The sequence below is a fragment of the Archangium lipolyticum genome (assembly GCF_024623785.1).
Lineage (GTDB): Bacteria > Myxococcota > Myxococcia > Myxococcales > Myxococcaceae > Archangium > Archangium lipolyticum.
Map to the genome: position 1 here is coordinate 57,672 of NZ_JANKBZ010000036.1, position 55,667 is coordinate 113,338.

A 55,667-nucleotide genomic window follows, 5' to 3' on the forward strand; every position below is an offset into this window, starting at 1 on the left:
GTTGGGCCCTACGTGAAGGCGGGGAAGGTTCATGCGTTCAGCCGGGAGACCTGGCTCTTCCCCGGCATCAAGGCCATCCCGACGCCCGGCCACACCCCCGGGCATGGCTTCTACCGGGTGGAGAGCAGGGGCGAGTCGATCACATTCATTGGCGACATCGTCCACGTGGCCGCCGTGCAGTTCCCGAAAACGGCGATCACGATTGTCTATGACGTCAGACCCAGCGACGCCGCGGCTCAGCGTGAGAGTCAGTTCGCCGCGGCGGCGAGCGACCGCGCGCTGGTGGCGGCACCGCATCTGCCGTACCCCGGGATTGGCCACATCCGCGCGGAGGAACGTGGCTACACGTTCGTGCCAGTGGACTATCGCGACCGCCATGAGCCCTGACGTCCGGGGGCCACTCAGCCCAGCCTGCGGGTGAACGTCACCGGGTCGTACTCGGAGAGCGGAAGGAAACGCAGCGGCTCCGTCGAACCGAGCGAGACGAGCCGCTGGCCATACTGTTCGAGGTAGCGGGCCCGCCCCTCGTCTCCGACATGCGCGGCGCTCCAGGCCACGAACGGGGGCAGGACGTCGAACCCCGTGAAACGCAGGATGCCGTAGTGGATGGGGAGGAGCAGCTGCTCCAGGGGGCCGAACAACCCGGCCTCGGAGAAGATGGGCTCCGAGCCCCCCGTGGTCAACGAGAGCATGGCCCGTTTCCCCCGCAGCTTCCCGGCGTCGAACCACTGGCCTCCACCGTAGATGGTCCCCATGGCGAACACCCGGTCCACCCAGCCCTTGAGGATGGCCGGGAGGGAGAACCACCAGAGCGGGAATTGGAAGATGAGCACATCGCACCGCAGGAGCTTCTCGAGCTCGGTCGTGATGGTATGGGTGACGCATGAAGAAACAGCGTGAGCTCTCGGACTTCGAGGGTGGAGCGAGCGGGACACAGCTCCCGCCACCACGCGCGAAGCAGCCCGTAGCCCCTGGACGTCGCCGGGCAACCCTCCCGGGATGACGACTTGTACGGCGGTAGGGAGGAGCACATGCGTCGGTGGATTCTGGCGGTGATGGGGTTGATGCAGACCGGGTGCTACGCCTGGGCCACGCCCCCGCTGGAGGCGCAGGTGGGCTTTGGCCCTGCCTGGGATGAGCGCTCGCGCTCGGTGCGCACCGTGCCGAGCTATCAGGCCTCCATCCCCATCTCGGGCTGGCATCCCCAGACGCCCCACCAGGGAAGCACGTGGGACGTGAAAGCGGGCTACCTCTTCCAGCCCATGCCCGGTGAGCGCCTGGTGCATGGCCCTCTCTTCGCATTGGGGATGCTGATCCCCGAGGAGAAGATGTCCCCCGGCCGCGCTGGCGGCGTCCGGGCTTCTGGTGCCGAGGGGGGCGTGCGTCTTGGCCCCATCCCCGTCAACCAGGGCGTCGTCTTCCGCCGCTACGGCGTGCATGGACAGGTGCGCGGCCTCTTCGGTGACGGCCTGGGGGTGGAGCTCGCCACCCGGTTCTCGGTGGAGTGGGCGCGCGAGACGCATGGCTCGCGTGAGGAGCGGGGCCTTCTCTTCCAGTATCGGGGGTGGTCCGGTTTCCAGGGCCTGGGGCTCTTCGTCGAGGCCAGCGCGGGCGTGCTGGGGAGCGAGCCCCGATGGGGACTCACCGCGGGGCTCTCGTTCCGCACCCCGGCCACCCTGGGCGTGGGCCTGCTCGACACCCGGAAGGCCCGGGAGCTCGACTGGGTGCGGAAGCACAACGCCCGGACCCAGGAGCAGTAGACGGAGAGGGGGGAGGGGCCGAGGAGAGCCGCTGACGGGTGCTGCCCCCGCGGTGCGGCCGCCCGAACGGACGAGCGCTCCGCGCCCGCGGTTCGGGGGCACCGCCCCACACTCTGGGGGGGGACGGTCCACACCACGGGCCCTGTCGCTCCAGGCATGAAAAGGCTCGTTCCTCCCCCGGGGCGGAGCGCCCCCCGCTGTTGGTCCAGGGCTTGCTCTGGAGCACGAACGCGGGTGACGGCAATTCCTCTCACTCGGGAATCATGGAACGTCACACCGTCTCATCAAGCAGGAAAACGCGTAACTCTTGCAATTCTGTTTCATGATGAATACCCTGACAACAGGTTGCTGTTGGAAGACACCTGGGGGTATTCGACATGAATCCTGTTTTGAAATGCGACGTGAGGATGTGGAGAGTCGCGTGGGTGTGTCTGACCTTGGTGGGCTGTGGCGACGGAGCGGTCGACCGCAGCACGCCTTCTACAGCGGAAACCGTGCCCGGCTCCGAGTCGGCCGAGTCCGCGGTCGCACCAGCGGGATGGGAGACAGTGGCGAACCAGTATCAGACCTTCACGCTGACCGAGCCGTCGACGGTCAGGTTCGGTCAGGGGGATAGCTGGGTCACTCGAGAGCTGCCCGCGGGCAGCGTGTATTGCTTCTTCAATCCGGACCCCGCTCCGGGGCGGTTCAAGACGTGCCAGCGCAGCACGCAGCAGGACCCCGTGAGCGAGCCGACGCTCAGCCCCGCGTGTGCCACGTTCTATCCCCCCGACTTCGCGCTCACCAGCACCCGTCAGGCCAACCCCGTTCCCACGGTGGCGAAGCCCGCCAAGGGCGTGGCGGTTTCGGAGCCCACCTACAAGACATGCGTCGTGCGCGCCACCGACCACGCCGCTGACGGCGTAGCGGGCTTTACCCGGAACGACTACTCGCGTCGGCAGGCCTTCAACGCGAACAGCACGAAGCAGCTGGTGTACGCCCTCGATGGCTCCTGGCATGTGTATGACGCCAACACCCGCGTGCGCCTGAAGAAGCTATCGGGCCCGGGTGGCGACGCGGAGCCGCAGTGGCACCCGACGAACCCGGACCTGCTGTACTACCTGCCCACCAATGGCGTCGGCATGACGCTCCACGAGCTGAACGTGTCGACCGGGGCCTCCCGCGTCGTGGGCGACTTTGGCGCGAGGCTGAAGGCCCGGTGGCCGGCCGCGGCGGCGGCATGGACGAAGTCGGAGGGCTCTCCCTCGGCGGACGGACGCTACTGGTGCTTCATGGTCGACACGAGCGACTGGAGCAGCCTGGGCGTGTTCACCTGGGACCGCGAGACCGACACCATCCTGGGCACGTATGACACCCACGGCGAGCGTCCCGACCATGTGAGCATGTCCCCGAGCGGTAACTCGTGTGTGGTTTCCAGCGACGGTGCGCTGGGCACGGTGGCGTTCTCGCGGGACTTCAGCACGAAGACCCAGCTGCACTCGAAGTCCGAGCACTCGGACCTCGCGCTGGATACCAACGGCGACGACATCTACGTGGCCGTCGACTACCAATCCAACGCGGGCGACGTGTTCATGGTGAACGTGCGCACGGGCGTGCGCACGGCGTTGTTCTCGACGTACGTGGGCGGCACCGCGACGGCGTTGCATGTCTCGGGCAAGGCGTTCGCCAGGCCCGGCTGGGTGGTGGTCAGCACCTATGCCGACTACGGCGGCGCCCAGCAGTGGCTGCACCGCAAGGTGATGGCCGTGCAGCTGAAGGCCAACCCGACCATCTACACGCTGGCGCACCACCGCACCGCATCGAACGGTTACTGGACCGAGCCGATGGCCAGCGTCAACCGTGACTTCACCCGGGTGGCCTTCAGCTCCAACTGGGGCACTGGCAGCGCCACGGACGTCGACGCGTACGTGGTCGAGATTCCGGCGGGTGCGTTGAAGTAGAATCGCGGCCCTGGCCAACGCATGAGGGCCTCACGGGGGCCCTCATGTTTCGCTACGTTGACGCCGGGGCGGAGGACCGGGTACGAGCGGCCTCCGAGAGGAGCGGCCATGTCCCGAAGCACTCCGAAGGACTCCGAAGCACTGAGGCGGCGCCTGGAGCGGTTGAGCGCGGCGCTCGGCCCGCCCCCTCCGCCGCGTCCCGTGGCTCCGCCTCCACTCCCGCCGAGAGCTCCGGGCGTGTCCAATGGAGGCGTGGCGCTGGGCGCCGCCCTGGTCGCGGTGGGCATCGCCACCCGCCAGCCGGTGGTGACCCTCATCGGAGCGCTGCTCATCCTGTTCGGCGCTGCGCTGCGCCTCGGTGCCGTGAGGAATGTCTTGAGCACCAGCCTGCCCGCGTCGCTCGTGCAGAAGGACCCGATGCGCCCACACATTGGCATGGGCGCGGCAGTGGCCGAGGACGCGGTCATCGAGCCGGGCGCGACGGTGGAGATGGGCGCGACGGTGCGTGCGGGGGCGGTGGTGAAGTCGGGCGCGGTGGTGCGCATGGGCGCCACGGTGGGACAACGGGCGGTGCTCGAAGCGGACGCTGTCGTCGGTTATGGCGCGGCCGTCAAGGCGGGCGCGACGGTGGGACAGGGGGCCCGGGTGGGCGCGGGCTCCACCGTCAAGGCGGGTGCCCACGTGCCGGCGGGGACACGGATGATGCCGGGGAGCACCTGGTCCCCGGGCATGGGCGCGCGGGCGGAGCCGAAGCCCGCCCAGCCGGCCCCGGTGCAGGACCCTCGAGAGGCGCGCCTGCTCGCCGCGTGTGAGCGCATCGAGGCCGAGCTGCGGCAGGCGCCCGAGCAGGTGCGCGAGTTCCTCGGCGTCTCCTCCGAAACGGCGAGCGGGCTGCGCGAGACGTGCCTGGGGCTGCTCCAGCGCGAGCGCATGCTGCGCCAGGAGTGCTCCCCCGAGAGCCTCGCGTTCCTCGACAAGGAGAAGGCGGAGCTCGAGCAGCGCATCGCCCAGGCCACGGATCCGCTGGTTCGCCAGTCACTCACCCAGGCGGTGGCGGCCATCGACGGCCAGCGCCGCCAGCGCGGACTGATGCTCCAGAACGCCGAGCGCCTCGACGCGGAGCTGACCCGGCTGATGTGGACGCTCGACGGAATGGGCGCGCAGTTGATGCGGCTGCGCACCGCCGGACCCGAAGCCGCGGGGGCGCTGGACGCGGAGGCGCTCCGCTCGGTGCATCAGCTCCACGATGAGATCGACGCCATCGCCGAGGCGCTCGATCATGTCTCGCGCGGAGACCTGCAGCCCATCAGCGCCATCGATGAGACGGACGCCGCGCCTTCCGGGACCCGCTCCCGCGAGCGGACCTAGTCCTCAACTGGGCCAGGCTGGGTGGGGCCGAGCAGAATCGAAGGGGGAGTGCTGGGTCCCCCAGGCGGGGGATTCGACCGCTGCTGTCATCAGGTAGTCATCCACTCATCACGACACGCCGCCACGGCGGCGAACCCACAACCACGAAAAGAGAGTGAAATGAGCAAGCCCTACAGCCGTCTCGAGAGGGATAACGCCGCGGTGTTGCTGGTGGACCACCAGGCCGGTCTGCTGTCGCTGGTCCGCGATTTCAACCCGGACCAGTTCAAGAACAACGTGCTCGCCCTGGCCGACCTCGCGGCCTACTTCAAGCTCCCCACCATCCTGACGACCAGCTTCGAGCAGGGTCCCAACGGTCCGCTGATTCCGGAGCTCAAGGAGAAGTTCCCGGATGCACCCTTCATCCCGCGCCCCGGGCAGATCAACGCCTGGGACAACGAGGACTTCGTCAAGGCGGTGAAGGCCACCGGACGCAAGCAGCTCATCATCGCGGGCGTCGTGACCGAGGTCTGCGTTGCCTTCCCGACGCTGTCGGCCCTCGCCGAGGACTTCGAGGTGTTCGTCGTGACGGATGCCTCTGGCACGTTCAACGAGGTCGTGCGCCACTCCTCCTGGGACCGGATGTCCGCGGCGGGCGCGCAGCTCATGACGTGGTTCGCCGTCGCCTGCGAGCTGCACCGCGACTGGCGCCGTGACATCGAGGGTCTGGGCGCGCTGTTCTCGAAGCACATCCCCGACTACCGTAACCTGATGACCAGCTACAACACGTTCAAGGCAGCCAATCCCCTGACCAAGTCCGTGCCCTGAGCTGGACGCGCGGACGGCCGCGCTACGTGTTGGCCCCTGGGGTGAAGGAGGGGCTGGTGGAGGAGTGCCGCGGCAGGCGCACGGTGAAGGTGGTTCCCTCCTCGGGCGTGGAGCGCACGTCGATGCTCCCGCCATGCGCGAGGACGATCTGCCGGGTGATGAAGAGCCCCAGGCCGAGGCTGCCCTGACCCGCCCCGGCCTCGGGTCCCCGCCGGTAGGGCTCGAAGAGCTTCGCCAGCACCTCCGGTGGGATGGCGCGACCCACGTTCTCGTTGTGCACCTCGAGCAGGACGCTCGAATCCTCGCTCCGGGTGGATACCCGCACGGGCGAGCCCGCCGGGCCGTGCTGGAGCGCATTGCCCACGAGGTTCGTCACCACCTGGGCCAGCCGGTCCCCATCCCACTCGCCCCAGCCCTCTCCGCTGGAGTGGAACGCGATGTGCCTGTCTGGATGGGCGAGCCGCACCTCCTTCACCACGCGCAGGACCTGCTCGTGGAAGTCCAGGGGCCCGCGGTGGGTGGGGATGCCCCGCATGCGTGCCTGGTTGAAGTCGAGCAGGTCCCGGATCATCCGGCCGGCCCGATCCGCCGCCGAGCGGATCCGGTGGGTGGCCTTGGCGGTGTGCGCGTCCAGGTTCCCGCGCTTGAGCAGGCTCGTGGCCGACAGGGTGATGGCGTTGAGGGGCGTGCGCAGGTCGTGGCTGACGATGGCCACCACGTCCTCGCGCACCCGGATGGCCTCCTGGGCCTCCTGGTAGAGCCGCGCGTTGTCCAGCGCCATGGCCGCGCGATCGGCCACGCCCAGGGCCACCTCCTGGTCCGTCGTGGCGCACGTGGGGCGGAACTGGGTCCAGGCGAAGGCGATGACGCCGAGCTTCCGCCCCCTGGCCACCAGGGGCACCATGAGCGCGGATTTCGGGGCAAGCCCCTCCAGGAGGGCCCGGTGCTCCGCGTTGCTGGCGATGGCATCCAGCCACTCGGGGGTGACCTTCGGCACGGCCTGGGGCACGCCGCCCTCCAGGGCCCGGACCACGGGGCTGGTGCTCGCGACCTGGGCCGGGACTGGCTGTGCGCGGTGGATGAGCGCTTGCATCTCCGGGTCCCGGGCCGTGAGCTCCAGCCGGCGCAGCTGCCCGTCCTCCCCCAGCAGGAACAGGACGCAGTAGTCGGCCAGATGGGACACCACCAGCGAGGCGAGACTCTCGAGGGTGGTGTGGACGTCGAGCGACTGGGACAGCAGCGTGCCCACCCGGACGAACAGGGCCTGCGCCTCCTCGGCGCGCTTGCGCGCGGTGATGTCGCGCACGATGCAGGTGAAGAAGCGTCCCTGTGACAGGCGGGTCTCGCTGACGGAGAGCTCCAGGGGGAAGTGGCTCCCATCCTCGCGCCGGCCCCGCACCTCGCGCGTGCCGCCGGGCGCCTTGCACGCCCCTGGCTGGAGATTGCCGCTCGAGAAGGGCTCGGGCACCAGGTGGCGGATGTCGCGGCCGAGCAGTTGCTCGGGGGGATGGCCGAAGATGCGCACGGTGGCCGGGTTGATGCTCTGGATGCGGCCCCACTCGTCGATGGTGAGGATTCCATCCACCGCCGTCTCCAGGATGGCCTCCAGCCGCTGGGTCGTCGCGCGCAGCACCTCCTCGGCCTGCCTCCGCGGTGAGATGTCGCGGGTGATCATCGCGAAGCCTCGCTGGCCTCCCCGCTCGTCGCGCAGGGCGGTGAGCAGGATGTCCGCCCAGAACCGGCTGCCGTCCTTGCGCAAGAGGGGCACCTCCGCGCGGTACTGCCCCTCGGTGGCGGCGAGCCGCAGGGTCTCCTCGGGAACCCCGGCCACCACGTCCCCGGGGAGGTAGAAGAGGGAGATGGAGTGGCCGAGGACCTCCGGCGCCTTCCAACCCTTGATGCGCTCGGCTCCCGGATTCCAGCTCGTCACCCGGCCCTCGGGGTCGAGCATGAAGATGGCGTAGTCCTCCACGCCCTCCACCAGCAGGCGGAAGCGCTCCTCGGTCGCACTCTCGGCGCGCTTGCGCTCCGTGATGTCCAGCGCCGCGGTGGCCACGAGGATGACCTCGCCGGCCCGGTTGCGCACCGGGGAGTGATTGAGGAGCCAGGTGCGCACCTCTCCGCCCGTCCCGGGGGCGGAGCCCGTCACCTCCTGGCCGAAGACCGGCTGCCCCGTTTCCAGCACCTGACGGCGGATGGGCGTGAGCACGGGGGACACGGAGGGCGCGAGCTCGTCCAGGTCATGGCCCAGCATCTGCTCGATGGGACGGCCGTAGACGTTGGCCGTCATCTGGTTGACGCGCACGAAGCGCAGGTCGCGGTCGAGGAAGGCCAGCCCCACCGGGGCGGTGTTGAGCAGGGTGTCCAGCAGCACCAGCGCCTCTTCCGCCTTGAGGCGCTCGCGCACCAGCTCCGTCACCTCCACCACGTGCACGAAGACGCCGTCCACCTGGCCGTCCGGTCCATGCGTGGGCGTGTAGACGTAGTTGAAGAAGGACTCCTCGGGTTCCCCTCCCTCGGGTGGGGTCACCCACACCGGGGCCTCGTTGCCCATGGCCGGATTGCCCGTGCGGTAGACGTTGTCGAGAAGCTCGCCGTAGCCCTGCTCCACGAGCTCCGGAATGGCCTCGCGCAGGGGCTTGCCCACCAGCTCCCGGCCGCCCAGGCGCCGGACGATGAGGGGATTGGCCAGGGTGACGACGAGCTCGGGTCCCTGCAGCACGAAGGCCATGGCCGGGGCATGCTGGAAGAGTGAACCCAGGCGCTCGCGTTGGGCTTCGGACTCGCGCAGCAACCGGGCCCGGGCGGCCTCGGCCTCCTTGCGCTCGGTGATGTCCGTGGAGATGCCGCCGATGGCCGCGGGAGTGCCCTCGTCCCCCGGCAGGGGAAACTTCACGGACAGGTACGTGCGCGGTCCCGAGGGGAACCGCACCACTTCCTCGGCGATGCAGGTCTGGCCGGCCAGGACCTGGGCGTCATGGGCCCGGATCTCGTCGACGTTCGGCCCAGGCCCAGGGAGGATTTCGGAGGTGTTCCGGCCGAGGATCTGCGCGCGCGAGAGCCCCAGCACCTCCTGCAGGTGCCGGTTGGTGATGAAGTGGCGTCCCTCGACGTCCTTGGCGTAGATGGAGACGGGGGCATGGTCCAACAGCGCCTGGAGCCGCGCCTCGTTGAGCCGCTGCGCGCGGGTGTGCTCGTCCGCCGCCTCGGCGATGCCCTGGACGATGAAGGAGGTGAGCGCCCGGTGCTCGGCCGGAGTGACGCGCGTGCCCGTGTCCTCCACCGAGTCGAGGATGCACTCGTGCAGCAGGCCGTACTCCCGCACCAGCACCGGCAGGTCGAAGCCGATGCGCAGGCGCTGGCTGCCGTGCTCCCGGGCCTCGGCGCTGCGCTCCGGTACCGCGGCGGCTCCTGCCTGCCCGGCCCGGTGAAGCACCGTGGTCAGTTCCTGGAGGTAGTCGCCGATGTGGTCCTCCAGCACGCCCTGGGGGCGGGGCGCAGGGGCCAGCTCCTCGCTCAGCCGTTCCACCCAGTGGTGGATGATGTCGTCACGCCGGGCCTCCAGCACATCGGCCAGCGAGGCAGGCGGGGACGTTGGCCGATGCGTCTCGAGATTCACGGCGCTATTCCTCCCCCGAGAGTGGAGATAATGGCTCCCCATCAGATGGGGAAGACGGCCCCATCGGACGGACATAACAACGCTCGGAAAGAGGCGTTCCCCCGGTGGGAGCGGGCGGACATGGAAGGGCATCGCCGCTCGTTCAGGTACCAGGCCGTGGGCGATTCCACCCGGAAGAACGGCGCGTCCAGCATGGACCTCCTGACGGGGTACGTCCGCCAGGAGGCCCTGGTCAGCGGAAGTCGGTCAGATGGCGACGCAATTCGTGTAATTGGAATCACACTGGTAGCAGGTGCCATACCAGCACACGTTGCCCGGGCACCGCATACCGCACCAGCCACAGTTGTTGAGGTCACTCAGGGTGTCGGTACACACCCCGTTGCACAGCTCCTCGCTCCCAGAACAGCTGCCGCTGAGCGTCTTGCTGGTGCCGCCGACCATCTCCTGCTCGCCGGACGTGACCGGCTCCTGCGTGTGCTTCTCCTCGAGCAACTCCGGACCGCAACCCACCAGCAGCGACATCGCGCTCGCGACAACCCAGCGACGTACGACCCATCCTGAACGCATTCGGACCTCGGTATTAGGGGGGAGTGAGGCGTGCCCAGTGTGGAGGCAGCCGATATCACCGGTCAACATCCTGCTCGCGGTCTGGCAGCGATTGAAGGCCTGGTTCCAGACTGGAGCCTGGGTCGCATGGAAGGCCGGGTTCTGGGGCGCGAGGTGGATGGGACTGCGAGAACACCTGGGTCTACTTCACGAACTGGTTCTCGAAGGTGGCGAACTGCGTCTCCATCTTCCACTGGAGGGCGGCGCGCTTGTGGGAGGCGAGGTAGGTCTTGCAGCTGGCCGACGAAGCGGCCTCTCCGAGCTTGTCCTGGGCACAGGCGCTCACCGTGGCCGTGAAGTCATTGCGTTTGGCCCAGAGGCTGCCGCCCTCCACGAAGGCGTGCTCCAGGCTGGTGCGCGCCATCTGCTTGAGCGTCTTGTAGTCGAGCCCCTGGTCGGTGGCGGCCGCGACGTACTCCTGGGTGATGTCCCCGCGCAGGATGCCCGAGTCATCGGTCGCCAGAGCCACCGGCACCTTGTTCTCCAGGTACGAGGCGAGCGGGTGCTGCGCACCCGAGGCGCCGAGCAGGACGCGGTTGGAGGTCAGGCAGATCTCCACCATGACACTCAGGTCGTGCATGTCCCGCAGGAGGTCCGCGGCGCCATCGCCGGCCGTCTCTCCCAGCACGTCCACGCCGTGGCCGATACGCTCCGCGTGGGCCTTCTCCACGGCGTTGCGGATGTGGAAGCGCAGGTGCTGCTGATCCTCGGCCTTGAGCACGGCGGGGATGAGCTCGCCGGCGTGCAGGGCGATGTGGACCGTCTTGCGGCCGACCGTGTTGTCATTGAAGTCATCCAGCGTGCCCAGGGCGAACATCTCGTCGTCGTAGTACGCGAGTGACTTCTCGTTCTCCTCGGGGGACACGAGGTTGACACCCACGAGCTCGGGCACGCGCTGGGCCAGCTCATAGGCGTGCACCCACTGGCCGAAGACGTTCGCGCGCTCCGCCGTGCGGTTGGCCGAGGAGAGCAACCGCACCTCCACGTCACAGCCCGGATCCGCCTCGGCGGTGCCGCACTTGAGCAGCTCCCGGGCGCCCTTCAGGGTCGCCGCGATGCTGGCGGCCTGCCGGTCGATCGATGCCTGGAAGTCGGGCAGCGCGATGAGCTGCTTGCGCCTGGCCAACAGGGTCGCCGCATCCCAGGGGTCCGAGGCGGTGAAAAGCCCCTCGGCGAGCCTGCCACCGGTGCTCGCCCCAAACCCCTGCATCAGCTCCACATAGACCTGGTGGTGCTTGCCGGCGCGCGAGAGGATGTCCGCGTAGCTGTCGTCATTGCGCGAGTCGAGCTGTACCGCGCCGTACTTGCCGAAGGCGTCGAAGAAGTGCTGGTGCGCCTCTAGCAGCGAGCCCGTGTAGTCCTGCATGGACCAGGCGCCCAGTACGGCGTCGTAGAAGGCCGGATCCTCCCAGACGTTGGCCAGGGGCGTCGTTCCGGCCGCGCACGGGTTGCTGGCCACGAAGGTCGTCGTGTTCACGCACGCGCCGTCCTCGGCGCCCCACTTGATCAGGTTCTCGGTGGTGATGGCGCCTGAGGTGTGGCTGTGCAGATCCGCGCCCTTGGGCATGGCGAGCAGGAATGCACCCAGCGCAGCGGGGTCGCCTCGCAGCGACTCCATGTGCTCGTTCACCACATCCTCCCGCGTCGGCTCCACGGGGGGGGGCTGGGGGTTCGGCTTCGCATCCTCGCCGCACGCGCTCATGCCGAGCGCCACGACGACCGCCAATCCAAGATTCTTGTAGTTCATGTGTGCGGTCCACGCGGACGGAAGCGTCGACGTGGGTGTCTCCTCTCGGGATGGCCGAACACCCTAGAAGAGACGCACACACACTCCTCGTGAATTCGACTCCGAGTGTTCTTCACCAGGAGTCCCGGTCATGCCGACCTGGATTTTTTCACCGACCTTGGAGAATTGCGTCCGTCGCCCTGACGGAGCCCCACGATATGCAGCCCCATCCTGGGCGAATGTCTTCTTCACTTGCATGAGGTGTCCGGGACATCGAAATAGCCCCACATGTTGAGGGGGATGCCGTTGACCTGCTTCTTGAAGCACCGGGCGGGGCGGGCAAAGGACCGGCCATTGATGGTGGCGGGCATCTCGGCGCACGCATCCTCCCAGCTGCGATCCTTGATGTCCCAGAGGATGGCGGAGTACTCACGCAGCCCTGCCCCCTTGCACGAGCCCTTGCTGAACTCCCCCCATCGCGGAGTGCACGAAGAATCCGCCACCTCGAACTCACCCCACATGTTGGTTGTCTTCTTGCATCGGAGTGCGTAAGCGCGCTTGCCGTTGATGGTCGCGGGCGTATTGACGCATGCCGTTTCCCAGGGGCCGATGACGTTCCAGATAATGGCGGAGTACTGCCTCTTGCCGATCGCGGTGCAATTGTCCTTCTTGAATTCCCCCCAGTATGGATCGGCCAGGGCAGGCCAGGGCACCACGACCGTGAGCGCCACCACCGCCAGAAGAGAGAGAGGATTCGTTTTCATGTATTGATTCTCCAGGGTGTGAGTGAGCCGAGCGCTGGACTGCCATCTCGGAGGCGTGCCTGGCACGTCCTGCGTGCTCGGTGCAGGACAGATGCCAACGTGACGGCCCCCGGACTTCAGGCATTTGCGCCCCTGAGAACCAGGTCGACACGCCCACTGACACGTCAGCTGACACGCAGCGGGCGCACTGACACGTCGAAGTATAGAGGCCCACGGAGTGAAAGAAGGGCTGGTGGAGAGGGGTGCCGAGTGGCCGAGCCTCACAAACTGTGTCCATTCGTGTTCATCCGTGGGTGTTCTCTCCGCTCAAGCTCAGGCCAATCCGGAAGACGGTTGAACACAGAGGTCGTATACCCCACCCCTATGAAGCTCATCCTGCGTAATGTCCTGGCCGTCATTGCCGGTTTCGTGCTCGGGAGCATCGTCAACATGTCGCTCGTCACCGCGGGCCCGCATGTATTCGCGCTGCCGCCCGGCGTGGACATGAACGACATGAATAGCCTGAAGTCGTCGGCGCACTTGATGCAGCCGAAGCACTTCGTCTTTCCGTTTCTCGCGCACGCGCTCGGCACGCTCGTTGGCGCACTGACGGCGCATCTCATCGCCGCGAGTCATCGCTCGGTGTTCGCCTACATCATCGGTGTGCTGAACCTGGCCGGCGGCATCGCGGCGTCGTTCATGATTCCCGCGCCCACTTGGTTCATCGCGCTCGATCTCCTGGTGGCCTATATTCCGATGGCGTGGCTCGCGAGCAAGCTCGGTCGTACCCTACGTTTGCCGTAACTGGCGTGGGTTGCGCGAGGCGCTGCTGGACCGAGGTGCTGCCGTCACCCCAGGGCGTGGCTCATTTCGTCCTCTTGCGCGCCACCACCTTCTCATAGGCCGCCTGGAGCCCGGCGAGCACCGATGGACCGGTGGTGGGCGCGCCGAGGTGGAGCGCGCGCAGCTCGGCCATGAAGTCCTCCCAGAGAGGCGGGCCGCCTTCTTCCAGGAGTTGCGCGCGGATCGACAGCTCCTCGGAGACGGGGGTGTGACGGCGGCCCCAGGCGCCCATCTGTGCCAGCAAAGGCACGAGCTGGATGGAGGGCTCGGTGAGGCTGTAGATCGCCTTTTGTTTATGGCTCGGATCGTCGCGCCGGGTGAGCAGCCCCACCTCCACCAGCCGCTTCAACCGGTCGGCCAGGATGTTGGAGGCGATCCGCTCCTCCGAGAGCGTGAGCAGCTCGCGATAGTGGCGACGGTTGCCGAACATGATGTCACGAATGACGATCAGGCTCCAGCGATCCCCCAGCATCTCGAGCGTCAGGTTGATCGGGCAACCTGACCGGTGCTCCTCCTGCATCGACTTCATCTCCTCTCGTCACGGGCTGCTTGCAAAATAGGACCAGTTTGGCTACGAGACAACCGATTGCACGGTGCAATCGGTTTTGCCGGGAGAGACGAACATGGCACTGACCCTCTATGCCCATCCCTTTTCGTCGTACTGCCAGAAGGTGCTGATCGCTCTCTACGAGAACGGCACGCCCTTTTCCTTGCGGCTGATCGATCACCGCGACGCCCAGGTGCTCGCCGAGTGGGAGGCGCTGTGGCCGCTCAAGCGCATGCCCGTGCTCGTGGACGAGGGTCGGCCGGTGATGGAGACCACCGTCATCATCGAGTACCTCGGGCTGAATCATCCCGGACCGGTACGGCTGCTCCCCGAGGATCCGCGGGCGGCGCTCCCGGTGCGGATGATGGACCGGTTCTTCGACAACTACATCTCGACGCCGATGCAGGCCATCGTGGCCAACAGCCTCCGCCCGGCCGGGGACCGCGACCCGTACGGTGTCGCCGAAGCCAGGTCCCAGCTGGAACGCGCCTATCGCTGGCTCGACGGTGAGCTGGCCGGGCGTGAGTGGGCGGTGGGGAGCGGGTTCAGCCTCGCCGACTGCTCCGCCGCGCCCGCCCTGTTCTACGCCGATTGGGTCCATCCGATCGCCGAGGCCTTCACCCACGTGCGTGCCTATCGGCGGCGGCTGCTCGCGCGGCCCTCCATGGTCCGAGCCGTGGACGATGCACGGCCCTATCGGTCGTTCTTCCCGCTCGGTGCGCCCGACCGCGACTGAGCTTGCCGCCTGTTCAACAGCCTCTCAGTGGTGGAGCCCAACACCGCCGCGGAACTCGAATTCAGCGGCGGGGGCCCGCTTCATGCCCGAGGCCTACTTCTTCGGGAAGTTCGGGTCGGCCTTCACCTCTTCGATCTGCGCGATGTGCCGCTTGGAGTGCGCGGCCGTGAAGAGCATCCACTGGTAGGCGTCCAGCTCACCCATGGGCGACGGACCGCTGACGTGGCTGCGCAGCTCGCTCTCCGGCGTCCCCTTGACCAGGGTAATGATCGCCTCGCGCTTGGTGTTGAAGGCCTTGGCGGCCTCCTTGGCCGAGGCGAACTTGCTCGCGGGCTGGAGCTTCTCGGGCGCCTTGTGCTTGTTGGTCCGATCCGGAATGCCCTGGAGGATCTTCTCCTCGAGCCCCTGGGTCTTGGCCTTCTGCTCGGCCGTCGCGGCGGGCGTCTTGAGGACCTTGCCCGTGATGTTCTCGGCGAACATCTCCTCGGACAGGGCGATGTGCTCGGCCACCTCCGCGACCGACCAGCGATCCGGCGCGGGCTTGAACTTCCACTGTGCCTCCGAGAGCCCATCGATGGACTTGAGGAAGTCCTTCTGGGTCTGGGTGAGGTAGTCGACGAGGAACTTCGAGTCCTTGGGCGCCGCCTTCGCGGTGGCGGCCGGCTCGGCGGCGAGGACCAGGGTGGGGAGCAGCACGGCGAGGGCAAGCACGGCACGATTCATGGTGTGATTCCTCCGATGGGGAGGCGCACCGTGTAGCGCAGGCCCCTGACATGCTCTGTTGGCGGCCGGGCGAGGCCGCCCAGGCGCGTGCCAGCGAATGACATCCTCCACCCGCGACGGCCATGGCCGCGTTGCCGCGAAAGACGAAGCGCCGCCGCCAACAAGGGCCAGAGCGGCGAGCGCTAGCTGGCAACCCGGGACTCAGTGGGTGAAGCGCTCGACGTCGGCGGTGAACGTGTCGTAGGGGATGCCCGGCCGGGTGCCTCCGAGGAAGAGCACCTGGCCCGTGTGGAGCCGGACGGCCTTGGGCCCATGGCGGCGGGGACCGCTCATGCCGGGCGTGGCCAGCCACGAATTGGACTCGGGCGAGTACAGCACCGACTGGCCCTGCTCGCTGGTGATCAGCACCTCACCCGAATAGAGCAGCGTCGCGGTGGTGTACGGGCCGGGAATGGGCAGGGCGGGACCCGCGGACCACTGCTCGCTGTAGGGGTCGTACACATCCACGGTGTTACCGCCGGTCGAGCCCCCCAGCACCATCACCTGGCCCGAGTAGAGCCGGACCGCGAGGTGATTGCGGCGCCCCTGCGGCAGGCTGGCGGTGGCCGTCCAGGTGTCCGTGGCCGGATCATAGAGCGACGCGGTGGTCAGGGGCGCACCCTCGCCGTAGTAGAAGTAGCCGCCCACCACCAGCACCTTGCCCGAGTAGAGCAGCGTGGCCGTGTGATCCTGGCGGAACTGCGGGTCATCGCGCCTGGAGCTCCAGGTACCCGTCTCCGGGTCGTACAGCTCCGTGCTGTTCGTGATGTACGGAATGCCGTAATAGGAATAACCCCCGAGCGCCAGCACCTTGCCCGAATCGAGGAGCACGGTGAGATGGTGGCCTCGGCGATCATTCAGGTTCCCGGTGCGGGTAAACGCGCCCGTCGCCGGGTCGTACAGATACGACCGGTAGTCCCAGTCCTCGTAGTACTCGTCCGGGTTGGCGTTGACCCCACCAGCGAACAGCACCTTGCCCGAGGGCAGCAGCGTCGCGCTGTAACCGCCCGCCCCCAGCGGACTGTTGAGCCACTGGGTGCGCCACGTGTTCGAATACGGGTTGTACACCTCCCAGTGAGACCCTCCGGTCGAGGCCAGGACCTCTCCGGAATCGAGCACCGTCAGGGAGAAATCATCCCGCAGGGGCGTGGCGGTGGACGCATTCGACGCCCAGTTCCCCACCGTGTCGGCCAGGGCCTGCGAGGCGGACAACAGACCCAGGAGCAGTAACGACAATGCAGTCTTCTTCATGGAACATCTCCTCTGGCTTACTGGTGACTCGTGGGATGGCTGGCGGTCAGTGGAATCTGTCCCTTGAACAACCGGTTGATGTCGCCTACCAGCCGTAGATAGAAGTCCGAGGACACGGCAACCCCATCCGCGTCCAGGCTCAGGAAGTAGTGATGGGTGGGAAGCATCGAGCTGTTCTCGGCGTGTACTCGCGCAGGTCCGGGTAGAGCTCGAAGTTGACGTTGGAGTTGGCGGTCGGCGCGCTGCTGTTCTTCGACCAGTGCACCCAGCCGTTGTTCGGAGACCCATCCCCGGCCGCGTTGAACCAGCCCTGGTACCCGGCGAACAGCTTGCCAACGGCGTCTCCGCCGCTGGCCGTCGCCGCCGAGAACTTGAACCCGTTCAGGTTGAAGAGTCCCCCTGTCCCGGTTCCGGTGAACTTCAGGTACAGGGTGTGCACGCCGCTCACGGCGTTGACGGTGCAGGTCCGGGTGATCCAGGTCTGCCAGCCGCCCGTATTCGGGACCGGACACGTCCCCGCGAGCGTTCCCGTCAGGCTGTCGAGCCGCACCTCGATGTTGCCTCCGGCCCCGGCGCTGGCGACCCCGGCCTCGAAGCTCGTCGCGCCGCCGCCGAAGTCCAGGGTGTTGAACGCGAGGTAGTCCCCATCGTCGATGAAGGCGACGTTCTGACCGCCCTCACTGGACGCCTCCAACTGCATGCCAGACTGGCTGTCATGGCTCGACGCCGCCAGCTGGGTGAGCGCGGAGCGGGGGGGGGTGGAACCAGGGCCATACACCTCGAACTCGGAGACCTGGCCGCCCGTGGCGCCCGAGTTGGCCGTGAAGTTCAGCCTCACGTACCGGGCGCTGGTCGCCGTGAAGTTCAGGGTGACGGTGTTGGCACTCGGGCTGAACGTGTAGGTGGCGGGGGCCAGCACCTGCGTATAGGTGACGCCGTCGGTGCTCTTGAGCACGGACAGCGTCTGCGTCCGCGCGCCCCAGGTCGTCGGCAGCTCGAGGACCACCTGATTGACGCTGTTCACGCCGCGCAGATCCACCCGGATCCAATTGGGATAGGCGTTGGCGGCCCCCTCCCAATAGGTGGCCTGGTTTCCGTCGTTCGCATTCGTCGCGACGTAGACCTGCGTGTAGCTGCCCGCCGTGATTCCTTGCGCATGGAGCCGCAGTGGAAGCTGGCTCTCCCGCACGTCCAGGGCCGGGTCCACATCAGGAGCCGAAGTCAGCTCTCCTTCGGGTGTACAGGCGAGGGCTCCCAGTAACAGCCCTCCGGCGCCCATCCCCAGCCACCCACGGCTTCTCATTTTCTTGAAATTCAAAGCCACTGGTGCCTCCCGAGCGTCACGCGTCTGTCCATGGGCCCGGCCGAGCCCTGGGGGCTCGAATGGATAATCTGTCGAGGACTATTTTTCCATGTTTTTCCTGATTCCATGTCCTGGCGGGTTTCATTTTCTTTGACACCTGTCCGGACCGGACACCTGACCGGGGCTGACCTCACCAAGGGGCTGCGCGCCCGCCGATCTCCGGGAAACGCTCGCAGGCCCGCTTGAGCGCGTCCAGGTGCGATGCCCCACCGCGCTCGGACGCCCTCCGCTACATGCTCGAGCATCTCCGCGGAGATCCTCCACGCCAGATGAAGCCCGGGGAGCGCTCTCTCCACCTGAATCCATATCCACAGGCCTCCGCGATGCTGCGCTCTTCCTTGAGGTCTTCAATCTCGTCCTTGACCGTTTGCTCCTGGATGAAGTCACTGCAGGTGCGGCAGGGAGTTGTGGGTCGAGGCTTGGCCAGGCTCAACACCACGCCAGTCGGGGCGGGCCCTGCGCCGGGGCCAGCTTCGTAGGCCGCATGGGCAGTCCCAGGTGCTCCAGCCCGTTACACTGCTCAGCTTTGTTCTCGGGCTTGCAGTGCTCCTCGCCGAGCACTCCCTCTTCGGATGACCCACACGCCTGATGTGTAGAGTGGTCCCGTGCAGATCCCAGGGCACGTCGTCCTCATCCTGTGGCTCCTTGGCGGCGGAGTGCCTTCGCTCCCGGCGCTGCCCATCCTCGCTGGCGCCATCGCCCCGGACGTGCCCATCGTCATCCTCTACCTGCGCGAGCGCTACCTCCAGGGCCTGCCCGAGGAGCGCAGCTGGCGCGAGCGCTACCAGCGCCCCTTCTGGCTCAACCTCATCCACGGCGCCCACTCGCTGCCTCTCTCCCTCGCGGGTGCGCTTGGAGGCCTGGTGCTCGGCTCGGCCGCAGTGACGGCATTCTTCGCCAGCGTCTTCCTCCACGCGCTCGCGGACCTTCCCGTCCACGCCGAGGACGCCCACCGCCACTCCCTCCCCTTCAGCCACTACCGCTTCATCAGCCCCATCTCCTATTTCTCCACGTGCACCTCCAGGTTTGTGGCCCGGAGGTCTCACGTCGCGGCCCCTCTCGTCACGACAGGGCCCGGCGAGCAGTTACGGAGAGGTTCTCGGGGGCTTGCCCCGCCGTTGCGTGAGATGTCGCCCGGGGTGATGGTCGGGATGATGTGCCGGGCGTTTGGCTGACCCTGTTGATCCAAGGTGATACCGTGGGCATTTCAAGGCGACTCGCGCGGATGTCCGAGCTCCTGCGGTTGCTGAGGGTGTTTCTGCCAGTTCTTTCGGGATGCAGCATCAATCAGTACCAACCCAGCCACTTCCAATTCACCACCATCGTCGAAAAAACCGAAGCAGGAGCAGATGGCTGGCGTGCCGCGTGTATCCATGCAACCGTAGTAAATAAATCGACCTTGGAGCCTTATTTCTGCAAGTTCGGCGTGGGAATGCCCATCGCGACCGAAAAGTTTGGATGGATGTCCGAGCCGCTTGCTCAGCGAATCGCCGCCGATTGTGCCAACGAGGCTTTGAGGGAGGTGATCGCCTCCCCCGTATCTCCACTTCCTGGCCTCGTCTGTAAGCAATTCACGGGCACCTTCAACATCGTTTTGAATCGCGCCGTGCTTGGCTCGAGAGTGACAGCCTGGTGTGAAGAGGAAACAAAGCCCATCCGAGTTGATTTCTAAGCCCATGCCAATTTCATCGGAAGATTTGCTTTCTGTCGTTCGGAAATACTGGCGTTCGGACCATGAATTTGATGGCAAGCTGGAGAGGAGCCCCGAGCTAAAGAGGTTCCAGGCTTTGTGGAAACAAGAACTCAAGAAGCTGGAGCAATGGCGCGTGCTTATGCGAGAGCTCAGGGAGGCGCTTCCGCAATTCCAGATCGGACATGCCACGGCCACCTCTACTTCCTGTTTCCGCTGTACCGTGTTTACGGATCGGCAGCCCGTGGAGGCGGGTCATGAAAATGGGCCGCGGGAGCGCCGCTGGGGGGTTGTCGGCTGCCTCAGCATCCTGGCGCCTGTCTATACGGTATATGGCCTGCAGTACGACTACAAAGGTAAAGACGTGATCGCCGCCAAGGTCTTTTTCGATCCGCTTCCGCCCGAGATGCAGGCGCTCGCAGAAGTTGTTGGCAGGAAGATCGAGGCGATGTTCGGGGCTGAGGCCCTTCCTCGCGAGATCGCCGAGACTCGAATCCCGCTCATCGTGGATCTACTGGAGCCGCCTGCTACCACGCTCTTTCATGCGCTCTTCGCGACTGATCCTGAAAACGTGGCTGTGTAGGCAACATCGAGGAGCCTCCGGCGCTGCCCCCCTCCTGACTGTCGCCCACCCCATGGGCGGGCGTGCCATTGACGTAAGCGTGAAGACAGGGCCTCTTTCCCTCAAGGCTGCCTTGGCCAGTGCCACACGCATGGTGGGCGACAAGGCCAGGAATCACCGGAGCCGAGTCCGCGGGTTCGATTCCCGCAGCCTCCACTCTTCAGCTCTGTGACGGGGCCATTGAATCCGGTCACTTCGAGTCCACGGGCCTGTCCCCCGGAGTCCCCTCCCGTCTTGGAGACATGCTGGAGCGCCTGGGGCTGCCCACGCGGCGTGCGAAGCGGGTCGCCACCGATGGGCCGGTGGTGGGAAGGTACCGGTCTTCGAGGCTGAGCAGGGCCCGGTGGAGCCAACGCCCAAGGAAGAGGCAGCTTCGCCGGCCCGGTCGCCTGAAACGGCGCGCGAGGTTCCAACGGAGGCTCCACCGCCCGAGCAGGAAGTGGGTCCGGTATCGAAGTCACAGAGAGAGCCTGCGGCTGCTGGTCGCTCCAGGCGCGCAAGGTGGCCCCTGGTCCTGCTCGCGGGCCTGATCGTAGTCGGCCTTGCCTTGTGGCTGGCGCGCTCCACACTCGCGCCCCTACCCGAGGCGCTGCCGCCCGGGTCTGGCCGTTCCGAGAAAGGAAGCCCACCCGTGTCCACCTCTTCCCCCTCCACCTCCTCGAGTTTCCGCGTCGCCTGGCTGTGCGCCGTTGTCGGCATCGGCTGTCCTGGTGCCCAGGTGAAGCCCCCGGAGCCAGAGGACTGCCCCAGGGAAGCGGCCGAGGCCATGACCCGGGAGTTGAAGCTTCGGACGCCCAGCCCTCTTTATGCCGTCGTGGACATCAACCAGCCCGGCGACGCCAGCGAGGCAGGTGTCTACCAGGATGGACCCGTCATCGGACGTATCACAGAAGGGAGACGGCAACCTGCCCGTGGGGACGCTGCTCCACGGACGCCTCTGGTCGGGGCCTGGTATCTACGAGCTGGAGGGGGATGAGAAGGTCCCGGCCGTCCTGGGCCGCTACACGCTGGCCGTGCTGCCCGATGGGCGGAAGTACCCCGTGTGCATCGTGCTGGGAGAAACGGACGGGCGGGTGGCCAAAGTGGAGGGCTCCAAGCCCGGCGCCGCCGTGCTGGCGCGTGAACTGCCGGTGAGCCCCGTCTGGCGTTGGCCCTGAGCCCAGGGCCCCGAAGAGGCCCGGCGAAGACTGTCTGCCGCCTCCGAATCCTCCGTGCCCCACCTGTGGTGTCGCCATGGGCCACGGCGTTCCGGACCCATATTGGCTCGACGCCGCTTCACTGCCGCAGCACGTGGACATCTTCCGGCTGGCCGACGCCTCGACGCTCATCATCGCCAACGAGCGTCTGGTGGACGCGGTGCGCCGCCTGGAACTGGACGGGGTCGTCTTCAAGGATCTGGAGGTTCGCTGAGCCCTCACTTCAGCCCTGCAACTCCCGCAGAGTCACCGAGGGCGGCGCGTCCAGCACTCGCCGGGTGGCGAACATGCCCGCGCTCACCGCCGCCAGCACGCCCAGCCCGCCACCCACCACCAGCCGCCAGTCCGCCTGCCACGGCAGGTTGAACACCTGCGTGGCGATGACCCCGGCCAGGACCGAGGCCGCGCACGCCGCGGTGAGGCCCGACAGCAGGCCAATGGCCGCGAACTCCGATGCCAGGTGGTGGGTGGGCCCTGAAGAGTGGGGGCGTGCCTTCAACCCCGAAACCACCTCACGGCGTTGCGCGCCCGCCGATGTTCGGGAATCGCTCATAGGCCCGCTTGAGCGCGTCCAGGTGCACGGGGTTGTCCAGGTCGAGCGGGGCCTCGGTGAGCCTCACCACCCACCCACCGGTTGCCGTCCGCCGGGCCCGCGCCCGCAGCTCGGCATCGCGCGAGGGATCCGGAAAGCCGATGGCCTGCGCGGCGGCCGTCGACCAGTAGTTGAGCCACCCCAGGTACTCTGGAATCTCGGGCGAGCGGATCTTCCATGGGAGCTTCAGCGATGACAGCCCGAGCGGCGGCTTCTCCGGCCCAGACAGCTTCGGGCCTGTCTGGTCCGAAACGACACTCATCACGCGGGACGGGACCATGATGCCCCACCGCGCTCGGACGCCCTCCGCTACATGCTCGAAGGTCGCGCTCCCTGCTCGGGTGCGGCATGGCGCCTGGGCCGATCTCCAGCCGCGTCACTCCCAGCAGCAACCCAGGAACAGCACTGGCACCGGCAACACCACAGGTAGACAGGAACGTGCGGCAGAGTGCTTGCCTTGAGCACTGTGCGTGGCTTCGGTAGCATCGACACTCGCCCAGGAGAGGTCCATGTCAGAAAACAATCAGCACGGATTTCTTTCGCGGAATGGACGAGGACAGAGTTACCGCGTTTGCGCGGATGACACCCTGGAGACGATTGCCGACAAACACGGTGTCACGGTGGCGGCGCTGAAGGAACTCAACGGCGTTCAGAATTCAACGCGGGTCTGGGTTGGACAGGTGCTCCATCTTCCGCTCGGCGCTGACGAATCCTCATCGCCACAAGCCAGATCCACCGTCGGCAAACGACAGGCGGGCCAGACCCAGCGAACCTGGATTGGCAAGATCCTGCCCTGGAGCGTGGCGCTGCGCCGCGAACCCCGCCGGAATTCCCGGGCACCCTATCAAGGCATCCTGGCCGACCTTCCCCGAGACACCCGGGTGACGGTCGTCGGCCATCAAGGAGGATGGCTGCGCGTCGAGACGCTGTTCCGCGGGAGGAAATTCGCGGGCTACGTGTCACAGGAGTTGGTCGAATACGTCTCGGAGAGCGCTCCCCAGCACCTGAAAGCTCCGCCGGCCAACCTGACTCCGCCCGCCGACGTTCCACCGGCCATCTGGCACATCCGCACGAGCAGCGACTTCGTCCACTTCGTCGAGGAGGTCGAGCGCGAGTATCCCAAAGCCCTTCCGCCGGAGATCGCGACGGAAATCCGCCAGCTGTGGTTTTCCGACCAGAACTGGGAACTGCTGGTGGCGGGCAGGGGGGTATATGACGCAGCGGGCAAGGCGGTGGACATCGAGACCAGGCCCAACCCGATCGCGCAGAAGTTCGACATGAAGGACCTGGCGCCGCGTGCTGGCGGAAAGCAGATCAGCACCAGTATGGGTCAGGTAGACATCGGCCACGTCATGGCCGGCATCGATGGACGGTTGAATGGCTTTCCGCCCGCCTACCCCTTGGCTTTCCTCAGGGAGAAGGGGCACGACGGTGTCCAGGCCCATCGCAAGTACGAGACGCTCAAGGCCGCGAGTGGAGGGGACGCTCGCGATTTCACCACCTGGGCCGGAGACCTGGGGCAGGCTTATGCCGAATACCTGCTGAGCAGGTACGTCCAGGGACATTCGACCGCAACCTTGCCTGCGGCCTTGGCGGCCAAGGCCGCCGACGCGCAACTCCTCGGTGACATCCACGGCTATATCGCCGTCGAGGTTCACAACAGCGTACCGGCGGCGCGAAGGCCGTCGGGCGGTGACAAGGTGTCGAACATCCTCCGGAGCATGTACCTCGTGGACGAATCCGTGAGGGGCAAGACGTTCCAGGATTATGTGGAGCAGGTCTCCGGCAAGCGGGGAAACGCCGCCCTGCGCAGCTTCATCCGGGAGCGTACCCTCGCCTTCGCTCAGCCGTGGTTCGCCAAACAGGCCTACGCGCACCGGGGCTATTGGTCGAGCAGCGGATGGTTCCCCGATGGCATCTGGAAAAATCTCACGGATGAGTTCGACACGCTTCACAAAAAGAATGAGTCGTCGGCGGCTCCAACGGACAAGCTCGACAGCCTCGTAGACAAATTCATGCTCATGCTCTCAGGGCAACTGAAGTGAGCCCCCCTCCCAAGTACGTCACGGTGGGGATTGTGGCGGTGCTGCTCCTGGCCGGTGGGGTGCTCCTCATCGCGGGCTGGACCGCGCGTGCCAGCCTGAACCCGGACACCGTGGCGCTGTCGGGGGTCACCTTTCAGGTACTGCGGCGCGTCGAGCCAGAGTCTGTCGTGTTCGACCTGACTCGCCCAGATGGTGGTGTGGCCGTCTCGATCAGCGGTAGCACGGACACTCTTTGCGACCCGCCCTACTTGATGGCCATTGATGTGGATCAAAATGGCTCTGGCGATGTGTATTACCGGCACTGCCGTGGTCATGGATACGTGACGTACCAGAATGGCGCTCCGGTAGATGTAGACCTGGGACAGTACGAGGTGGATGACGCCCCCGCCGCCGCTTCCTTCTGGGCGAATGAGATCCAGGCCGGAGGTCTGCGCCTTCTCACATCTGGCACTGTCGTCACGCTCGTAGCGCTCGCCATGCTGGCGGTCTGGCTTTCATCCGCCTGTCGCGTTCGCCACATGCGATAAGAGGGTATTGCCAGCCCCCGGGTGCTGGCGCAGCAGCCCGGCCCAGGAAAGTCGCCCCTGCTAAAGGCGTCAGGTTCGCCTCTGGTGGCTTCGGCTCTGCCCCCACTTGGGGGAACTCAGCCCTGCAACTCCCGCAGCGTCACCGAGGGGGGCGCGTCCAGCACTCGCCGGGTGGCGAACATCCCCGCGCTCACCGCCGCCAGCACGCCCAGCCCGCCACCCACCACCACCAGCCGCCAGTCCGCCTGCCACGGCAGGTTGAACACCTGCGTGGCGATGACCCCGGCCAGGACCGAGGCCGCGCACGCCGCGGTGAGGCCCGACAGCAGGCCAATGGCCGCGAACTCCGAGGCCTGGGCCAGCCGCAGCTGCCGGCGGCTGCCGCCCAGCACCCGCATCACTCCTCCCTCCAGCAGCCGCTCGTCCTGGCTGGCGCTGACCGCGGCCATCAACACCAGCAAGCCCGCCAGCAGCGAGAAGTAGAACACCACCTCCACCACGGTGGAGACCTGGTCCGCGGTGTCGCGCACCTGCTTCAGCAGCGCGTCGATATCCACCACCGAGAGGTTGGGATGGCGCGCCACCAGCTCCGCGGTGAAGCGCGTGCGCTCGGCGGGCACATGCACCGCGGTGATGTAGCTGGCCGCATAGCCCGCGAGTGCGCCCGGCGACACCAGCACGATGAAGTTCGGCCGGAAGCTCTCCCACTCCACCTCGCGCAGGCTGGTGACGGTGGCCTCGAGCCGCTGGCCCGCGATGTCGAAGGCCACCCGGTCTCCGAGCTTCCAGCCCATCGATTGGGCGAAGCCCTCCTCCACCGAGAGCTCCGGCTTCTCCGGGCGCTCAGGGCCCCAGAACGTGCCGGCGGTGATGCGGTTGTCCTCGCGAAGCGTGTCGGCGGTGGAGAGGTTGTACTCGCGATCCGTGCGCCGCTGCCTGCGACGCTCCTCCTCGGAGCCGGCGTCACCCGTGTCGGGCGGCGCCGCCTTCACCGGCTCGCCGTTGTGCGCCACCAGGCGGCCGCGCACCATGGGGAAGAGGTCTGGCGCGGACAACCCCTGCTCGGCCATGAAGGCACGCACCGGCTCCATCTGGTCCTCCTGCACGTTGAGGATGAAGCGGTTGGGCGCCTCCTGGGCCAGTGCCACCTGCCAGCGGTCGAGCAGGTCGGTGCGCACGAAGGTGAGCAGCAGCAGCGCCATCAGCCCCAGGCCGAGCGCCGTCACCTGGGCGACGCTGGTGGCCGCCCGCCGGCTCACGTTGGCCAGTCCGTAACGCAGGCTCCCGCGCAGCCGCGAGCGCAGCCGCCGCACGACGGCGATGAGCCCCCACGCCAGTGCGGCCAGCACTCCCAGCGTGGCGATGATGCCGAGGAGCATCGCGGACGCCAGCCCCGCCGAGCCGGCCTTCCACCACAGCAGCGCCGCCAGCCCCAGCACGCCCAAGAACCCCACCAGCCAGGAGCTCGGCTCGGTACGGTCGAGGTCCCTGCGCAACACGCGCAGCGCGGGCACCCGGCGCAGCGCGAGGATGGGAGGTGCTCCGAAGGTCAGCAGCACCACCAGGCCCACCCCATACCCCTGCACCGCGGGCACCCAGCCCGCCGCCGGGATGGACAGCTTCAGCGCCGCGGAGAGCCAGTTGCCCACCTGCCACTGGATGACGAAGGCGAGCAGGACGCCGAGGGTGCTCGCGATGAGCCCGACGAGGAGCAGCTCGCCACCGTGGGTGCCCACCAGCGTGCGCTGGCTCGCGCCCAGACACCGCATCACCGCGGTGCTCGACAGGTGCCGCTCGCTGTGCCGGCGCGCGGCCATGGCCACGGCCACCGCCGCCAGCACCACCGACACCAGCGACGCCAGGCTCAGGAAGCGGTCGGCCCGGTCGAGCGCGGAGCGCATCTCCGGACGCGCGTCCTGCACCGTCTCCAGGCGCTGGCCGCGCGCGAGCCCCTGGCGCGCGGTGCGCACGAAGCGCTCCACCGCCCCCGGCTCTCCGGCGACCACCAGGCGGTAGCGCAGCCGGCTCCCCTCCTGCACCAGCCCCGTCGCGGGCAGGTCCGCGAGGTTGAGGAACACCCGGGGCGCGATGTTGAAGTAGTCGAGCGCCGCGTCCGGCTCCTGCACCACCAGCGCGGTGAGCCGCAGCCGCGACTCGCCAATGCCAATCATGTCCCCCAGCCGGGCGTCCAGCGCGTCCGCGCCCGCGCGGCTCATCCACACGCTGCCCCGCTCGGGGACGCCGTCGGCGTCATGCTCCGGGCCGTCCACCGTCTCCACGATGCGGAAGCGGCCCCGCAGGGGAAAGCCCTCGCCGAGCGCGCGGACATCTCCGAACTTGAGCCGCTCATCGTCCGCGTCGCCGACCCGGACCATGCTGGACAGCTCCTGCGTCTCGGTGCTTCGCAGCCCGGGGGCCCCCGCCGCCTCGCGCACCACCCCGTCCAGTGGGGTGTCGCCGATCACCACCGCATCACCCCCGAGCAGCCGGTTGGCCTCCAGGGCGAGCGCGCGCTCGGCCCGGTCGGTCACGAAGCCAATGGCCGTCACCGCCAACACCGCGAGCACCAGCGCGGAGAAGAGGATGCGCAGGTCGCCGGAGGCGAAGTCACGGCGCAGCTGGCGCCACGCCATCTTGAGCAGCCTCATGATTGCCTCTCCTCGGCCACCTGGCGGCCGCCGTCGAGCCGCAGCCGCCGCCCGCAGCGCGCCGCGAGCCGCTCGTCATGGGTGACGAGCACCAGGGTGGTCCCCGCCTCCGCGTTGAGTGAGAACAGCAGCTCGACGATGGCCTGGCCGGTGTTCGTGTCGAGGTTGCCGGTGGGCTCGTCGGCGAAGAGCACCGCCGGCCGGGTGACGAAGGCGCGCGCCAGGGCCACGCGCTGCTGCTCTCCCCCCGACAGCTGGCGCGGGTAGTGGCCGAGCCGCTCCCCCAGCCCCACCTTGCCGAGGATGGCCCGGGCGGGAGTCTCCACGTCCGCGTCTCCGCGCAGCTCGAGCGGCAGCATCACGTTCTCCAGGGCCGTCAGCGAGGGGAGCAGCTGGAAGCTCTGGAAGACGAAGCCCACCTTCTCGCCGCGCACGCGCGCACGTCCGTCCTCGTCCAGGGCGGACAGCGGCTCGCCATCCAACAGCACGCTCCCGGACGTGGGCGTGTCCAGCCCGGCCATCAGCGACAGCAGCGTGCTCTTTCCCGAGCCGGAGGCCCCGACGATGGCCACGGTGTCGCCATGGGAGATGGAGAAGCCCACCCCCTCGAGGATGGTGAGCGCTCCGGACGGCAGCGGCACCCGTTTGCCCAGTTCCGACACCTGCAGGGCCAACCGCTTGGGGTCGGGCTGGACTTGGGTGTGCATCGCGATGTCGTGGGGCATATTGGTGTCTTCGTCTGGGGAGTGTCTGCTCGTGGAGCAGGCTTGTAACGGCGAGCCGGAGGAGTCGCAGCGAATGAGTCAACGATACATGAGGGAGCGCACCTGGGCCCGCGGTGTGCTCGGCTGCCTGGTGCTGACACTGGCGGTGTCGCTGCCCGCTCTGGCGGAGCCGGCCGCGAAGGCCGCGCCCGTGCGGACGGTGCTGGTGATGGGGGACTCGCTGTCCGCCGCCTATGGCATCGCGCCGGAGGAAGGCTGGGTGGCGCTGACGGCCGAGCGCATGGCCAGGCAGGCGCCTGGGTGGCGGGTGGTGAATGCCAGCGTGAGTGGTGAGACCACCGCGGGGGGCGCCTCGCGGATGGGAGGAGAGCTCGCGCGCAACCGGCCGGAGGTGGTGATCATCGCCCTGGGAGGCAACGACGGCCTGCGGGGCCTGCCGCTCAAGCAGACCCGGGCCAACCTGGAGAAGATGGTGAGCGCGGCCAAATCCTCCGGGGCGCGGGTGCTGCTGGTGGGCATGCGCATGCCGCCCAACCTGGGGAAGGCCTACACGGAGGGCTTCACGGCGAACTACCGCGCGGTGGCCGAGGCGCACCAGGTGGCCCTGCTCCCGTTCCTGCTGGAGCCCATCGCGCTGGACCGCGACGCCTTCCAGGCCGACAACATCCACCCCATCGCCGCCGTGCAGCCCAAGCTGCGCGATCACGTCTGGCCCGCGCTGGCTCCGCTGCTGAAGTAAGCAGGAGGGCGGGGGGTGTTCCGGCACCTGGATGCGTAGAATGTGCGGGATGAGTGCCTCGTCCGACACCTCCACCCCTTCCTCCTCGTCCCAGGCCCGCCCGCGCCGACGCTGGCCGCGCCGCCTGCTGTGGACGGGCCTCGGTCTCGCTGTCTTGTGTGTCGTCGGCTCGGTGTACCAGGCCGTGTCCGCGGCGGCGGATGCGCGCGACTTCCCCCCGCCGGGACGGATGGTGGACGTGGGCGGCTACCGCCTGCACCTGAACTGCACGGGGGAGGGGAGCCCCACCGTGGTGTTGGAGGCGGGCGCCAACGCCATGTCCTCGGGCTGGGCCTGGGTGCAGCCGGAGGTGGCGAAGTCCACGCGCGTCTGCTCGTACGATCGGGCGGGGACCGCCTGGAGCGAGCTGGCTCCGGGGCCTCGCGACGCGGCGCACGTCGCCGAGCAGCTCCACACGCTGCTCGCGAACGCGGGTGAGCGGGGTCCCTTCGTCCTGGTGGGGCACTCGATGGGCGGGCTCTTCGTGCGCGTCTACGCGGACCGTCATCCGGGAGAGGTCGCCGGCATGGTGCTGCTGGATGCCTCGCACCCGGACCAGCTGCAGCGGCTGCCGGAGTCCGCCCGGAAGCAGTTCGAGTTGGGCATGAAGGTGATGGACCTCGCGCCCGCGCTCATCCACGTGGGCCTGGTGCGCGCCACGGGCCTCTTCGCCGCGATCGGGCGGGGGCTGCCCGAGCGGGCCTTCGCGGAGGTGGAGGCCTTCTCCGCCACGACCCGGAACCTGGAGGCCGCCTCCGCCGAGATGCGGGCCTGGGACGACTCCACGGCCCAGGTGCGTGCCACGCGGGGACTCGGTGAGCGGCCCCTGCTGGTGGTGAGCGCGGGGTCGGCCGCGGGGGCGGAGGAGATCGTTCCGGTGTTCCAGGCCCTGCACCGCGAGCTGGTCTCGCTCTCCTCCCGTGGCGAGTACCGCCTCATCCCCGAGGCCAACCACCTCTCGTTGCTCACGGAGGAGGCACATGCCCGCCAGACGAGCGCCGCCATCCTCGAGGTGGTGGGCAAGGTGCGCACCCCGCCGGTGGCCGGAGAGGCCTCGCCCTAGCCGCTCTTCGGTTGCGCCTTCGCCGCTGCTCCGCCAGTCGTCGTGGTGTCATGGCAGGAGCACGACGGAGGGCCGGCCCCCTCCGATCTCCTCGACCCGCAGGACGAGCTCACGGATGTCGGGAACGGAGTGTGTGACGGTCAGCTCGACCACGGGATCTCTCGGTTTGCGCTTCTTGTCCCAGGCGGCGAAGGGATAGGCGCCAAGCGGAAGGAAGGTGTCCGGGCCACGAGGCTGGGGCTTCATGATGGTGGCGCCGCTGTTGATGGGGGACAGCAGCACGCGGGCCTCGTGGCGAGCCAGCAGCCGCGCTGTGTCCACGGTCAGCACCGTCTGCCGCTTGCCGCGATAGGCCCGCGCGTCGAGGAGGGTCGTGAGCCGCTCCTCGCTGACCCAGAAGAACACCCTGGCATTGAGGAGCCGGTACCACGCCGTTGGCGACAAGCCACCGCGCAGACTCTGTTCGAGCCCCTTGTCGCTCATGGGCTTCTGGTCCCGCACGATGGCCGAGCCATGAACGGGATGATGGAGGGTGATGGACTCCGGCCGGTGCCGGGCCTCCAGCGCCTCGCGCTCGGGCCCGCCCACCTCGAAGAGGTCCAGGAGCGCGGAGGTGCTCAGCAGGCCATGACGCTGGATGCTCGGCCAGCTGCCCGCCTCGGCCATGTGGAAGAGGCGGGGAAAGCGCCGGGCGAACTCCTGGGCACTGACTCCGGTCACCACACCCTCCTGTCGAGGATGCTCCGGGAGTGGAAGCGCGTGGAGACGAGCGAGACGGGGGCACCGGTGACGCGCTCGATGCCCTCGATGAGACGCAGGGCCTCGCCGGTCAACTGGTCGAAGCGCCGCGCGTCCCGGTTCTTCGCGGAGAGATAGTCCACGAAGGTGAGCGCCACGTCCGTGGGCGCGTTGAGCGAGGCGGCCTTGCGCAGCAGCACCCAGTCGAACTCGGAGACACGGCGCTGGCGATGCGTGGTGGAGGTGCACTCGTTGCTCTTGAGCTCCTCTACGCCGAGCCCCGAGCGCCGGGAGATCTCCTCCCAGGACAGCTCGTTCACCATGGGACCCGAGGTGCCCTCCTCGGGGTTCTGCACACGGATGGGATAGGCGCGGCAGACCATGAGCGTCTTGCGCACCCGGGCCGGAGCGATGCCCGCCTCGGCGAGGCACCCGCTGGTGGTCGTGTCACGTGAAGTGACGTGTGGATAGTGGCCGTGGTGGAGGCTCAACCCCGTCCCCTGGGTGCCCTCGAGCAGGACGCGCTGACCCTGGGCGAAGGCGTCATCGAGGATCTCGTGGGTGGGACGGAGGTACCGCCGCAGTTCCTCCACGTCCTTGGCGAGCCGCACCCGGGGCTCGGCCGCGGTGCGGAGCACCTTCCGGGCCGTGGCGGCACCCACCCCTTGCGCCGTCGAGCCGATGTGACTCCTCAAGGTGCGGGTCTCCCATTCGATGTCCTCGGGCTCGATGAGAACGGACTGCGGGTCGATGAAGAGCCGGGCCTCGTCCATGCGGCACTCGGAGAGCTCCCGCAGCAGCGTCTTCAACGAGAGCACCGTCCCGGGGCCGAGGATGACCTTCGAGTCCGGGGAGGCGCGCGTGCCGGAGGGCAGGAGGTGGAAGGTATAGGGCTCGGGCTCCTCGTAGACGCAATGCCCGGCGTTGGGTCCACCCACCCGGAGCAGGAAGTCGTACTCCCGTGCGAGGTAGGAGGCGATGTGGCCCTTGCCCTCGCTGCCATACTGGCCGCCGACGAGCACATCCACGAGGGGCTCCATCCCGCGCCCGAACAATCCGAGGTGACTGGCCACGAGGACGAGCACGGCATCCGGTGGCGTCCGCCAGGTGTCGATGACGAGATCCGCCGTGTCCGCGAGCCGGTGCACGGCACTCTCGGTGCGGTTGGCGCGGGCCTGCTCGAACGAAACGCCCTCGTCCGTGCGGGAGGAGCGCTGGCCGAAGCGGGCCTCGAGCGCCTCCGCGGGAGCGGTCAGGTGGACATGCACCATCCGTGAGCCCAGACGTTGGCGGAGGGCCTCCAGCTGGAGGGGAATGCGGATGGAGTCGACGACGACGAGGGGAGGAGGTTGGGCGCGGGCCTTCAGGACGTCCATCAGGCTCTCGGCGACCCACCGGCCTCCCGTCTCCCGGTCCAGCGCCTCACCCGCCGCCTGCAGCTCCAGGCGGCCTCCATCTCCCCCCAGCTGGTGGCGGAGCAACTGTCCCGAGCTGAAGCGAAGCGCTCCATGACGGCGTTCGAGCCCCTGGGCGAGGGTGGACTTCCCCGCGCCAATCGGTCCCGAGATCACGACGAGGGTCTCTCTCATACGAGAGGAACCTAGGGAGGACCGAGCGGAGGGCCCATTCCCCGGAAGGGGTATGCCCTCGGGCCAAGAGCCCTCTCCTGGGAATGAGCGCGCTCTTCGAACGCCTGGGAGCCGAACCATGGGGGGCAGCAATGATTTCGCGCACTTGGCGAGACCCCGGGAAAATCGTTCCGGCGTGTCGATCTCGCGGAGTGCCGTTCGTCGTGAAGATGAGCCTGACTTCGACCCTGATGATTTCGAGCCGATCCCGCCGTCCAACAGTGTGAGGCTCCCCTGAGGAGCCATTTTCCCAACCGAGAAGGAGCCGTCATGACGATCAAATCAGCGACCCCCTACTTCATCCTCAACGGCAAGGCCGAGCAGGCCATCGCCTTCTACCAGCGTGCCCTCGGCGCGAAAACGGAGGCACTCCAGCGGTTCGGAGACGTCGACCAGAGTTGTCCCGTGGCGATGAAGAGCCGGGTCATGCACGCGGCCCTGCGCGTGGGCGACGCGCTCCTGATGATGAGCGACGGCTCCGACGAGGAGGCTCCGCCACGCAGCGGGAACGTGAGCATCGCCCTCCAGTTCGATGACCCCGATCAGGCCCGGCAATGCTTCGACGCGCTGGCGACGAACGGCAAGGCCATCCAGCCACTCATCGACGCCCCCTGGGGTGAGCTGTTCGGCGTGGTTTCCGACCAGTTCGGCATCAACTGGATGTTCAACAGCGCCAAGGTCAAGAAAGCCTGACGCAACGCCTCCCGCGGGGCTTCACCCCCGCGCGGAGTCGAGGTGGAGGAGCGCGAGCTCGTCACGTTGTCCTGCGCTGCTCGAGCTGCCCCTGCATCTCGGGCAACCGGGTCGCGGCCTCCTGGACATCCGCGGGGTAATCCGAGAACTCCTGCACCCGGCGAATCTCGATCACCTCGTTGTCAGCAGCAGGGCAGCGCGATGCCCAGGCGATCGCCTCCTCCTTCGACTTCACCTCGATCATCCAGTAGCCGCCGAGGACCTCCTTCGCCTCGGCGAAGGGCCCGTCGATCACCCTGGGCTTCCCTCCGGAGAACGAAACGCGCGCGCCCTCCGAGGGGGGGTGGAGGCCATCGAGCGCGAGCAGCACGCCTGCCTTCTGCAGGGACTCGTTGTACTTCATCATCGCGGCCACGGACTGGGCGTCTGGCATCGTGCCCGGCGCTGCCTTCTCGTACCCCTTGGGGATCATCAGCATCATGAATCGCATGCTCGGAGCTCCTTCCGGCTTCGGGTTCTGGGTGCCTCCATTGTCTCGTCGAACGAGGCGCCGCGAGATCGACATGCCGGCTGCTCTTTTTCCGTCAGCCGGGTCCGGGCATGACTGACGCGCCAGGTCGTACGGGGTGCGGCTGCCCCTGACCGGGAGGAAACCCGTGCGCGCCGCACAGGGCCGCATACTCGGTCGGTGAGCGGCCTACCTGGGCCTTGAAGTCGTGGATGAAGTGGGCCTGGTCGAAGTACCCGAGCTCCTGGGCGAAGGCCGCCCAATCGACGTGCAGGCCCGTGGCGACGCGGTCCGCGGCCTCGTGCAGGCGGAAGCGTCGAAGCACCCACTTCGGGCTGACACCCACGTACTGGCGGAACAGGCGCTGGAGTGTCCGGACGGAGAGGCCCACCTGGACACTGAGGTCCTCGACCCGGGCGAGCTCCTGGTGCTCCAGCGCGTGCTGGATGACTCGCACGACCGTGGCGACGGTGCCATCCCGTGGGGGCAACCGCTGGCGCAGGAACGCCTCGACCCGGGCGATCTGCTCGTGCTCGTCATGGCGGGCGAGGACCGCTGGCTCGAGGTCCGCCCCAGCGGGGCCGAAGACTTCGTGGAGTGGCAGGGCTCGATCCGTCAGCCCGGACATGGGGACGCGCACGAACGGGAAGAACGCTCCGGGCCGGAACTTGACGCCGACAACCTGCCCCTTGCCCTCGAGCAGGGTGGAAAACCTCCGGGTGCTCACACCGTGGACGGCCGACCGCCCGGCTTCGAGCACGAGGTTCACGCACGGATGTGGCAGCACCTCCTGCGGGAACGGTTCCCGTTCGCGGAGGTCCCACCGCACGGTCCAGTGACGCTCGACGAAGAACGCGAGGTCCTCGGACGGCGGGTATCGCGTGAGGTGGAAGTGCGTCCCCACCGCATGTGGGTTCAGGACACCTCTCTGACTGGCGCTCGGGGCTCGCATGGGCTGTCGCGTTTCTACAATACGCGGCCGGGCGCTCGGGAGACGTTGGCCGCATGAACGATCTCAAGACGTACGAAGGTGGGTGCCACTGCGGCAAGGTCCGCTTCGAGGCGAAGGTGGACCTCGGCGGACAGATCATCTCGTGCAACTGCTCCTTCTGCTCGAAGACGGGCGCGCTCCTGGCCTTCGTGGGGGCGGACCAATTCACGATTCGAGCGGGTGCGGAGGCCGTCGCGGATTACCAATTCGGCAAGAAGAGCATCCACCACCAGTTCTGCCCGTCCTGCGGCATCCGTCCGTTCAGCCGGGGGACGGCGCCCGACGGCCGTCAGATGTACGCCATCAACGTCCGCTGCATGGACGGAGTCGACCTCGACGCACTCGAGGTGACACGGGTCAACGGCAAGAGCTTCTGAGCGCATGAGACGGGGAGGGGCGCCGTGGGGAGCGAAAAGAGACTTCCCGCGTCCGCTGGTTCCTCATCGTGTTACTTCCGGAAGTAGAGGCCGTTGAAGGCGCATCCGGAGCACTCGGCGAAGATCGCGTTGTTGAGGAGGCGCAGTCGCACGGGCTCCGGCTCATCGCCTCCCTTTTCGACCGACTCCGCCTTCAAGAGGAGGGGGCCCGAGACGGTGTACGCCATCGTGCTCTCCTCGGCGTCGGCCATGCCCGGCTGGGACTCGGGCATGCCCACCACCTCGATGCGGTTGGGTCCCGTCGCGCGAATGGTGAGGGATTCCGAATCCCGGCTCCAGGTTCCCACCCAATCCGCGGGCTTCGTCCCGGGGCCCGCCTCTCCCGCGGGGAGCTCGAGCGGTTTGACCGACAACGCGGTCTCGGGCAGCCAACCCGCGGTCCTGCTCCCCTTGACGCCGCGGTAACGGGCACAGACGAAACCGTTCTTCCGGATGTCGTCGGTGCTCAACTCGACGGCATCGTTCTCCACGAGGTAGGCCTTCTTGCGAGACTTGCACTCACCGCTCGCGGGGCAGGGCTCCGGCTCGGAGTAGAAGTAGACCCGGCTCTCCGGCGCTCCCCCCTTGATCACCGCGGGTTGGAACGGGGAGAAGTTGATTCCCTCGAGCTGGCACACGTTCCCGGACTCCAGCCGGTTGAAACGCTCCATCTCCGCCGCCAGCTTCCGCGGACCGCACCGCTGTGCCAGCTCTTCCGGGCGCACCTCGCGCTGCGCCGATACCGCAACGATGGGCTTCTCCTTGAAGCGCTCCCGCCACGCGTCGATGGCCCGCGGCTGCTTCTGGAGCGAGCCGGGATCGTTCGTGAAGTAGCTCACCTCGTCACCCGCGATGTACGCGACCCAGAGGCGACCTTCCGGATGGATGAGCACGATGCCCTCCATCTCGGTGAACAACCCGGGGACGTTCCCCTCGAAATGGAACGCCCCCGTCGCATCGGGCTCACCGCCGAGCGCGATCTGGGCCATCCGCTCCATCAACGCGTCGTAGTCCTTCTTCGTCAGGAGCTCGCGCAGGTAGCAGGAGAGCTGCGGATCCTCGAAGATCTTGCCCGGAGCCTTCGAGGCGTACTTCGCCAGCCGCGCACGATCGAAGACGTCCGCGGCCGGTGCCGCGAGCGCACTCTCCGAGGCGACCAGCAGTCCCACGCATGCCACTCCCAGAGTCCAACGATTCACGTGTGATATCCCTCCCCAGAGCTGGAGCCCCAGCTCTCCACGGAGAGACTCACCACGAACGCACCCGCAACTCCAGCATGAACTCAGGAGGGTGCTCCATCCCTCCATCCAACGAAGGCCCAGCACCCCATGGAGGGATGCTGGGCTCGAGAACGCGAGAACACGAGGAGCAGCATCAGGGCGTCGGCCCCTCCCACGCTGGAACATCCCCAGTCCTTCCGGTCCCCCGCTGTGGCCCCAACGGCGGGGCGACCTGGGCCTCACCAGGCTCGGCCGTCGGGTCGGCCGCGAGGGACGCGCTCGACGTGAGGGTGATGCGCACCGTGGCCGGGCTGGAGTCCAGGGACCCGTCGTTCACCTTGACCGAGGTGTCGGAATACGACGTCGCGGTGGCGGCCAACTGCACGGCTGCCTCCCATGTCGGGCTTCCCAGGCGCCTGCGAGAGACCGTGAGCGAGTTGACCGCGGTTGCCGAAGCACTCCAGCTCAGTGTCAGGCTGGCGGGTGAGTCCACCGCCACCGCGGCAAGCTCGATGGTGGTGTCGCGAGCGCTCTGCGCACGGGCAGGGGGCCCCAGGCAGAGGAGCATCGCCAGCCAGAGTCCGTAAGAAGCGAGTGAATGCCGAGACCGGATGACGCGCGTATTCAGATGGCCACCCTCTGAGTGAGTGAAGGGCGCAGTCTGCTACGGCGGGCTGACACGGGGCTTTCGTGCAATTCACGTTCCGCGGCGCCAATGGCGCGCACCCCTGACAGGGGAACTTCACCCTCAGGTGGGGGACTCCGGGAATCTCCCGGCTCATGCTCCGGGGGAGCCTCCTGGCACCGCGAGCAGGGCGTTGAGCCGTTGGACCAGGGCCTTGTCCTTCGAGGCCGCCGCGCGCGTGCTGTGTTCGCAGTCAGTGACCCATCCGAGTGGCTCCTCGTGCCACCACTTGTGCTCGCTCGCATGGGTCATGGTCTGGCACCAGTCCTTCGAGAGCGAGCGGGCCGCTTGGAGGTCGCGTGCCCCCAACTTCGAGAACAGCGCCTCCACGGAGCGCCGCATCGTCTCGAGGTCGACGCCCTGGGTGACCCAGGCGCCCGGCAGGAGGAGCCCCTGGGCGTGCGGCGAATCCGCCAGGGACATCCACTCCTCGTAGCGCAGCAGCGGGAGGCGCCAGTGGGGGCCCGCCTCGCCCAGGAGGAGCGGCTCGCTCCCGGGGCTCGACAGCTTGTACTCCGCCAGCCCGGGATGAATGAGGACCTGCAGGAGCACGCCACGCGGCAGGGGGACCTCGACACGTGTCGGGTCCTCGAGAATCCCGTCCGTCTCATCGAAGGTGTCGGCGTCGTACCGGGTCGCGCCATGCCACCAGTTCAGCAAGGCCTTTTCGCTGGCGATGCCGAAGGCGGAGACGACCTTGGCGGGCTCGAACGGGTCGCCGATCTGTCCAAAGGAGGAACACAGATGGCCTGCCCAGAACCTCGGGTCATTCATCAGGGAGTTGTCCAGGGGCATGCGCGAACCATACAGGCTCTCGTTGCACCGTGTGCCTCACGCCCCGCCGAAGCTCACGGTGAGAGAGACTGAGGCGGTCGTGGACGGGGGCCGCCCGAGCAGTGCGCCAGACCGGGTGCGGCTGACCGAAGGGCATCACTAACGGCGGTAGAGCAGGTACGGGCGGCGCTGGGCGTCGAACTCCACCAGCTCGTCGCGCCACGCGCCGACGAGCTCGTCCGTGGACGCCCCAGCGTCGATCATCGTGCGCAGCCGCTCGGACCCGCTCAGCTTGTCGATCCAGTACGGCCGCGCGGCGTCCCAGGAGTCGGTCCGCCAGACGAAGGCGGGGTACTTGCGCGCCTCCACCAGCATCGCGACGGCCGTCCGGATCGGGTCGAAGGCCTGCGGGTCGGTCACCTTCACCTCGACGCCGGCGCACAGCGTATTGGCGAACTTGTTGAACGTCGGCGTGAAGTAGGCCTCCCGGAAGCTCACCCCGGGCAGGTTCGCGGCGTTGAGCCGGTCGCTCCAGTGGTAGTCGAACCCGGGCCCGCCGATGAGCTCGAACGGGCGCGTGGTGCCGCGCCCCTCGGACAGGCTCGCCACGCCCTCGAACATGCCGGTACCAGGGTACACCAGCGCGGTGTCCGGGGTCGGCATGTTGGGGCTCGGCATGACCCACGGAACGTCGGTGTCGGCGCCCATCATGTTCGGCACCCAGCCGCTGCACTCGATGACCTCCAGCTCGACCGGACGCCCGGCGTCGGTCGGCAGGAACTCGCCGTTGTAGAAGCGGGCCAGCTCGCCGACGGTCATCCCGTGCTGCTGGACGATCTCCTTCTTGCCGACGGCGGTGGTGAAGCGGGTGGTCATCATCGGCCCGTACGCCTTGCCGCCCGCCGGGTTGGGCCGGTCGAGCACGACGTAGCGCAGCCCACGCCGGGCTGCGGCGACCATCGAGTCGTAGAGCGCCCAGATGTAGGTGTAGAACCGGCTGCCGACGTCCTGGATGTCGAAGACGACGGTCTGCACGCCGGCCCGCTCGTAGAGGGTCTCCCAGGTGGCCTGGCTGGCGTTGTACGCGTCATAGACGGTCAGCCCGGTGCGCGCGTCGATCCCGGTGCCCTCGCTGCCGCCGGCCTGCGCGGAGCCGCGGAAACCGTGCTCGGGGCCGAAGACGCCGCCGATGGTCAGCCCCCCGGTGTCCCGGGCGTGCGCGTGCATCAGGTCGACCAGGTGGCTGTACCTGCCGTCCACGCCGGTGGGGTTGGAGATGACGCCGACCCGCTCACCGGCGAGCGCCGCGAAACCGCCCTCGACCAGGTGGTCCAGGCCGGTGCGCACCGGAAACCGGGGTCGCTGGCCGGGTTTGGCCGGCTCGGGGCTGGCCGGATCGTCGGCCGCCGCACAGGCGACGGCGCTGACGGCGGCCCCACCGCCCAGGGCGATGACACGTCGGCGACTCAGCCGTTCAGGATCTCTTCCCATGACGCCTCCCGAGACTCGACTCCTGTCGGGACGGTAGTCGGCAGCCGGATCACCGACAAGAAGCCAGAGAGGGTGTCAGAGAGGGTGTCAAAGAACTCGAGAGACACGACGCAGAGAGGGTGTCAAAGAACTCCAGAGACAGTGTCAAAGGACTCGAAACGAGGGGCTTGAGCGAGAACGAGGCTTGGGCGTGGACGGGTAGGCGACCGCTCTTCAAGTCTTTCCGAGGACTTGGAACTGGCCCCCAGGATGCATCCGGCCTGATGACTCGTGCGTAGGGGATGGGGATGGGCTGGCCGCTGAGGATGTTCCAGGAGGAGGGCTTCTATTTCGTTACGTCCAGGTGCTTCCAGGGACGGCTGCTGCTGCGCCCCAGCGCGCAAGTGAATGAGGTGGTGGGAGGGGTGCTGGCGCGAGCCGTCCAGCAGAGCGCCGGCAATGTGCGGCTGCACGCGTTCACCTTCGCCTCCAACCACTTCCACCTGCTGGTGTGGGCCCGGGGGGCAGCGCTCGCCGGTTTCATGCAGTATCTGCGCGCCAACCTCTCCAGGAAGGTGGGACGGTTGGTGGACTGGAGTGGCGGCTTCTGGGAGAGGCGCTATTCAGCCGAGCCGGTACTGGACGACGAGGCGCTGGTAGGCCGGCTGCGCTACGTGCTGGCCCATGGGGTGAAGGAGGGGCTGGTGGAGAGGAGCGCTGAGTGGCCGGGCCTCACGTGCCTGCCGCAGTTGCTGGGACCGGCTCGGCGTCTGTTCCAGTGGTTCAGCTGGACGAAGCGCTGGAGCAAGAGGGGGAGCGAGGACATGGCGGCGGGGGAGGGGCGCTTCGCCGAGGAAATTGCCGAGCCAGTGGAGTTGGTGGTGGAGCCCCTGCCGTGTTGGAAAGGACTGGGGGAGGAGGAGCGGCAGCGTGCGGTGCGGAGAGTGGTGGAGGCGGTGGAGTCCGAGGCTGGCGCAAAGGACAGGCCGGTGTTGGGGGCGCGAGCCGTGAGGGCACAGCACCCGCATACCCGGCCCAAGCACCTCGAGCGGAGCCCTCGGCCGTTGGGGCATGCTTCTACGCGCCAATCATTGAAGGAGTTGCGTGAGCAATACCGGGCCTTCGTCGCGGCGTTCCGAGAGGCGGCGGCACGGTGGATGCGAGGGGACTTCTCGGCCCGTTTTCCGCCCTTCTCCTTCCCGCCGCGTGTCGTGCCGTGTCGCGTCGCTCGAGTTCCCTGACACGCTCTCCGGGGGCGAGGGATGAAGCGTCGAGCTACGTCGCCAGGTACTTCTTCAAGGAGTCGTTGGCGGCGTTGCGGTACTCCGGGATGCGGTGGCGCTCGGCCTGGGCGAGGGCCTGCTTCAGGCGCGCCTCATCGAGGTCTTGGGTGTAGGCCGGGGTACCGGGCTGCTGGCGCCACGAGTCCGAGAGGCTGCCGGCATCGACGGGCTCGAACCCGAGCTCGTCCACGAGCCGGAGCACCTTCGCCCGAGCTTCGGGCGGATCCCCCGCGACCGGCAGCGCGATCCTCCCCGGTGTGCCCTTGGCCGTGCCCTTCTCCAGCAGGCTCTTGAAGTAGATGTTGTTGAAGGCCTTGACGACGGGGCGGCCGATCCGTGACGCGACCCACTCGCTCTCGACCATTCCGCCGTCGAGTTCCGCGAGCTGTCCGTCGCGGATGGGGTAGTAGTTGCCCGTGTCGATCACGACGACGTCCTTGGGTACGTTCGCGAAGAGATCCCTGGGCAGGTCCAGGACGGCCTTCTGGGGGATCGTCAGGACGACGACCTCGCCAGCCCGCGCCGCCTCGGCGCGGGTGACGGCCTTCGCGCCCGTCTCCGCCGCGAGCTCGCCAAGCGTCTCGGGCCCGCGAGAGTTCGCGATGAAGACCTCGTGTCCGAGCCGGGTCCAGCGTCGAGCGAGGGTTCCACCAATCATTCCCGCGCCGATGATTCCGATCTTCATGCCGCCATCCTCCTGGGAGCGATTCCCATGACTCCGTGCGCCGGTTCGATGCCCGACCCCCACGAGCGGTGCGCGGTGCGTGCCGGATTCTCGACGCGACCGCCGGCGCCGGCTCCGGCGGCCCGGCTGTACGAGGTGTTTGACACCTCCACGACACCTCCACGACACCTTCACGGACGCGCCTGGGGCGTGTCCGCGATTTAGAGCAACAATGCTGGAATGCTCACGCTCTACGGCTTTGGCCGCGTCAACTCGAAGGTAGTGGGTCTCACGCGTGATTTGCGCGTCCTGTGGACGCTCGAGGAACTGGGCGTGCCCTACCGGGTGCACGGCGTGGATCATCCCGCGGGGGAGCTCAGGAGCGAGGAGTACCGGCGGCTGAACCCCTTCTCTCAGGTGCCGGTGCTCGAGGACGACGGCTTCGTCCTCACCGAGACGGGCGCGATCCTGCTGTACCTGGCGGAGAAGACGGGCAGATTGATGCCCGCGGATCTCCAGGGCCGCGCCCAGGTGACGCGCTGGTGCTTCGCCGCGCTCAACACCCTGGAGCCCCCGCTGTTCCAGATCGTGATGATCGATCTGTTCGGCGCCGCCGATCCCACCGGCGCGCAGCGGCGTCCCGAGCTGGTGCAGTGGGCCGGGCGCGCGCTGACATCGCTTGAGGACTGGCTTCGGGAGCGTCCGTATCTCACCGGCGAGGCGTTCACCGTGGCGGACATCCTGATGACCACGGTGCTGCGCGAGGTGCGCAACGCGGGCGTGCTCGACGGCTTCCCCCGGGTCTCCGCCTACCGCGAGCGCTGTGAGGCACGGCCCGCCTGGCAGCGGACGCTGGAGGCCTATGAGCAGCGCCTCGGGGCCCCGGCGGGCAGCGCGCGCTAGCCGCGTCTGGCTCTCGGAGAAGTGGATGGGCGCCCGGGACCTGTGACGTGCCGCCCGCCTACCTGTCGGGCTGGCCCGGCCAGGGCAGGAGCTCGACGTACCCTTCCGTTCCATGCACGCGGATGCGTTGCCCATCCTGGATCCGCCGGGTCGCCTGCTCCACGCCGACGACGGCCGGCAAGCCGTATTCCCGGGCGATCACCGCGCCATGGGTCATCAGTCCCCCCACCTCGGTCACCAGGCCCTTGATGGACACGAACAAGGGCGTCCAGCTCGGGTCCGTGAAGGAGGTGACCAGGATATCCCCCTCTGCCAGATCCGCGTCGGCCATGTCCAAGACGACGCGGGCTCGTCCCTCCACCACGCCCGAGGAGACCGGTAGACCGACGAGGGCTCCGGCGGGGAGATCGGCTCGTTTGTACGCACCTGCGACGATTTCACCATCGGACGTGATGACCCGCGGTGGCGTCAGCTTCCGGTATCGTTCGTGCTCGTCCTTTCGCCGGCTGACGATTTCGCCATCAAGCTGGTTCGTGCGCACGACTTCGCGAAGCTCCTGGATGGTGAGATAGTAGATGTCTTCCTTTTCATGGAGCACGTGGGCCTGCACGAGCCGATCGGCTTCCTTCAGCAAGGCCTGCTTGTAGAGGAAGTAGCGATTGACGATGCCGTATTTCGGGTACTCACGGTAGCCGATGAAGTTCCGGAGCCGGCTGATCATCCGTTGCGCTTCTCCGGCTTTTTGCTCCCCATCCGGCAATTGCTTCAATCGCGCCAGGAGCTCCTGTTCCTTCTTCAAGGCCTCCTGCCGCCCCTGCTCGAACTTCCGGCTGCCGGCCCCGGGCTCGAAGGTCTTGATGTTGCTGAGGAGCAAGGGGACGAGGGTCGTGGGTCTTTCGCGCCAACGCGTCCTCGTCACATCGATTTCCCCGACGCATCGCATGCCGAATTTGTCGAGATAAGCGGAGAGGGCGTCGTGGGCTGCCTGTCCACCCTCCAACCGGGCCAGGCCCTCCAAGAAGCCTTCATCCCTGGCATTTCGCAGGTATTCGACCACCTCCGGATGAGGCCGGATCGCGTCCGCGACGTCCAGCAGCGCCAGCCCCATTTCCGAGGTGATGTTGTTCGGCACGGACTGAGAGAGGGTGTCCGCGGCGTTCTTCTCGCCCAACCACGCCATCATCTTCTCGTTGATCCAAGACGAAGCGTTCATGCCGGCCATGAGCGCGCTGAAGCTCCGCGGTTCGAGCAAGCTCTTCTTCAAGTGCTGAACGTCTTCCAGGATGAAATCCAGTAATTCCGTTCCGGATTTCGTCTGGATGTTCCGCTTCAGCGCTTCGATCGACGTCTGGCTGCGCGCGATCAAATCGGCGACGATCGCCGGATCATCGTCGAGAGGCGGGGGGGAACCCGCGGGCGACATCCCTGGCTTGCCTTGAGCGGGACCCGGTGCGGGCGGATCCGCGGGCGGCGGTTCGATGAAATCGCCCCGCTCGATGAGGGTCATGAGGGCGTCCTTGATGAGCGGGTCGGATCCGCCCAGGACATTCAACACGACGCCCCGGCTCGCCGGTGAAGCCAGCTCCTTCGTGATATCGACGAACAACCTCCCACCCGCCGCATACATGGGGCGAGCGGCGGTCAACTGCCACAAGGACAGCCCCAAAGGCTTCATGGGGTCGGTCATCATTTGTTGATGGCCGACGGAGACGAAGACGTGGTTGCCTCGATCACCCACCTCCGGGATGGGGTACAGGGTGGTGATGGGCCGGCTCTGGACGATGTAGAACGCGTCGTCGACCAGGCACCATTCGATGTCCTGGGGATGACCGAAGTGCCCTTCGATCCGCCTGCCCAGGCGCTCGAGCCGCACGATCTGCTCATCCGTCAGCACGGGGCTGTTCTGCCGCTCGGGCTCGATCGCCCGTTCCTGCGTACCGCCATCCGCCAAGGCCCAGGTCGCCAGCTTCTTGGTGGCGACCGTCTTCTCGGTGACCTGGCCGTTGCGCACCTTGTAGCCATCGGCGTTCACCAGGCCGGAGACCAAGGCCTCACCGAGGCCGAAGCCAGCCTCGATGGATGACACCTTCCGGTTCGAGGTCATGGGATCGGCCGTGAACAAGGTTCCGGCCGCCTGCGGGACGACCATCTTCTGCACCACCACCGCCATGTGGACCTTGCGGTGGTCGAAGCCGTGTCGAAGGCGGTAGGTGACCGCCCGCTCGGTGAAGAGCGACGCCCAGCACCGGCTGACGTGCGCCAGGATCGCCGGCTTCCCGATGACGTTCAGGTACGTGTCCTGCTGGCCCGCGAAGGAAGCCGTCGGCAAATCCTCCGCCGTCGCGCTGGACCGGACGGCATAGGCAGCTTGCTCGCCAAGCCTGGAAAGGAAGCGGGTGATCGCTTCCTGAACGTCTTCAGGGATGGCCATCCCTTCGATGAGTGTGCGGATCTCCGCGCTGAGCTCCCGGATTCCATCCCGGTCTTCCGCCTTCAGACGCGACAACCGCTCGAGCCATTCGCCCATCGTCGGCGCTTCTCCCAGGAGCCGCTTGAAGGCTTCGGTCGAAACGCAAAAGCCATCCGGTACGCGGATTCCTTCCAGCCTGGAAAGCTCCCCCAGGCTCGCGCCTTTCCCCCCGACAACCAGGATTCGGGTTCGGTCGACCTCCTGGAAACCAAGCACGTAGGCACGCATTCCTTCACCTCCCTCATCGAAGGGCGCCAACTATAGGCATGAGGGGGGCTTCGCGCGCCGAGGCTAGCCTCGCACCTGCCGTGGGCAGGCCCAGGTGCTCCACAATCGCGCGCCCCTCTCCGCGGAGGTGACACCCGCACTCACCCCGTGCGTTCTCTCCTCGGGCCTGTTCACGCCCGGAAGATAAATCCGCCTTCTGCGAAGCGGCTCTTGCTCCGCGCGAAGAAGCGCGCGAAGGGCCCACGCCCTGCGCTCCGCCGCTCCGCCGCCAGCTGCGCGACGTGCCCGCGAGTATCCCGCCCATCAGGTAGCTCGTCGCGCACGCCATCTGCGGCGCAAGCACCACCAGCACCACCGTACGCGAGGCCCACCACGGCCTGCCCCGCAGGCGACGCCGAGCCTCGAGCCACGCGGCCTTATGTGGCCCTCGCGCCGGGGCCAGCTCCGCAACGCGGTGAACCGGGCCTTCTAGCGCGCGCCTCGCGCGCCGTTGCCCGGGCCGCTGAACGCGCGACGATCCATGGATTGACAAACCACGCTCCTTGATCTAAATGAATTTTAGATATGGAGGAGTCATGATGCGTATTTCATCCCCTGTTGTCCTCGCGCTCGCGGTTGGGGCGCTCATGAGTGCCTGTGCGGCAACCCCGATCGGCTACGAATCGGGAACGACTGCCGCGGAGCGGGACTCGCTGCACCGCTCCGTGGCGGCCCCCGTCGTGGAGGCGAATGCTCCCTTCATCTCCCACACCCTCGAGGCCGAGATCGCCGTGCCCCCGGGCGTGCTGCTCCCCTGGTTGGTGAACGTTCCGCTGGAGCGTGTTCTCCCTGGGACCGAGGAGCTCCCCGGAGTGGAGAGGGCCGATGTCCTCTCGGCCTCCTGGGGCACCCCTGGAACGCGTCGGCGCGTGGTGTTGCGTGATGGAAACACGGCGCTCGAAGAGCTGCTCGTGGTGGAGGAGGGGCGTCGCTTCCAGTACGTCGTCTGGAACTTCACGAACGACGCGCGGCGTGCCGTCCAGTATGCGGTGGGCGAGTTCCGCTTCACGCCGACACCGAGCGGAACGCACCTGAGCTGGACGTACCGCTTCCGCGGGCTGGGGTGGCCCACGACGGGTTTCCTCGAGTCCTTCGTCGAAGAGGACTACGCTGGTTTCATGCGGGCTGGTATGGAGCGCATCAGGACCGAAGCGGTGAAGGAGCTTCCGGGGCATACTCTCTGACGCCGGTCACCGGCAGGAGCATCCGTGGCGGGAGAGCGCAAAACGAGCCGGACGGGAGCCGCGCGGGGCAAACAGCCCGCGAAGACACGTGGCTATCACCACCTCGATCTCCGTCGTGCGCTGCTCGATGCCGCCATCGAGTTCTTGCGTGAGGGTGATGTCACGGGCCTGACCATCCAGGTCCTCGCGAGGGCCGCGGGCGTATCTCCCGGCGCGCCGTATCACCACTTTCCGGACAAGCAGTCACTCCTGGCCGCGCTGGCCACGGAGGGCTTCGAGATTCTCGGGGAGAAACTCGTGAGGGCCGTGAGCCGGGAGCCCTCGGCACCAGGTCAGGCCGCGGCGCTTGCCACCGCGTATCTCGCCTTCGCGCGTGAGCATGCGTCGCACTACCGCATCATGTTCCTGCCCGACATCGAGGACCGTGTGCGCTTCGCCGCCGTTCACGCTGCCTCCGAGAGGTGCCTTCAGGTGCTGCTGGGAGTGGTGGCGGCGGGAAACCCCGGGATGTCATCAGAGTCCGTGGCGGCCCGGGCCATCGCCGTCTGGTCGCTGTGCCACGGGTTCGCATCCCTCCGGGCGGCCCGGGTCCTCGGAAACATTCCCGGGATTCCGAAGCTCGAGTTGCTGGAGCGGGTTGCTGTCGCCGAGGTGGTGACCGTCGCGCTGGGGACAGGCGCGGGCCTTGCTGGGTAGCGGGCCGCAGCGGAGCGGGGAGGATGCGAGTCGACGAAGGAGCGCACGCCGCGATTGGATTGGGTGCCTTGTCGAGCAGGGCGTCGGTGATGCGCTGGACGCGTGGCCGCAAGAGCTCGGCTGTCAGTCGATGAGGCCGTGCGCCCGGAACATCCGCTCGAGGATGTCGCGGATCACCGGCTGCTTGCGCTGGTTGTAGTCCATCACCACGCCGCCCTCCGCGTTGATCTGCTCGGCCGACGCGAACTTCGCCGCGGCGTACAGCTCGCGGTCCTCCGGATGCGCGATGAGCCAGTCCCGCAGCATCCGGTGCCGGATGGCCTCGGGGCAGTCGGGGCTCCAGATGTGGATGTTCGCGGGCGGCGAGTCGCCGCGGGCGAACCGGTGCTCGTGGAAGACCGGCTCGCGGAACAGCACCGGGAAGCCCGCCGCCTCGAGCGCCGGGCGGTAGGCGTCCTCGTCTCGCGAGTCGGGAACCGTGAGGTCGATGTCGATGACCGGCTTCGCCGGCAGGCCGGGAACGGAGGTGGAGCCGACGTGCTCGATCGAGAGCGCCACCTCGCCGAGGGCGGCGCGGAGCCGTGCGGCGAGCTCGGCGAAGGCGGCCGGCCATGACGGGTCGTACGGCACCACCTCGATGTGCTCGCTCTTCGGCGGGGAAACGAAGTACTCGACGCCGTTCGGGTCGTACTCGTGGTTGCGGACGATCTCTGCTGCGCTGGCCACGGTGCACGAGTGTAGTGACGGCGGGTGCACGCGTGAAGTCGCTTCGCGACGAACCGTCGAGCAGCACCCGGTCCTCCGAGAACCACTTCACCGCTTGCGTGAGCGTGCGGGACTCCTCGTCCTGCCCGCTCGCGACGAGTTGCCCGGGAGTGAAGGATTGAAGACCTGTGGAGAGGTGGAGGACTGGAGCGGAGGGACAGAGGAGGGCCGCTGACGGGGGCCGCCCGAGCCGTGCGCAGCACCGTTGACGCTCCGCCCGGCCCTCCCCCTCGTACGGTGCGAGGCCGAGCGCACCCCTTGGGCTTGAGACGCTCGGGCCGGGTATGCGGGTGCTGCTGCTGCACCGCTCGCGCTCCCATGACAGGCCTCCCCTGCACACGGGCTTCGGCCTCCACCTCCCACAGCAGTGCTCGCACCGCCCGTTGTCTCTAAGAGCCTGTCGAGCTGCGCCTCGCCCCGGTAGAACACCCACACCGGCTCCAGGTACAGGCTCGCCAGCGCGACCAGCTCCTTCCGCCGCTCCTTCTCCGCGGGGGCCGTACCGCCCTGCACGATGGCGACGTCGACGCCGGAGCCTGCGGAGCCGGCTCGACGAGCTGCCACGCCACGGCCACCAACGCCGCCAGCAGCACGGCCACCACCGCGGCCGCGCGCATCATCTCCAGACGCGACAGCGCCCGAGGATTCACGTTCTGCGCTCCCCGCACGCCATGCCCTCCTCTGGCTCCGGCCATCCTGGCGCGCGGGAGCTGCTCCGCCCTCCCTCGGTTGCCTGACTGCTCCAGAGGCAACTTCCCGGGTGTCGAGCATCGGTCCTTCGTCCTCGGGCCTCGCAGGGGAACCCGGCTTCAGCGCTGGAACAGGGAGATGCCGGCCCCCACGTTGTCGAGGAGCACGCTGAACCGGCCGAGCCCCGGCATGGCGAGCTCCTCGACCAGAACCCGGCCGCCGAGCTGGACGGCCTTCGTGCGCGCCTCGGCCAGATCCGCCACGACCACGTGATTCAGCCAGTTGGGCGGCATCCCCTCGGGTGCCTTCATGAGCCCACCGGCAACACGCTCGCCCCGGTAGAAGACCGGCATGTTCGGGTTGCCCATGAACGGTCGCAGCTTCCAGCCGAACACCTTCTCGTAGAACGCCGCCGCGCCAGCCACGTCGGTGGTGTACAGCTCGGTCCACCCCATCATCCCCGGGCCCGGCAGCTCCACCTCGGGCGGGTCTCCCTGGCTTGCCTTGTACGCCATGACCGCCGCGCCCTGCGGATCCACCAGCACCGCGAAACGCCCCACCGGCGGCATGTCGACGGGCCCCAGCAGCACCTTGCCCCCCGCGCTCCTCGCGGCGGCCGCGGCGGCATCCACATCGAGCACCGAGACGTAGGCCATCCAGAAGGGAGGGACCCCCTGCATCTGGACGTCCGCGAGCGGCGCCATGCCGCCCATTCCCCGCCCCCCCACGTGGATCATCGTGTACTGGATCGAACCGGCCTGTACCGGCGCGATCTTCCAGCCCACCACCGCTTCGTAGAAGGCCTTGGACTTCGCGATATCGGGCGTGTGCAACTCCCACCACACGAAACGGCCTGGGCACCAGCTGGCTTGTGTCATGGCTCGTCAGGATAGCAACGCTCGGCCGGGTTCCGGGGCTATTCGAGCTTCCAGTCGTCCAGGTACACGTCCATGTAATCGGTGCACAGGCCCGTCGTGCCCCAGGTCAGGCTGGTGTCATGGGCCGTGAGCTGAAGCTCGCCATGGACGAAGAATTGCAGCGTGTCGCCGCTCACCGAGAGCTTCACGGTGTGCCAGGTCCGGGTGGCCGGAGCCCCGAGCGTCTTCTGCGCGAGCGTGGTGTGGTGGAGGCCGCCCAGCTTCTTCTTGAGCGTGACCAGCCCGTACTTCCGGTAGGACGCCACGTACAGGTCGTTCTCGGTCTGGTAGCGGGCGAAGACGTGCAGTCCCGTCCACTCGGGCGCGCCCGCCTGCCAGTCGTAGATGTGAGCGCGGTAGCTCGGAGCCGCGGTCTTCCAGCCGACCTTCTTGCCATCGACGTACAGGCGCGAGAGCGCCCGGAAGTTGTACGTGCTCGTCCATCCCCGGCGCCACGTGCCCGCGTACTTCGAGGAGAGGCACCCGGACGTCACCTCGAGATTCCCCCAAGCAGGTGAGGAGGGTGCGAGCGTGGCACCAGAGGCAGCGGTCAGGAAGGAGACGAAGAAGGAGCGGATGGCGCGAGTGGACCAGGCGAAGCTGCTGCGCAGGACGTTCGCATGGGATGTCTTCACCTGTGGCGTGGTGTTGAGTCTCGAGCAGTCACGGTGCCAAAGACGCCCATGCCCCTGCCGCCTCCCCCTGGGGAGGCCACTGGGCCGGCGTGTGCCCCATGGGGCTGCACCGCGTCTGACCGGCCCGGCGCACAGCCCTCGTGGCACCCGTCAGCAGCCCTCCTCGTCCCCTCGGCTCCAGCCCTCTCCCTCAACACGGCCCCCATCCCGCCTGTACGCCGAGCCCAGCGGGAGGGATGCGCCCGGCTTCAGCCGTTGGACCTCATCCGTGGGCCGTTTCTGGCCTATGAGCCCCCTCGAGCGTGCGCTGATGGGGTTTGAAGGCTTCGTAGACGTGGTCCATGAAGGCGCGAATACGGCTGTTGTTGCGAAGCTCGGGCAGCGTCAGCACCCAGAGATCGCGCGCCTCTTCGGAGAGGCGCGCCCCCACGCGCACCAGCCCTGGATCAGCGTCGCCGTCAAAGCACGCCAGGAAGGTGACGCCGATGCCGGCGGAGAGCGCGCGCCGGCGGACCGCGAAGTCGTCGGAACGCAGCGACACTCTGGCTCCCGGCGCGTTCCGGGCCAGCCAGTCATCGAGCCAACGTCCATCGGAGCGCTCGTCTGAATGGAGCCACGGGAAGTCCGCGAGGGTGGCACCGTGGCCCACCCGCTCGACGAGTGAACGCGCGGCGTAGGCTTCGAACTGCAATCGACCGACGCGGCGGCCCACCAATCCCTCCGCCGGATTGTTTTCCAGACGCAGCGCCACATCGGCCTCGCGGCGAATGAGCGAGACCTGCGCATTGGTCACGCCGAGGGTCACTTCCACCCCCGGATAACGCTGGATGAAGCTGGAAAACACCTCGGGAAAACCCGTGAACAGGAAGTCCACCGTCGAGACCCGCAGCCGGCCGCGGAGCTCGGCGTCACGGCCCAGAAGCCGCCCCTCGGTCACGTGGATCTCCGCCTCCAGTCGCGCCGCGGTCTCGGCCAGCTCGTCGCCGGCAGCCGTGGCCGCGAAGCCTTCTTCGGTGCGGTCGAAGAGCCGGACGCCCAGCCGTTCCTCGGCCTCCTTCAGGCGCCGCCCGACGGTGGTCCGAGAGACCCCGAGGGTGGCAGCGGCGTCGGACAGCGTCTTCTCGCGGTGGATCGCCAGCACGTAGCGAAGGTCGTCCCAGTCCATGCGCACATTTTTGCACGCCGACATCCCGAAATCCGCCGTTGGGCGCCAATTTCCGCACGCGTAGGGTGGTCCACATGCGAACCATCTTGCAAAGCGGTTATGGCGAGCCTGAACGCGTCCTGGTGCAGGGCGAGAGCGACATCCCCACGCCGGGGGACGGCGAAGTCCTCGTCCGTGTGCACGCGACGTCGGTGAACACGCCGGACTGCATCGCCACCCTCGGAGTTCCCTACGCGTTGCGCCTGGTGTCCGGCCTGCGTGCGCCCGTGTCGCCGGTCCGCGGCTCGGACGTCGCCGGCGTCGTGGAGGCGGTGGGCGCCCACGTCACCGGATTCGCACCCGGCGACGCCGTGTTCGGCTCGGTGTGGACGGGAAGTTACGAGCGCGGCGCTCCTGGGACCTTCTGCGAATACACCGTGGTCCCGGCGACGCAACTGGCGCACAAGCCGGCGAAGCTCAGCTTCGAGGAAGCCGCCGGGGCTGTGATGTCAGGCGTGACGGCGCTGGTGGCCATGCGCGATGTGGCTCGCGTCCGCGCGGGTCAGCAGGTGCTCGTCAATGGCGCCTCCGGCGGCCTGGGAACGTTCGCCGTGCAGATTGCCAAGGCCTTGGGTGCCGTGGTCACGGGCGTCTGCAGCACGAGGAACGTCGAGCTGGTGCGTTCGCTCGGTGCCTCCCACGTCATCGACTACACGCAGACGAGCTACCCGGAGCAGGACGCGCGCTACGACGTCGTGATGGACAACGTGATGAACCACCCTCCGTCGGTATCGGCGCGCATCCTCACCGCGAACGGGGTGTTGCTGCCCAACAGCATCGGCACCCACAAGTGGCTGGGGACGCTGCCCAGCATGGCATTCGGGGCGCTCTTCAAGTCCAGGCAGTGGCGCACGACTCAATTCGTTCCATCGCGCAAGAACCTCGAGGACATCGGCGCGCTGATTGAGTCGGGCGCTGTGAAGGTCGTGATCGACAAGACGTATCCGCTCGCGCATGCCGGCAAAGCCGTGGCGCACATGGCGAGCAGGCGCGCGCGCGGACAGATCGTGATCAGCGCGATGTAAGCGGCGCTGTGGCTATGTGGGAGCGGCTAGCCTCCCTCGGCCTCGCCTCTCGGCGGTGTCTCGGGCATGGACCGCTGGTTCTCACCGAGTGTGTCATTGCACCGTGAGGGCCGCGAGCCACGGTCGCGATCTCGCTCCACGGCCGGACGGCGGCCAGTACGGGTTTGAGCGTCCTCGCCTCCACCCATGCCGGAAGCGGTGGGCGTCGAACGTGGTGGCGCCTCGCGACGCGAGCATGCCCAACGCCGCGCCCAGCACAGTGCCGCCGACCGATCTTGAGCGGCTGCGGCGGGCGGCGCTGACACGCCGGTTGACATGTCAGCCTGCGTCAGTGACGTGTCGGTGCTCCGAGCAGGTGCACAGCCACCCTCGAGCACCGGCGCATCACGCGGGCTGAGTCCATCCACGCCAGCCACTTCGTCCACGTGGAGAAGCGAGAAGCACCAGTGCCGCCTCGCTCCGACGGCTCGGCATCACCCGGAAGAGCTCAGACGCAGGCGCTCGACCCGTGGCCCGTTGGTTGCAAGACAACATCGCGCGGCAAAGGTCCTGAACTGCCGCAATGCACATCCGCGAAGGCAACGCTTGGTCTACTGACGCTGCCGTGGTTCCAGGAGCCCGGCGGAGGAACTCATGCCCATCACTATCTACGCAGGACAGAATTACAGCTCACCGAACCAGCAACTCGATTATGGCCGTTACCCGAAGGCCAGGCTGACCATCGGGGCGGGCACGCTGCGCTCGCTGAAGGTCCCGGCCGGGCTCGAGGTCACCCTCTACGCCCAGGACAACTTCCAGGGCGAGCGCTTCGTCTGTACGGCCGACCAGCCGGTCCTGCCCACCTTCGACAAGAAGACGTACTCCATGATCGTGCTGCCCGCGACCTTCCCCCCGGTCAGCGCCACCCCGCTGACGAGCTACAAGCAAGAGGACCTCGTTCACTCGGTGCTGAACCTGGCGTTTTCCGCGTTCGCCAAAATCCCCGTTCCTGGGGCCTCCGCCATCGGGGCTCTGGGGGCGGGCATCCTGGGCTGCCTCAAGACCGACGTGAGCACCCGCATCACCGAGGCGACCCGGCAGCTCATGACGGACATGGCGCAGAACGACATCAACAACAAGCTGACCGCGGTGGAAGAGCGCTTCCGAATGTATGTCACGGACAGGAACAACATTCCGGCCCCCACCGCGAGTCAGCGCACCGAATTCAACACCCGGCTCGCCGCCCTCTACGAGGACCTCATCTCCGACGCGGATATCTTCAACCCACTCCCCTATCCCGACGTGACGCTGCCGTACTACCTCCGCCACTTCCAGCTGACGGTCACCATCGCCCTGGACATGATGCGGCTGAACAACACGTATGACGAGAAGGCGGAGTTGAGCAAATATTTCACCAAGGCCCAGGCCTACCTCCGGAGTGCGATCAAAGCGCGTCTGAACAGGGAGGCCGGTCGGATCACCTCCTATCTGGCCAGCAACCCCTCCGCGTACAGCAGCTACGGCGTGGATCGGAATGGCGTCTGCCTGACCAAGTGGTCCAGCGGCGATATGGCGCGGATCAAGAGTCAGTTTCAGGCGATCTGCTGCCGGGACTACTTCCTGCGGCCGCTGGTCCGCTATCAACGCCTGCTCGACATCCACAACGGGGTCGTGGAGGTGTGGGGCAAGATCAACGGCGCGGCCGAGCGGGACAAGTTCAAGGTACAGGAGTCGGAATTCCAGGCCGAGGCGCGCGTTTCCTCTCTTCCCAGTGGAGCCCGGCTCACCGCGCTGCCGAAGCTCGTGAAGCGCGCCGACGGCGGGTACGACCTCCAGTTCTCGCACAGCAACGGCAGATGGTGGGGCATCTACGATGGGAAGGAAATGCCCAACTATAGCTCCTATGACAAATACATAAAGTGGGATTGGACGAACGACAAACCGGGAACCGTGACCTACGACGTGGGCACGAACCCCACGGGGAGCAAGGTGGTTGCGGTGTTCACGGGGAGCTGGGAGCTGCAGGACTTCTCCGTCGTGGACCTCGAAGCGGAGAAGGCCTACTACTGCTAGCTCCTTGGCAGCGCGGTTCTGGTGGTACTGGCCGTGGCACAAGGTCTTCTACCTGTCCCGTTGCGGCTGTCGCTCTCATGCCTCGATCTTCGTGCCGTTGATGCCGTGCGGAGTGCGCAGTCCCATCGCGAACCACGCCGCGAACAGCCGCCACATGAACGCCACGGAATGCGTGGCATAGGCGGGCACGTCTCCGGCCGGGGGCGCGCCATCGGGGCGGTCCCGGGTCATCACCCGCATCTCCACTGGCGGCGCGCCGGGGATGCGGTTGCGGTACAGGCTCAGCCAATGGCCTTTGTTGAACTCGAGGAACATCGCCGAATTGCAGCAGGTCGCCACCACCCGCCGCGTCGGCGAATCGGGCTTGAGGCGGTACTCCCTGAGCTGCTCTCCACCGCTCGTGCAGCGCACGCGGTCCTTGCGATGGAGCACGAAGCTGGTGCCGCCATCGGCATCGAGCACCGGTGCCGCGCCGGGCAGTGCCTCGATCCGCCGGCCCGCTTCGCGGCAGCTCGTGCAATCGCATACGACGGTCAGGATGGGCGCACCCACCGCCTCGAACACCACCTGGCCGCATGCGCACGCGACGCGGTGGGACCTGCCCGAATCAACGCTCATATCGCCTCGCCTTCGAGTCACACCAGACCGTCCAGATACTGCGCTCCCTTCCGGAAACCGCCACTCCAGGGCGGGTGGTCCGAGCGCCCCCCTTCATCCACCGGTACGAGAGGTGGAGCTTTCCGAATGGGGCACGCACCTTGACGCAGCTTGGACGCCGCCTTCGAGGCCGCGCTGGACGGAGGTGGACGTGCGGCCCCCTCCCCGAAAGCAACCCCGGTGCGCCGTCCTGGAGGGCTTCTCCCTGCATTCCAACACGCACGAAGTGCCGGCTTGCTCGACAGGTCTACCGATAGTATGTTGCAACTGGTTGCGGTTTGCAATCACGACTGGAGGAATCCCATGGGGGTCTTGACCTTCGCGCTCAACGTGACCTTGGACGGGTGCTGCGACCATCGGGAGGGGATCGCGGACGACGAGCTGCACGACTACTTCACGCAGCTCATGGACGCGGTCGGGGCGATGCTGTGGGGGCGCACCACCTACGAGATGATGGAGAGCTACTGGCCGGCGGTGGCGCGCGACGAGAAGGCCCCCCGAGCGATGCGGGAGTGGGCGCAGAAGCTGGATGCCAAGCCGAAGTATGTCGTCTCGGCCTCGCGACACGACTTTCCGTGGAACAACACCTTCCGCATCGCGGGGGATTTGCACGAGGCCGTGACGCAGCTCAAGGAGAAGACCCCGCGCGGCGTCCTAGTGGGCAGCCCCATGCTCGCGGCCGAGCTCGAGCGGCTGGGGCTCATCGATGAGTATCGCTTCGTCGTCCACCCGGTTCTTGCCGGCCATGGCCCGACCTTGTTTCAGGGCCTCGAGCGCTCGCGGCGCCTCGAGCTCCTCTCGACGAAGCGCCTCGCATCCGGCGCGATGGCGCTGCATCACCGCCGGGTCGACGCAAAGTAGAGCAGTACGTTCAGACCCACGGAAAGAGGACGCCCCCGATGGCGACGCTCCACTTCATCTGCGGCAAGGCGGGCGCGGGCAAGACCACGCTCGCGCGCGAGCTCGGCCGGACCCTCCCGGGCGTGTCGGTCGTGTTCGACGGTACGAAGCGGCTGGCCTTCCTGCGCGCGGGACGGCCAGCCGCCAAGTGACCGCCGGGTGTGGAGGCAGGCGAAAGGTGCTGGGGTATGTGACGGCCCCCGCTGGGGTGCGCTCGATAGGGGAGCACCTGGGACTTGCCACGCAGGCCCTGAAGCGGGCCGCGGCCCCGGGGG

General features: G+C 67.5%; 54 protein-coding genes and 2 pseudogenes (1 of these 56 only partly in view). 26 read left to right on the plus strand and 30 right to left on the minus strand.

From position 1 onward, the window contains the following. Window positions 1-387: the 3' end of an MBL fold metallo-hydrolase gene (locus tag NR810_RS43945; RefSeq protein ID WP_257461506.1), read on the plus strand. The gene continues 615 nt to the left of window position 1, outside the view; the window shows 387 of its 1,002 coding nt (coding positions 616-1,002); the start codon falls outside the window, past its left edge; the stop codon is at window positions 385-387. A gap of 14 nt (window positions 388-401) precedes the next feature. Here NR810_RS43945 and NR810_RS43950 read toward each other — a convergent pair whose 3' ends face one another. Continuing rightward, the gene (locus tag NR810_RS43950; RefSeq protein WP_257461509.1) at window positions 402-1,031 is read right to left on the minus strand and encodes an NAD(P)H-dependent oxidoreductase; all 630 of its coding nucleotides are present in this window, start codon (window positions 1,029-1,031) and stop codon (window positions 402-404) included. Between NR810_RS43950 and NR810_RS43955 the strand changes: the two genes are divergently transcribed. From NR810_RS43955 to ycaC, 4 genes are all read left to right on the plus strand, one after another. Continuing rightward, complete coding sequence (locus tag NR810_RS43955; RefSeq protein ID WP_257461510.1) at window positions 1,032-1,760, plus strand: hypothetical protein; 729 nt, start codon at window positions 1,032-1,034, stop codon at window positions 1,758-1,760. Window positions 1,761-2,308: 548 nt separating this feature from the next. Beyond that, entirely contained in the window at window positions 2,309-3,700 is a 1,392-nt protein-coding gene (locus NR810_RS43960; protein WP_257461511.1) for a hypothetical protein, read from the plus strand. Window positions 3,701-3,808: 108 nt separating this feature from the next. Continuing rightward, on the plus strand, window positions 3,809-5,068 hold the full coding sequence (locus NR810_RS43965; RefSeq protein WP_257461513.1) for an LbetaH domain-containing protein: 1,260 nt from the start codon (window positions 3,809-3,811) through the stop codon (window positions 5,066-5,068). 159 nt (window positions 5,069-5,227) lie between these two features. Next, window positions 5,228-5,875, plus strand: a complete 648-nt coding sequence (gene ycaC, locus NR810_RS43970; protein WP_257461514.1) for an isochorismate family cysteine hydrolase YcaC — start codon at window positions 5,228-5,230, stop codon at window positions 5,873-5,875. 22 nt (window positions 5,876-5,897) lie between these two features. Here the strand turns inward: ycaC and NR810_RS43975 are convergent, their stop codons facing one another. From NR810_RS43975 to NR810_RS43990, 4 genes are all read right to left on the minus strand, one after another. Beyond that, complete coding sequence (locus NR810_RS43975) at window positions 5,898-9,494, minus strand: PAS domain S-box protein (RefSeq protein WP_257461516.1); 3,597 nt, start codon at window positions 9,492-9,494, stop codon at window positions 5,898-5,900. 246 nt (window positions 9,495-9,740) lie between these two features. Next, window positions 9,741-10,061 carry a hypothetical protein gene (locus tag NR810_RS43980; RefSeq protein WP_257461517.1) on the minus strand — a complete coding sequence of 107 codons (321 nt, stop codon included), beginning with the start codon at window positions 10,059-10,061 and terminating at the stop codon, window positions 9,741-9,743. Window positions 10,062-10,242: 181 nt separating this feature from the next. Continuing rightward, on the minus strand, window positions 10,243-11,847 hold the full coding sequence (locus NR810_RS43985; protein WP_257461518.1) for an amidohydrolase family protein: 1,605 nt from the start codon (window positions 11,845-11,847) through the stop codon (window positions 10,243-10,245). Between the two features lie 227 nt (window positions 11,848-12,074). Next, a complete protein-coding gene (locus NR810_RS43990; protein WP_257461520.1) occupies window positions 12,075-12,590 on the minus strand; it encodes a hypothetical protein in 516 nt (171 codons plus the stop codon). A gap of 363 nt (window positions 12,591-12,953) precedes the next feature. Between NR810_RS43990 and NR810_RS43995 the strand changes: the two genes are divergently transcribed. Further along, a complete protein-coding gene (locus NR810_RS43995; protein WP_257461521.1) occupies window positions 12,954-13,373 on the plus strand; it encodes a hypothetical protein in 420 nt (139 codons plus the stop codon). Between the two features lie 61 nt (window positions 13,374-13,434). On the opposite strand, the gene NR810_RS44000 is transcribed toward NR810_RS43995, so the two are convergent. Further along, on the minus strand, window positions 13,435-13,932 hold the full coding sequence (locus NR810_RS44000; RefSeq protein ID WP_306819032.1) for a winged helix-turn-helix transcriptional regulator: 498 nt from the start codon (window positions 13,930-13,932) through the stop codon (window positions 13,435-13,437). Between the two features lie 103 nt (window positions 13,933-14,035). Here NR810_RS44000 and NR810_RS44005 point away from each other — a divergent pair, with 103 nt between their 5' ends. Next, window positions 14,036-14,695 carry a glutathione S-transferase family protein gene (locus NR810_RS44005; RefSeq protein WP_257461523.1) on the plus strand — a complete coding sequence of 220 codons (660 nt, stop codon included), beginning with the start codon at window positions 14,036-14,038 and terminating at the stop codon, window positions 14,693-14,695. A gap of 93 nt (window positions 14,696-14,788) precedes the next feature. Here NR810_RS44005 and NR810_RS44010 read toward each other — a convergent pair whose 3' ends face one another. From NR810_RS44010 to NR810_RS52945, 6 genes and pseudogenes are all read right to left on the minus strand, one after another. Next, window positions 14,789-15,418, minus strand: coding sequence for a DinB family protein (locus NR810_RS44010; RefSeq protein ID WP_257461524.1), 630 nt, complete (start codon window positions 15,416-15,418; stop codon window positions 14,789-14,791). 201 nt (window positions 15,419-15,619) lie between these two features. Then, window positions 15,620-16,708 carry a Kelch repeat-containing protein gene (locus NR810_RS44015; protein ID WP_257461525.1) on the minus strand — a complete coding sequence of 363 codons (1,089 nt, stop codon included), beginning with the start codon at window positions 16,706-16,708 and terminating at the stop codon, window positions 15,620-15,622. 17 nt (window positions 16,709-16,725) lie between these two features. Further along, window positions 16,726-16,875: a hypothetical protein gene (locus NR810_RS44020; protein ID WP_257461526.1), complete on the minus strand. Its 150-nt coding sequence runs from the start codon at window positions 16,873-16,875 to the stop codon at window positions 16,726-16,728. Further along, window positions 16,848-18,011 carry a carbohydrate-binding protein gene (locus tag NR810_RS44025; protein ID WP_257461527.1) on the minus strand — a complete coding sequence of 388 codons (1,164 nt, stop codon included), beginning with the start codon at window positions 18,009-18,011 and terminating at the stop codon, window positions 16,848-16,850. The genes NR810_RS44020 and NR810_RS44025 overlap by 28 nt, the downstream gene beginning before the upstream one ends. Window positions 18,012-18,201: 190 nt before the next feature. Next, a pseudogene (locus NR810_RS44030) lies at window positions 18,202-18,270 on the minus strand (DUF5953 family protein); the annotation flags it as partial. 30 nt (window positions 18,271-18,300) lie between these two features. Beyond that, the gene (locus NR810_RS52945; protein WP_407653895.1) at window positions 18,301-18,510 is read right to left on the minus strand and encodes a DUF6310 domain-containing protein; all 210 of its coding nucleotides are present in this window, start codon (window positions 18,508-18,510) and stop codon (window positions 18,301-18,303) included. A gap of 166 nt (window positions 18,511-18,676) precedes the next feature. On the opposite strand from NR810_RS52945, the gene NR810_RS44035 reads away from it, so the two are divergent. From NR810_RS44035 to NR810_RS44055, 5 genes are all read left to right on the plus strand, one after another. Continuing rightward, window positions 18,677-19,246 (plus strand): hypothetical protein, encoded by a 570-nt coding sequence (locus NR810_RS44035; RefSeq protein ID WP_257461528.1) that lies wholly within the window; start codon window positions 18,677-18,679, stop codon window positions 19,244-19,246. A 50-nt stretch (window positions 19,247-19,296) separates the two neighbouring features. Next, a complete protein-coding gene (locus NR810_RS44040; protein ID WP_257461529.1) occupies window positions 19,297-19,743 on the plus strand; it encodes a hypothetical protein in 447 nt (148 codons plus the stop codon). 4 nt (window positions 19,744-19,747) lie between these two features. Next, window positions 19,748-20,344 carry a hypothetical protein gene (locus NR810_RS44045; protein WP_257461530.1) on the plus strand — a complete coding sequence of 199 codons (597 nt, stop codon included), beginning with the start codon at window positions 19,748-19,750 and terminating at the stop codon, window positions 20,342-20,344. A 902-nt stretch (window positions 20,345-21,246) separates the two neighbouring features. Next, a complete protein-coding gene (locus NR810_RS44050; RefSeq protein ID WP_257461531.1) occupies window positions 21,247-21,540 on the plus strand; it encodes a hypothetical protein in 294 nt (97 codons plus the stop codon). A 34-nt stretch (window positions 21,541-21,574) separates the two neighbouring features. Continuing rightward, window positions 21,575-21,793: a double-CXXCG motif protein gene (locus NR810_RS44055; RefSeq protein WP_257461575.1), complete on the plus strand. Its 219-nt coding sequence runs from the start codon at window positions 21,575-21,577 to the stop codon at window positions 21,791-21,793. 9 nt (window positions 21,794-21,802) lie between these two features. Here NR810_RS44055 and NR810_RS44060 read toward each other — a convergent pair whose 3' ends face one another. Beyond that, the gene (locus tag NR810_RS44060) at window positions 21,803-22,078 is read right to left on the minus strand and encodes a hypothetical protein (protein WP_257461532.1); all 276 of its coding nucleotides are present in this window, start codon (window positions 22,076-22,078) and stop codon (window positions 21,803-21,805) included. A gap of 13 nt (window positions 22,079-22,091) precedes the next feature. Further along, a pseudogene (locus tag NR810_RS44065) lies at window positions 22,092-22,490 on the minus strand (DUF5953 family protein); the annotation flags it as partial. A 190-nt stretch (window positions 22,491-22,680) separates the two neighbouring features. Here NR810_RS44065 and NR810_RS44070 point away from each other — a divergent pair. Together NR810_RS44070 and NR810_RS44075 are read left to right on the plus strand one after the other, a co-directional pair. Beyond that, entirely contained in the window at window positions 22,681-24,216 is a 1,536-nt protein-coding gene (locus tag NR810_RS44070) for a LysM peptidoglycan-binding domain-containing protein (protein ID WP_257461534.1), read from the plus strand. Window positions 24,217-24,248: 32 nt separating this feature from the next. Further along, complete coding sequence (locus NR810_RS44075; protein ID WP_257461536.1) at window positions 24,249-24,743, plus strand: hypothetical protein; 495 nt, start codon at window positions 24,249-24,251, stop codon at window positions 24,741-24,743. A gap of 116 nt (window positions 24,744-24,859) precedes the next feature. On the opposite strand, the gene NR810_RS44080 is transcribed toward NR810_RS44075, so the two are convergent. Both NR810_RS44080 and NR810_RS44085 read right to left on the minus strand, forming a co-directional pair. After that, complete coding sequence (locus tag NR810_RS44080) at window positions 24,860-27,391, minus strand: ABC transporter permease (RefSeq protein WP_257461538.1); 2,532 nt, start codon at window positions 27,389-27,391, stop codon at window positions 24,860-24,862. Next, window positions 27,388-28,098, minus strand: a complete 711-nt coding sequence (locus tag NR810_RS44085) for an ABC transporter ATP-binding protein (protein ID WP_257461540.1) — start codon at window positions 28,096-28,098, stop codon at window positions 27,388-27,390. Before NR810_RS44085 ends, NR810_RS44080 begins: the two co-directional genes overlap by 4 nt. 91 nt (window positions 28,099-28,189) lie before the next feature. On the opposite strand from NR810_RS44085, the gene NR810_RS44090 reads away from it, so the two are divergent. Together NR810_RS44090 and NR810_RS44095 are read left to right on the plus strand one after the other, a co-directional pair. Then, on the plus strand, window positions 28,190-28,855 hold the full coding sequence (locus tag NR810_RS44090) for an arylesterase (RefSeq protein WP_257461541.1): 666 nt from the start codon (window positions 28,190-28,192) through the stop codon (window positions 28,853-28,855). Between the two features lie 49 nt (window positions 28,856-28,904). Continuing rightward, window positions 28,905-29,957 carry an alpha/beta hydrolase gene (locus tag NR810_RS44095; protein ID WP_257461542.1) on the plus strand — a complete coding sequence of 351 codons (1,053 nt, stop codon included), beginning with the start codon at window positions 28,905-28,907 and terminating at the stop codon, window positions 29,955-29,957. A 48-nt stretch (window positions 29,958-30,005) separates the two neighbouring features. On the opposite strand, the gene NR810_RS44100 is transcribed toward NR810_RS44095, so the two are convergent. Further along, complete coding sequence (locus NR810_RS44100) at window positions 30,006-30,677, minus strand: DUF7002 family protein (protein WP_257461544.1); 672 nt, start codon at window positions 30,675-30,677, stop codon at window positions 30,006-30,008. Then, a complete protein-coding gene (locus tag NR810_RS44105; protein WP_257461545.1) occupies window positions 30,674-32,284 on the minus strand; it encodes an adenylosuccinate synthetase in 1,611 nt (536 codons plus the stop codon). Before NR810_RS44105 ends, NR810_RS44100 begins: the two co-directional genes overlap by 4 nt. Window positions 32,285-32,593: 309 nt before the next feature. On the opposite strand from NR810_RS44105, the gene NR810_RS44110 reads away from it, so the two are divergent. Continuing rightward, window positions 32,594-33,016: a VOC family protein gene (locus tag NR810_RS44110; protein ID WP_257461546.1), complete on the plus strand. Its 423-nt coding sequence runs from the start codon at window positions 32,594-32,596 to the stop codon at window positions 33,014-33,016. A gap of 61 nt (window positions 33,017-33,077) precedes the next feature. Here NR810_RS44110 and NR810_RS44115 read toward each other — a convergent pair whose 3' ends face one another. Continuing rightward, window positions 33,078-33,506 carry a YciI family protein gene (locus NR810_RS44115; RefSeq protein WP_257461547.1) on the minus strand — a complete coding sequence of 143 codons (429 nt, stop codon included), beginning with the start codon at window positions 33,504-33,506 and terminating at the stop codon, window positions 33,078-33,080. A gap of 94 nt (window positions 33,507-33,600) precedes the next feature. Continuing rightward, complete coding sequence (locus NR810_RS44120; protein WP_306819026.1) at window positions 33,601-34,476, minus strand: helix-turn-helix domain-containing protein; 876 nt, start codon at window positions 34,474-34,476, stop codon at window positions 33,601-33,603. A gap of 53 nt (window positions 34,477-34,529) precedes the next feature. Here NR810_RS44120 and NR810_RS44125 point away from each other — a divergent pair, with 53 nt between their 5' ends. Further along, complete coding sequence (locus NR810_RS44125) at window positions 34,530-34,892, plus strand: GFA family protein (protein ID WP_257461549.1); 363 nt, start codon at window positions 34,530-34,532, stop codon at window positions 34,890-34,892. A 71-nt stretch (window positions 34,893-34,963) separates the two neighbouring features. Here the strand turns inward: NR810_RS44125 and NR810_RS44130 are convergent, their stop codons facing one another. The 3 genes from NR810_RS44130 to NR810_RS44140 all read right to left on the minus strand — a co-directional run bounded on the left by NR810_RS44130 (window position 34,964) and on the right by NR810_RS44140 (window position 39,101). Next, window positions 34,964-36,130, minus strand: a complete 1,167-nt coding sequence (locus NR810_RS44130; protein WP_257461550.1) for a hypothetical protein — start codon at window positions 36,128-36,130, stop codon at window positions 34,964-34,966. A gap of 799 nt (window positions 36,131-36,929) precedes the next feature. Then, window positions 36,930-37,631 (minus strand): hypothetical protein, encoded by a 702-nt coding sequence (locus tag NR810_RS44135; protein WP_257461551.1) that lies wholly within the window; start codon window positions 37,629-37,631, stop codon window positions 36,930-36,932. 138 nt (window positions 37,632-37,769) lie between these two features. Continuing rightward, window positions 37,770-39,101, minus strand: coding sequence for an exo-beta-N-acetylmuramidase NamZ family protein (locus NR810_RS44140; RefSeq protein ID WP_257461552.1), 1,332 nt, complete (start codon window positions 39,099-39,101; stop codon window positions 37,770-37,772). Between the two features lie 287 nt (window positions 39,102-39,388). Here NR810_RS44140 and NR810_RS44145 point away from each other — a divergent pair, with 287 nt between their 5' ends. Continuing rightward, window positions 39,389-40,321, plus strand: a complete 933-nt coding sequence (locus tag NR810_RS44145) for a hypothetical protein (RefSeq protein ID WP_257461553.1) — start codon at window positions 39,389-39,391, stop codon at window positions 40,319-40,321. A gap of 34 nt (window positions 40,322-40,355) precedes the next feature. Here the strand turns inward: NR810_RS44145 and NR810_RS44150 are convergent, their stop codons facing one another. After that, complete coding sequence (locus tag NR810_RS44150) at window positions 40,356-41,378, minus strand: NADPH-dependent F420 reductase (RefSeq protein ID WP_257461555.1); 1,023 nt, start codon at window positions 41,376-41,378, stop codon at window positions 40,356-40,358. Here NR810_RS44150 and NR810_RS44155 point away from each other — a divergent pair. Continuing rightward, window positions 41,268-41,930 carry a glutathione S-transferase family protein gene (locus NR810_RS44155; protein ID WP_257461556.1) on the plus strand — a complete coding sequence of 221 codons (663 nt, stop codon included), beginning with the start codon at window positions 41,268-41,270 and terminating at the stop codon, window positions 41,928-41,930. The genes NR810_RS44150 and NR810_RS44155 overlap by 111 nt on opposite strands. 58 nt (window positions 41,931-41,988) lie before the next feature. Here NR810_RS44155 and rph read toward each other — a convergent pair whose 3' ends face one another. Then, window positions 41,989-44,628 carry a rifamycin-inactivating phosphotransferase gene (gene rph / locus NR810_RS44160; protein WP_257461558.1) on the minus strand — a complete coding sequence of 880 codons (2,640 nt, stop codon included), beginning with the start codon at window positions 44,626-44,628 and terminating at the stop codon, window positions 41,989-41,991. A 575-nt stretch (window positions 44,629-45,203) separates the two neighbouring features. Here rph and NR810_RS44165 point away from each other — a divergent pair. Then, window positions 45,204-45,851 (plus strand): SRPBCC family protein, encoded by a 648-nt coding sequence (locus NR810_RS44165; RefSeq protein WP_257461559.1) that lies wholly within the window; start codon window positions 45,204-45,206, stop codon window positions 45,849-45,851. Between the two features lie 24 nt (window positions 45,852-45,875). Continuing rightward, the gene (locus tag NR810_RS44170; protein WP_257461560.1) at window positions 45,876-46,547 is read left to right on the plus strand and encodes a TetR/AcrR family transcriptional regulator; all 672 of its coding nucleotides are present in this window, start codon (window positions 45,876-45,878) and stop codon (window positions 46,545-46,547) included. Window positions 46,548-46,670: 123 nt separating this feature from the next. On the opposite strand, the gene NR810_RS44175 is transcribed toward NR810_RS44170, so the two are convergent. From NR810_RS44175 to NR810_RS44190, 4 genes are all read right to left on the minus strand, one after another. After that, window positions 46,671-47,273: a GrpB family protein gene (locus tag NR810_RS44175; RefSeq protein WP_257461561.1), complete on the minus strand. Its 603-nt coding sequence runs from the start codon at window positions 47,271-47,273 to the stop codon at window positions 46,671-46,673. An 848-nt stretch (window positions 47,274-48,121) separates the two neighbouring features. After that, a complete protein-coding gene (locus NR810_RS44180) occupies window positions 48,122-48,880 on the minus strand; it encodes a VOC family protein (RefSeq protein ID WP_407653896.1) in 759 nt (252 codons plus the stop codon). Between the two features lie 38 nt (window positions 48,881-48,918). Further along, window positions 48,919-49,554, minus strand: a complete 636-nt coding sequence (locus tag NR810_RS44185; protein ID WP_257461563.1) for a hypothetical protein — start codon at window positions 49,552-49,554, stop codon at window positions 48,919-48,921. 262 nt (window positions 49,555-49,816) lie between these two features. Next, window positions 49,817-50,719: a LysR family transcriptional regulator gene (locus tag NR810_RS44190; protein WP_257461564.1), complete on the minus strand. Its 903-nt coding sequence runs from the start codon at window positions 50,717-50,719 to the stop codon at window positions 49,817-49,819. A gap of 74 nt (window positions 50,720-50,793) precedes the next feature. Here NR810_RS44190 and NR810_RS44195 point away from each other — a divergent pair, with 74 nt between their 5' ends. Together NR810_RS44195 and NR810_RS44200 are read left to right on the plus strand one after the other, a co-directional pair. Continuing rightward, window positions 50,794-51,783: an NAD(P)-dependent alcohol dehydrogenase gene (locus NR810_RS44195; protein ID WP_257461565.1), complete on the plus strand. Its 990-nt coding sequence runs from the start codon at window positions 50,794-50,796 to the stop codon at window positions 51,781-51,783. Window positions 51,784-52,416: 633 nt separating this feature from the next. Further along, window positions 52,417-53,835 carry a hypothetical protein gene (locus tag NR810_RS44200; RefSeq protein WP_257461566.1) on the plus strand — a complete coding sequence of 473 codons (1,419 nt, stop codon included), beginning with the start codon at window positions 52,417-52,419 and terminating at the stop codon, window positions 53,833-53,835. Window positions 53,836-53,910: 75 nt separating this feature from the next. On the opposite strand, the gene NR810_RS44205 is transcribed toward NR810_RS44200, so the two are convergent. Next, entirely contained in the window at window positions 53,911-54,453 is a 543-nt protein-coding gene (locus NR810_RS44205) for a GFA family protein (RefSeq protein WP_257461568.1), read from the minus strand. A 342-nt stretch (window positions 54,454-54,795) separates the two neighbouring features. On the opposite strand from NR810_RS44205, the gene NR810_RS44210 reads away from it, so the two are divergent. Next, a complete protein-coding gene (locus tag NR810_RS44210) occupies window positions 54,796-55,353 on the plus strand; it encodes a dihydrofolate reductase family protein (RefSeq protein ID WP_257461570.1) in 558 nt (185 codons plus the stop codon). 38 nt (window positions 55,354-55,391) lie between these two features. Further along, window positions 55,392-55,544, plus strand: coding sequence for an AAA family ATPase (locus NR810_RS44215; protein ID WP_257461571.1), 153 nt, complete (start codon window positions 55,392-55,394; stop codon window positions 55,542-55,544). Window positions 55,545-55,667: the final 123 nt, after the last annotated feature.

Bases quoted from the DNA above. Each gene is read 5' to 3' on its own strand.
- NR810_RS44095 (WP_257461542.1), top strand. From the start codon at position 28,905: ATGAGTGCCTCGTCCGACACCTCCACCCCTTCCTCCTCGTCCCAGGCC.
- rph (WP_257461558.1), bottom strand. From the start codon at position 44,628: ATGCGTGCCTACGTGCTTGGTTTCCAGGAGGTCGACCGAACCCGAATC.
- NR810_RS43955 (WP_257461510.1), top strand. From the start codon at position 1,032: ATGCGTCGGTGGATTCTGGCGGTGATGGGGTTGATGCAGACCGGGTGC.
- NR810_RS44140 (WP_257461552.1), bottom strand. From the start codon at position 39,101: ATGGGAAGAGATCCTGAACGGCTGAGTCGCCGACGTGTCATCGCCCTG.
- NR810_RS44000 (WP_306819032.1), bottom strand. From the start codon at position 13,932: ATGCAGGAGGAGCACCGGTCAGGTTGCCCGATCAACCTGACGCTCGAG.
- NR810_RS43965 (WP_257461513.1), top strand. From the start codon at position 3,809: ATGTCCCGAAGCACTCCGAAGGACTCCGAAGCACTGAGGCGGCGCCTG.
- NR810_RS44125 (WP_257461549.1), top strand. From the start codon at position 34,530: ATGAACGATCTCAAGACGTACGAAGGTGGGTGCCACTGCGGCAAGGTC.
- NR810_RS44115 (WP_257461547.1), bottom strand. From the start codon at position 33,506: ATGCGATTCATGATGCTGATGATCCCCAAGGGGTACGAGAAGGCAGCG.
- NR810_RS44040 (WP_257461529.1), top strand. From the start codon at position 19,297: ATGTCCGAGCTCCTGCGGTTGCTGAGGGTGTTTCTGCCAGTTCTTTCG.
- NR810_RS44155 (WP_257461556.1), top strand. From the start codon at position 41,268: ATGCTCACGCTCTACGGCTTTGGCCGCGTCAACTCGAAGGTAGTGGGT.
- NR810_RS44110 (WP_257461546.1), top strand. From the start codon at position 32,594: ATGACGATCAAATCAGCGACCCCCTACTTCATCCTCAACGGCAAGGCC.
- NR810_RS44205 (WP_257461568.1), bottom strand. From the start codon at position 54,453: ATGAGCGTTGATTCGGGCAGGTCCCACCGCGTCGCGTGCGCATGCGGC.
- NR810_RS43990 (WP_257461520.1), bottom strand. From the start codon at position 12,590: ATGAAAACGAATCCTCTCTCTCTTCTGGCGGTGGTGGCGCTCACGGTC.
- NR810_RS43985 (WP_257461518.1), bottom strand. From the start codon at position 11,847: ATGAACTACAAGAATCTTGGATTGGCGGTCGTCGTGGCGCTCGGCATG.
- NR810_RS44005 (WP_257461523.1), top strand. From the start codon at position 14,036: ATGGCACTGACCCTCTATGCCCATCCCTTTTCGTCGTACTGCCAGAAG.
- NR810_RS44190 (WP_257461564.1), bottom strand. From the start codon at position 50,719: ATGGACTGGGACGACCTTCGCTACGTGCTGGCGATCCACCGCGAGAAG.
- NR810_RS44025 (WP_257461527.1), bottom strand. From the start codon at position 18,011: ATGAGAAGCCGTGGGTGGCTGGGGATGGGCGCCGGAGGGCTGTTACTG.
- NR810_RS44045 (WP_257461530.1), top strand. From the start codon at position 19,748: ATGCCAATTTCATCGGAAGATTTGCTTTCTGTCGTTCGGAAATACTGG.
- NR810_RS44200 (WP_257461566.1), top strand. From the start codon at position 52,417: ATGCCCATCACTATCTACGCAGGACAGAATTACAGCTCACCGAACCAG.
- NR810_RS44145 (WP_257461553.1), top strand. From the start codon at position 39,389: ATGGGCTGGCCGCTGAGGATGTTCCAGGAGGAGGGCTTCTATTTCGTT.
- NR810_RS44135 (WP_257461551.1), bottom strand. From the start codon at position 37,631: ATGCCCCTGGACAACTCCCTGATGAATGACCCGAGGTTCTGGGCAGGC.
- NR810_RS44070 (WP_257461534.1), top strand. From the start codon at position 22,681: ATGTCAGAAAACAATCAGCACGGATTTCTTTCGCGGAATGGACGAGGA.
- NR810_RS44210 (WP_257461570.1), top strand. From the start codon at position 54,796: ATGGGGGTCTTGACCTTCGCGCTCAACGTGACCTTGGACGGGTGCTGC.
- NR810_RS44195 (WP_257461565.1), top strand. From the start codon at position 50,794: ATGCGAACCATCTTGCAAAGCGGTTATGGCGAGCCTGAACGCGTCCTG.
- NR810_RS44120 (WP_306819026.1), bottom strand. From the start codon at position 34,476: ATGCGAGCCCCGAGCGCCAGTCAGAGAGGTGTCCTGAACCCACATGCG.
- NR810_RS44085 (WP_257461540.1), bottom strand. From the start codon at position 28,098: ATGCACACCCAAGTCCAGCCCGACCCCAAGCGGTTGGCCCTGCAGGTG.
- NR810_RS44015 (WP_257461525.1), bottom strand. From the start codon at position 16,708: ATGAAGAAGACTGCATTGTCGTTACTGCTCCTGGGTCTGTTGTCCGCC.
- NR810_RS44050 (WP_257461531.1), top strand. From the start codon at position 21,247: ATGGACCCGTCATCGGACGTATCACAGAAGGGAGACGGCAACCTGCCC.
- NR810_RS44215 (WP_257461571.1), top strand. From the start codon at position 55,392: ATGGCGACGCTCCACTTCATCTGCGGCAAGGCGGGCGCGGGCAAGACC.
- NR810_RS44080 (WP_257461538.1), bottom strand. From the start codon at position 27,391: ATGAGGCTGCTCAAGATGGCGTGGCGCCAGCTGCGCCGTGACTTCGCC.
- NR810_RS43980 (WP_257461517.1), bottom strand. From the start codon at position 10,061: ATGCGTTCAGGATGGGTCGTACGTCGCTGGGTTGTCGCGAGCGCGATG.
- NR810_RS44090 (WP_257461541.1), top strand. From the start codon at position 28,190: ATGAGTCAACGATACATGAGGGAGCGCACCTGGGCCCGCGGTGTGCTC.
- NR810_RS44165 (WP_257461559.1), top strand. From the start codon at position 45,204: ATGATGCGTATTTCATCCCCTGTTGTCCTCGCGCTCGCGGTTGGGGCG.
- NR810_RS44105 (WP_257461545.1), bottom strand. From the start codon at position 32,284: ATGAGAGAGACCCTCGTCGTGATCTCGGGACCGATTGGCGCGGGGAAG.
- NR810_RS44180 (WP_407653896.1), bottom strand. From the start codon at position 48,880: ATGACACAAGCCAGCTGGTGCCCAGGCCGTTTCGTGTGGTGGGAGTTG.
- NR810_RS44010 (WP_257461524.1), bottom strand. From the start codon at position 15,418: ATGAATCGTGCCGTGCTTGCCCTCGCCGTGCTGCTCCCCACCCTGGTC.
- NR810_RS43995 (WP_257461521.1), top strand. From the start codon at position 12,954: ATGAAGCTCATCCTGCGTAATGTCCTGGCCGTCATTGCCGGTTTCGTG.
- NR810_RS44020 (WP_257461526.1), bottom strand. From the start codon at position 16,875: ATGCTTCCCACCCATCACTACTTCCTGAGCCTGGACGCGGATGGGGTT.
- ycaC (WP_257461514.1), top strand. From the start codon at position 5,228: ATGAGCAAGCCCTACAGCCGTCTCGAGAGGGATAACGCCGCGGTGTTG.